At 69.2% G+C, this 53714-nt stretch carries 64 protein-coding genes, 4 tRNA genes, 3 pseudogenes and 1 other annotated feature (2 of these 72 cut by a window edge); of the genes and pseudogenes, 30 read left to right on the plus strand and 41 right to left on the minus strand.

Translation table 11 applies throughout. From position 1 onward, the window contains the following. The 7 genes from fliP to DEI81_RS02305 all read left to right on the plus strand — a co-directional run. Window positions 1-321, plus strand: partial view of a flagellar type III secretion system pore protein FliP gene (gene fliP / locus DEI81_RS02275; protein WP_111008968.1) — the 3' end only. It extends 597 nt beyond the left edge of the window; only the last 321 of its 918 coding nucleotides appear in the window; its start codon lies beyond the left edge, outside the window; it ends in the stop codon at window positions 319-321. Next, on the plus strand, window positions 318-590 hold the full coding sequence (gene fliQ / locus DEI81_RS02280) for a flagellar biosynthesis protein FliQ (RefSeq protein ID WP_111008854.1): 273 nt from the start codon (window positions 318-320) through the stop codon (window positions 588-590). The genes fliP and fliQ overlap by 4 nt, the downstream gene beginning before the upstream one ends. 1 nt (window position 591) lies before the next feature. Then, a complete protein-coding gene (locus DEI81_RS02285; RefSeq protein WP_258368442.1) occupies window positions 592-1350 on the plus strand; it encodes a flagellar biosynthetic protein FliR in 759 nt (252 codons plus the stop codon). 2 nt (window positions 1351-1352) lie between these two features. Continuing rightward, complete coding sequence (locus tag DEI81_RS02290; protein ID WP_111008855.1) at window positions 1353-2534, plus strand: flagellar biosynthesis protein FlhB; 1182 nt, start codon at window positions 1353-1355, stop codon at window positions 2532-2534. A 65-nt stretch (window positions 2535-2599) separates the two neighbouring features. Continuing rightward, a complete protein-coding gene (locus tag DEI81_RS02295; RefSeq protein WP_375334754.1) occupies window positions 2600-4585 on the plus strand; it encodes a flagellar biosynthesis protein FlhA in 1986 nt (661 codons plus the stop codon). Then, window positions 4560-5681, plus strand: a complete 1122-nt coding sequence (locus DEI81_RS02300; RefSeq protein ID WP_111008857.1) for a hypothetical protein — start codon at window positions 4560-4562, stop codon at window positions 5679-5681. The genes DEI81_RS02295 and DEI81_RS02300 overlap by 26 nt, the downstream gene beginning before the upstream one ends. A 74-nt stretch (window positions 5682-5755) precedes the next feature. Further along, window positions 5756-6043, plus strand: a complete 288-nt coding sequence (locus DEI81_RS02305) for a carbon storage regulator (RefSeq protein WP_111008858.1) — start codon at window positions 5756-5758, stop codon at window positions 6041-6043. Between the two features lie 22 nt (window positions 6044-6065). Here DEI81_RS02305 and DEI81_RS02310 read toward each other — a convergent pair whose 3' ends face one another. From DEI81_RS02310 to DEI81_RS02320, 3 genes are all read right to left on the minus strand, one after another. Beyond that, window positions 6066-6632 (minus strand): hypothetical protein, encoded by a 567-nt coding sequence (locus DEI81_RS02310; RefSeq protein ID WP_111008859.1) that lies wholly within the window; start codon window positions 6630-6632, stop codon window positions 6066-6068. Further along, window positions 6629-7249, minus strand: a complete 621-nt coding sequence (locus DEI81_RS02315) for a DNA-binding protein (RefSeq protein ID WP_111008860.1) — start codon at window positions 7247-7249, stop codon at window positions 6629-6631. The genes DEI81_RS02310 and DEI81_RS02315 overlap by 4 nt, the downstream gene beginning before the upstream one ends. 99 nt (window positions 7250-7348) lie before the next feature. After that, window positions 7349-9433 (minus strand): acyl-CoA dehydrogenase, encoded by a 2085-nt coding sequence (locus DEI81_RS02320; RefSeq protein ID WP_111008861.1) that lies wholly within the window; start codon window positions 9431-9433, stop codon window positions 7349-7351. Window positions 9434-9853: 420 nt separating this feature from the next. Between DEI81_RS02320 and DEI81_RS02325 the strand changes: the two genes are divergently transcribed. Further along, a complete protein-coding gene (locus DEI81_RS02325; RefSeq protein ID WP_111008862.1) occupies window positions 9854-10663 on the plus strand; it encodes an LLM class F420-dependent oxidoreductase in 810 nt (269 codons plus the stop codon). 57 nt (window positions 10664-10720) lie between these two features. On the opposite strand, the gene DEI81_RS02330 is transcribed toward DEI81_RS02325, so the two are convergent. Beyond that, window positions 10721-10796: transfer RNA gene (locus tag DEI81_RS02330), tRNA-Val, on the minus strand. A 191-nt stretch (window positions 10797-10987) separates the two neighbouring features. Here DEI81_RS02330 and DEI81_RS02335 point away from each other — a divergent pair. The 3 genes from DEI81_RS02335 (at window position 10988) to DEI81_RS02345 (ending at window position 11330) form a co-directional block, all read left to right on the plus strand. Beyond that, window positions 10988-11059, plus strand: a tRNA-Gly gene (locus tag DEI81_RS02335). An 84-nt stretch (window positions 11060-11143) separates the two neighbouring features. Further along, window positions 11144-11214, plus strand: a tRNA-Cys gene (locus DEI81_RS02340). 41 nt (window positions 11215-11255) lie between these two features. After that, window positions 11256-11330: transfer RNA gene (locus DEI81_RS02345), tRNA-Val, on the plus strand. Window positions 11331-11631: 301 nt separating this feature from the next. Here the strand turns inward: DEI81_RS02345 and DEI81_RS02350 are convergent. The 6 genes and pseudogenes from DEI81_RS02350 to DEI81_RS02375 form a co-directional block, all read right to left on the minus strand. Beyond that, the gene (locus DEI81_RS02350; RefSeq protein ID WP_146243987.1) at window positions 11632-11868 is read right to left on the minus strand and encodes a hypothetical protein; all 237 of its coding nucleotides are present in this window, start codon (window positions 11866-11868) and stop codon (window positions 11632-11634) included. 563 nt (window positions 11869-12431) lie between these two features. Then, window positions 12432-12752, minus strand: a complete 321-nt coding sequence (locus DEI81_RS02355; RefSeq protein ID WP_309146661.1) for a VOC family protein — start codon at window positions 12750-12752, stop codon at window positions 12432-12434. Window positions 12753-12851: 99 nt separating this feature from the next. Beyond that, a pseudogene (locus tag DEI81_RS02360) lies at window positions 12852-13172 on the minus strand (integrase core domain-containing protein); the annotation flags it as partial. A 7-nt stretch (window positions 13173-13179) separates the two neighbouring features. After that, on the minus strand, window positions 13180-14379 hold the full coding sequence (locus DEI81_RS02365; protein ID WP_111008865.1) for an IS30 family transposase: 1200 nt from the start codon (window positions 14377-14379) through the stop codon (window positions 13180-13182). 89 nt (window positions 14380-14468) lie between these two features. Next, window positions 14469-15251, minus strand: coding sequence for an IS3 family transposase (locus tag DEI81_RS02370; RefSeq protein ID WP_309146662.1), 783 nt, complete (start codon window positions 15249-15251; stop codon window positions 14469-14471). Continuing rightward, window positions 15192-15307: a sequence feature (AL1L pseudoknot), on the minus strand. It overlaps the preceding gene by 60 nt. Beyond that, complete coding sequence (locus DEI81_RS02375; RefSeq protein WP_111008867.1) at window positions 15265-15480, minus strand: transposase; 216 nt, start codon at window positions 15478-15480, stop codon at window positions 15265-15267. (Overlaps the previous feature by 43 nt.) Window positions 15481-15763: 283 nt before the next feature. On the opposite strand from DEI81_RS02375, the gene DEI81_RS02380 reads away from it, so the two are divergent. Next, window positions 15764-16273 carry a hypothetical protein gene (locus DEI81_RS02380; RefSeq protein ID WP_146243988.1) on the plus strand — a complete coding sequence of 170 codons (510 nt, stop codon included), beginning with the start codon at window positions 15764-15766 and terminating at the stop codon, window positions 16271-16273. A 47-nt stretch (window positions 16274-16320) separates the two neighbouring features. Here DEI81_RS02380 and DEI81_RS02385 read toward each other — a convergent pair whose 3' ends face one another. Continuing rightward, window positions 16321-16938: a hypothetical protein gene (locus DEI81_RS02385; RefSeq protein ID WP_146243989.1), complete on the minus strand. Its 618-nt coding sequence runs from the start codon at window positions 16936-16938 to the stop codon at window positions 16321-16323. Window positions 16939-17373: 435 nt separating this feature from the next. Next, window positions 17374-17691, minus strand: a complete 318-nt coding sequence (locus DEI81_RS02390; RefSeq protein ID WP_146243990.1) for a hypothetical protein — start codon at window positions 17689-17691, stop codon at window positions 17374-17376. Between the two features lie 95 nt (window positions 17692-17786). On the opposite strand from DEI81_RS02390, the gene DEI81_RS02395 reads away from it, so the two are divergent. Further along, entirely contained in the window at window positions 17787-18002 is a 216-nt protein-coding gene (locus tag DEI81_RS02395) for a hypothetical protein (RefSeq protein WP_146243991.1), read from the plus strand. A 101-nt stretch (window positions 18003-18103) separates the two neighbouring features. On the opposite strand, the gene DEI81_RS02400 is transcribed toward DEI81_RS02395, so the two are convergent. The 4 genes from DEI81_RS02400 to DEI81_RS02410 form a co-directional block, all read right to left on the minus strand. Continuing rightward, window positions 18104-18466, minus strand: coding sequence for a hypothetical protein (locus DEI81_RS02400; RefSeq protein WP_111008872.1), 363 nt, complete (start codon window positions 18464-18466; stop codon window positions 18104-18106). A gap of 95 nt (window positions 18467-18561) precedes the next feature. Further along, entirely contained in the window at window positions 18562-18816 is a 255-nt protein-coding gene (locus DEI81_RS15915) for a hypothetical protein (RefSeq protein WP_146243992.1), read from the minus strand. Between the two features lie 97 nt (window positions 18817-18913). Then, a complete protein-coding gene (locus DEI81_RS02405) occupies window positions 18914-19132 on the minus strand; it encodes a hypothetical protein (RefSeq protein ID WP_111008873.1) in 219 nt (72 codons plus the stop codon). Between the two features lie 51 nt (window positions 19133-19183). Then, window positions 19184-20431 carry an MFS transporter gene (locus tag DEI81_RS02410; protein WP_111008874.1) on the minus strand — a complete coding sequence of 416 codons (1248 nt, stop codon included), beginning with the start codon at window positions 20429-20431 and terminating at the stop codon, window positions 19184-19186. Window positions 20432-20536: 105 nt separating this feature from the next. Between DEI81_RS02410 and DEI81_RS02415 the strand changes: the two genes are divergently transcribed. Both DEI81_RS02415 and DEI81_RS02420 read left to right on the plus strand, forming a co-directional pair. Beyond that, window positions 20537-21580 carry a metallophosphoesterase gene (locus DEI81_RS02415; protein WP_111008875.1) on the plus strand — a complete coding sequence of 348 codons (1044 nt, stop codon included), beginning with the start codon at window positions 20537-20539 and terminating at the stop codon, window positions 21578-21580. Window positions 21581-21659: 79 nt separating this feature from the next. Then, window positions 21660-21968 carry a hypothetical protein gene (locus DEI81_RS02420; RefSeq protein WP_111008876.1) on the plus strand — a complete coding sequence of 103 codons (309 nt, stop codon included), beginning with the start codon at window positions 21660-21662 and terminating at the stop codon, window positions 21966-21968. A 42-nt stretch (window positions 21969-22010) separates the two neighbouring features. Here DEI81_RS02420 and DEI81_RS02425 read toward each other — a convergent pair whose 3' ends face one another. Beyond that, a complete protein-coding gene (locus DEI81_RS02425) occupies window positions 22011-22727 on the minus strand; it encodes an HAD family hydrolase (RefSeq protein ID WP_111008877.1) in 717 nt (238 codons plus the stop codon). 415 nt (window positions 22728-23142) lie between these two features. Between DEI81_RS02425 and DEI81_RS16730 the strand changes: the two are divergent. Further along, a pseudogene (locus DEI81_RS16730) lies at window positions 23143-24054 on the plus strand (IS5 family transposase). A 16-nt stretch (window positions 24055-24070) separates the two neighbouring features. Here the strand turns inward: DEI81_RS16730 and DEI81_RS02435 are convergent. Further along, window positions 24071-24817: a MerR family transcriptional regulator gene (locus DEI81_RS02435; protein WP_181435296.1), complete on the minus strand. Its 747-nt coding sequence runs from the start codon at window positions 24815-24817 to the stop codon at window positions 24071-24073. Between the two features lie 245 nt (window positions 24818-25062). On the opposite strand from DEI81_RS02435, the gene DEI81_RS15920 reads away from it, so the two are divergent. The 3 genes from DEI81_RS15920 to DEI81_RS02440 all read left to right on the plus strand — a co-directional run bounded on the left by DEI81_RS15920 (window position 25063) and on the right by DEI81_RS02440 (window position 26596). Beyond that, window positions 25063-25500, plus strand: coding sequence for a hypothetical protein (locus DEI81_RS15920; protein WP_146243993.1), 438 nt, complete (start codon window positions 25063-25065; stop codon window positions 25498-25500). Between the two features lie 325 nt (window positions 25501-25825). Then, on the plus strand, window positions 25826-25963 hold the full coding sequence (locus DEI81_RS16130) for a hypothetical protein (RefSeq protein WP_181435297.1): 138 nt from the start codon (window positions 25826-25828) through the stop codon (window positions 25961-25963). Window positions 25964-26029: 66 nt separating this feature from the next. Beyond that, a complete protein-coding gene (locus tag DEI81_RS02440) occupies window positions 26030-26596 on the plus strand; it encodes a DUF6998 domain-containing protein (RefSeq protein ID WP_146243994.1) in 567 nt (188 codons plus the stop codon). A 98-nt stretch (window positions 26597-26694) separates the two neighbouring features. Here DEI81_RS02440 and DEI81_RS02445 read toward each other — a convergent pair whose 3' ends face one another. From DEI81_RS02445 to DEI81_RS02480, 8 genes and pseudogenes are all read right to left on the minus strand, one after another. After that, window positions 26695-26913, minus strand: coding sequence for a hypothetical protein (locus tag DEI81_RS02445; RefSeq protein ID WP_111008880.1), 219 nt, complete (start codon window positions 26911-26913; stop codon window positions 26695-26697). 32 nt (window positions 26914-26945) lie between these two features. Continuing rightward, on the minus strand, window positions 26946-27266 hold the full coding sequence (locus DEI81_RS02450) for a hypothetical protein (protein ID WP_111008881.1): 321 nt from the start codon (window positions 27264-27266) through the stop codon (window positions 26946-26948). After that, on the minus strand, window positions 27263-27493 hold the full coding sequence (locus DEI81_RS02455; protein ID WP_111008882.1) for a hypothetical protein: 231 nt from the start codon (window positions 27491-27493) through the stop codon (window positions 27263-27265). Before DEI81_RS02455 ends, DEI81_RS02450 begins: the two co-directional genes overlap by 4 nt. A gap of 191 nt (window positions 27494-27684) precedes the next feature. Then, window positions 27685-27984 carry a 4-fold beta flower protein gene (locus tag DEI81_RS16735; RefSeq protein ID WP_375334751.1) on the minus strand — a complete coding sequence of 100 codons (300 nt, stop codon included), beginning with the start codon at window positions 27982-27984 and terminating at the stop codon, window positions 27685-27687. Window positions 27985-28546: 562 nt separating this feature from the next. Beyond that, window positions 28547-29125: a hypothetical protein gene (locus DEI81_RS02465; protein ID WP_111008884.1), complete on the minus strand. Its 579-nt coding sequence runs from the start codon at window positions 29123-29125 to the stop codon at window positions 28547-28549. A gap of 397 nt (window positions 29126-29522) precedes the next feature. Then, a complete protein-coding gene (locus DEI81_RS16740; RefSeq protein WP_111008885.1) occupies window positions 29523-29750 on the minus strand; it encodes a GrpB family protein in 228 nt (75 codons plus the stop codon). 29 nt (window positions 29751-29779) lie between these two features. Beyond that, window positions 29780-30115 (minus strand): annotated as a pseudogene (locus DEI81_RS16745) (GrpB family protein); the annotation flags it as partial. After that, on the minus strand, window positions 30052-30537 hold the full coding sequence (locus DEI81_RS02480) for a hypothetical protein (protein WP_146243995.1): 486 nt from the start codon (window positions 30535-30537) through the stop codon (window positions 30052-30054). The pseudogene DEI81_RS16745 and the gene DEI81_RS02480, both read right to left, overlap by 64 nt. Before the next feature lie 125 nt (window positions 30538-30662). Between DEI81_RS02480 and DEI81_RS02485 the strand changes: the two genes are divergently transcribed. Then, window positions 30663-31205 (plus strand): GNAT family N-acetyltransferase, encoded by a 543-nt coding sequence (locus tag DEI81_RS02485; protein WP_111008887.1) that lies wholly within the window; start codon window positions 30663-30665, stop codon window positions 31203-31205. A gap of 43 nt (window positions 31206-31248) precedes the next feature. On the opposite strand, the gene DEI81_RS15925 is transcribed toward DEI81_RS02485, so the two are convergent. Beyond that, window positions 31249-31491: a hypothetical protein gene (locus DEI81_RS15925; protein WP_146243996.1), complete on the minus strand. Its 243-nt coding sequence runs from the start codon at window positions 31489-31491 to the stop codon at window positions 31249-31251. 308 nt (window positions 31492-31799) lie between these two features. Here DEI81_RS15925 and DEI81_RS15930 point away from each other — a divergent pair, with 308 nt between their 5' ends. Beyond that, window positions 31800-32333 carry a hypothetical protein gene (locus DEI81_RS15930; protein ID WP_146243997.1) on the plus strand — a complete coding sequence of 178 codons (534 nt, stop codon included), beginning with the start codon at window positions 31800-31802 and terminating at the stop codon, window positions 32331-32333. A gap of 517 nt (window positions 32334-32850) precedes the next feature. Continuing rightward, window positions 32851-32982: a hypothetical protein gene (locus tag DEI81_RS16470; protein WP_258368447.1), complete on the plus strand. Its 132-nt coding sequence runs from the start codon at window positions 32851-32853 to the stop codon at window positions 32980-32982. 49 nt (window positions 32983-33031) lie between these two features. Here the strand turns inward: DEI81_RS16470 and DEI81_RS02490 are convergent, their stop codons facing one another. The 3 genes from DEI81_RS02490 to DEI81_RS02495 all read right to left on the minus strand — a co-directional run bounded on the left by DEI81_RS02490 (window position 33032) and on the right by DEI81_RS02495 (window position 35021). After that, window positions 33032-33613: a GNAT family N-acetyltransferase gene (locus DEI81_RS02490; protein WP_111008888.1), complete on the minus strand. Its 582-nt coding sequence runs from the start codon at window positions 33611-33613 to the stop codon at window positions 33032-33034. 69 nt (window positions 33614-33682) lie between these two features. Next, window positions 33683-33805 carry a hypothetical protein gene (locus DEI81_RS16475; protein ID WP_258368448.1) on the minus strand — a complete coding sequence of 41 codons (123 nt, stop codon included), beginning with the start codon at window positions 33803-33805 and terminating at the stop codon, window positions 33683-33685. Window positions 33806-33992: 187 nt separating this feature from the next. After that, window positions 33993-35021 (minus strand): BadF/BadG/BcrA/BcrD ATPase family protein, encoded by a 1029-nt coding sequence (locus DEI81_RS02495; protein WP_181435298.1) that lies wholly within the window; start codon window positions 35019-35021, stop codon window positions 33993-33995. 270 nt (window positions 35022-35291) lie between these two features. On the opposite strand from DEI81_RS02495, the gene DEI81_RS02500 reads away from it, so the two are divergent. Then, complete coding sequence (locus DEI81_RS02500) at window positions 35292-35687, plus strand: VOC family protein (protein WP_111008890.1); 396 nt, start codon at window positions 35292-35294, stop codon at window positions 35685-35687. Between the two features lie 39 nt (window positions 35688-35726). Here the strand turns inward: DEI81_RS02500 and DEI81_RS02505 are convergent, their stop codons facing one another. Both DEI81_RS02505 and DEI81_RS02510 read right to left on the minus strand, forming a co-directional pair. Next, a complete protein-coding gene (locus tag DEI81_RS02505) occupies window positions 35727-36206 on the minus strand; it encodes a hypothetical protein (protein WP_146242862.1) in 480 nt (159 codons plus the stop codon). A gap of 44 nt (window positions 36207-36250) precedes the next feature. Beyond that, a complete protein-coding gene (locus DEI81_RS02510) occupies window positions 36251-36826 on the minus strand; it encodes a TetR/AcrR family transcriptional regulator (protein ID WP_111008970.1) in 576 nt (191 codons plus the stop codon). Between the two features lie 65 nt (window positions 36827-36891). Here DEI81_RS02510 and DEI81_RS02515 point away from each other — a divergent pair, with 65 nt between their 5' ends. Next, window positions 36892-37863 carry an SDR family NAD(P)-dependent oxidoreductase gene (locus DEI81_RS02515; protein ID WP_111008892.1) on the plus strand — a complete coding sequence of 324 codons (972 nt, stop codon included), beginning with the start codon at window positions 36892-36894 and terminating at the stop codon, window positions 37861-37863. On the opposite strand, the gene DEI81_RS02520 is transcribed toward DEI81_RS02515, so the two are convergent. After that, entirely contained in the window at window positions 37857-38471 is a 615-nt protein-coding gene (locus DEI81_RS02520) for a histidine phosphatase family protein (protein ID WP_181434637.1), read from the minus strand. The genes DEI81_RS02515 and DEI81_RS02520 overlap by 7 nt on opposite strands. A gap of 42 nt (window positions 38472-38513) precedes the next feature. Next, a complete protein-coding gene (locus DEI81_RS02525) occupies window positions 38514-39074 on the minus strand; it encodes an MOSC domain-containing protein (RefSeq protein ID WP_111008894.1) in 561 nt (186 codons plus the stop codon). Between the two features lie 98 nt (window positions 39075-39172). On the opposite strand from DEI81_RS02525, the gene DEI81_RS02530 reads away from it, so the two are divergent. The 3 genes from DEI81_RS02530 (at window position 39173) to DEI81_RS02540 (ending at window position 44762) form a co-directional block, all read left to right on the plus strand. Beyond that, window positions 39173-39838 (plus strand): hypothetical protein, encoded by a 666-nt coding sequence (locus DEI81_RS02530; RefSeq protein WP_111008895.1) that lies wholly within the window; start codon window positions 39173-39175, stop codon window positions 39836-39838. 187 nt (window positions 39839-40025) lie between these two features. After that, complete coding sequence (locus DEI81_RS02535) at window positions 40026-41057, plus strand: alpha/beta hydrolase (protein WP_111008896.1); 1032 nt, start codon at window positions 40026-40028, stop codon at window positions 41055-41057. Between the two features lie 243 nt (window positions 41058-41300). Then, window positions 41301-44762 (plus strand): esterase-like activity of phytase family protein, encoded by a 3462-nt coding sequence (locus tag DEI81_RS02540; RefSeq protein ID WP_181435299.1) that lies wholly within the window; start codon window positions 41301-41303, stop codon window positions 44760-44762. Between the two features lie 602 nt (window positions 44763-45364). On the opposite strand, the gene DEI81_RS02545 is transcribed toward DEI81_RS02540, so the two are convergent. The 4 genes from DEI81_RS02545 to DEI81_RS02560 all read right to left on the minus strand — a co-directional run bounded on the left by DEI81_RS02545 (window position 45365) and on the right by DEI81_RS02560 (window position 49054). Then, entirely contained in the window at window positions 45365-45982 is a 618-nt protein-coding gene (locus tag DEI81_RS02545) for a hypothetical protein (protein WP_111008897.1), read from the minus strand. 38 nt (window positions 45983-46020) lie between these two features. Next, window positions 46021-46935, minus strand: coding sequence for a helix-turn-helix transcriptional regulator (locus DEI81_RS02550; RefSeq protein ID WP_111008971.1), 915 nt, complete (start codon window positions 46933-46935; stop codon window positions 46021-46023). 171 nt (window positions 46936-47106) lie between these two features. Then, a complete protein-coding gene (locus DEI81_RS02555; protein ID WP_111008898.1) occupies window positions 47107-47994 on the minus strand; it encodes an aldo/keto reductase in 888 nt (295 codons plus the stop codon). Window positions 47995-48124: 130 nt separating this feature from the next. Then, complete coding sequence (locus DEI81_RS02560; RefSeq protein WP_111008899.1) at window positions 48125-49054, minus strand: NADP-dependent oxidoreductase; 930 nt, start codon at window positions 49052-49054, stop codon at window positions 48125-48127. A 242-nt stretch (window positions 49055-49296) separates the two neighbouring features. Between DEI81_RS02560 and DEI81_RS02565 the strand changes: the two genes are divergently transcribed. After that, window positions 49297-50823, plus strand: a complete 1527-nt coding sequence (locus DEI81_RS02565) for a glycoside hydrolase family 16 protein (RefSeq protein WP_181435300.1) — start codon at window positions 49297-49299, stop codon at window positions 50821-50823. Between the two features lie 248 nt (window positions 50824-51071). Then, on the plus strand, window positions 51072-51386 hold the full coding sequence (locus tag DEI81_RS02570; protein WP_146243999.1) for a hypothetical protein: 315 nt from the start codon (window positions 51072-51074) through the stop codon (window positions 51384-51386). Window positions 51387-51438: 52 nt separating this feature from the next. Here the strand turns inward: DEI81_RS02570 and DEI81_RS02575 are convergent, their stop codons facing one another. Continuing rightward, entirely contained in the window at window positions 51439-52356 is a 918-nt protein-coding gene (locus tag DEI81_RS02575; protein ID WP_111008902.1) for an NmrA family NAD(P)-binding protein, read from the minus strand. A 264-nt stretch (window positions 52357-52620) separates the two neighbouring features. Here DEI81_RS02575 and DEI81_RS02580 point away from each other — a divergent pair, with 264 nt between their 5' ends. Then, entirely contained in the window at window positions 52621-53034 is a 414-nt protein-coding gene (locus DEI81_RS02580; protein WP_181435147.1) for a BLUF domain-containing protein, read from the plus strand. 28 nt (window positions 53035-53062) lie between these two features. Here the strand turns inward: DEI81_RS02580 and DEI81_RS02585 are convergent, their stop codons facing one another. Next, complete coding sequence (locus DEI81_RS02585) at window positions 53063-53686, minus strand: pyridoxal 5'-phosphate synthase (protein ID WP_220035612.1); 624 nt, start codon at window positions 53684-53686, stop codon at window positions 53063-53065. After that, window positions 53683-53714, minus strand: partial view of a creatininase family protein gene (locus DEI81_RS02590; RefSeq protein ID WP_111008904.1) — the final stretch only. Its footprint extends 754 nt past the window's final position; the window shows 32 of its 786 coding nt (coding positions 755-786); the start codon falls outside the window, past its right edge — the gene reads right to left on this strand; the stop codon is at window positions 53683-53685. The genes DEI81_RS02585 and DEI81_RS02590 overlap by 4 nt, the downstream gene beginning before the upstream one ends.

Raw genomic sequence — 53714 nt, forward strand, 5'->3', positions numbered from 1 at the left:
ACGCGGCAGGAGGACCTGGCGTTGATGACCCGCGCGGCCGGCCGGCCCAACCCGAAGAACGAGGCCGCGGTGGGGATGACGACGTTGGTCCCGGCGTTCATGATCTCGGAGCTCCGCAGCGCGTTCATCATCGGGTTCGTCATCTTCCTCCCGTTCCTCGTCATCGACCTCGTCGTGTCCGCGGCGCTCCAGTCGATGGGCATGATGATGCTGCCGCCGGTGATGATCTCGCTGCCGTTCAAGGTGCTGCTCTTCGTGCTCGTCGACGGCTGGGGACTCATCATCAAGTCGCTCATCGAGAGCTACCAGGTGGTGTCGTGAACCAACAAGCCGTCATCGACCTCGTCCTGCAGGCGCTCATCGTCGCGGGCAAGCTCGCCGCGCCCGTGCTCATCACGTCCCTCGTCGTCGGGTTCGCGATCTCGCTCCTGCAGTCGATCACGCAGATCCAGGAGGTCACGCTCGCGTTCGTCCCGAAGGCCCTCGCCGTCGCCGTCGCGCTCGTCGTGTGCGGCAACTGGATGATCGACGAGATCGTCGGGTTCACGCACTTCCTGTTCGACCAGATCCCGAACCTGCTCGGGAGCTGACGTGGACCTGTCGATCGACTTCGACCAGCTCGAGGGCACCATGCTCGCGGGCGTACGGATGGTGGCGTTCATCGTCATCGCGCCGCCGTTCTCGTACAAGGCGTTCCCCGGCACGGTCAAGGCGATGCTCGCGATGGGCCTGGCGCTCGCGGTCGCGCCACGGGCGGCAGCCCGGTACCACGCGCTCGACACCGGCGCGTTCGTCGTCGCGCTCGTCGTCGAGCTCGCCGTGGGACTGACCCTCGGGTTCCTGGTCTACCTCGTGTTCGCGGCGGTCCAGTCGGCCGGCGCGCTCGTCGACCTGTTCGGCGGGTTCACGCTCGCGCAGGCGTACGACCCGCAGTCCCAGGTGAACGGGGCGCAGTTCACGCGCCTGTTCGAGATGACGTCGCTCGCGCTCCTGTTCGCCTCGGGCGGGTACCAGCTCATCGTGGGCGGCCTGACCCGCTCGTTCGACGCGGTGCCGCTGGCCGGGTCGTTCTCGCTGGCCGACCCGGTGCACGCGATGCTCGCCGGCACGACGCAGATGTTCCTCTCGACACTCCAGATCGCGGGCCCGCTCGTCGTCGTGCTGTTCCTGTCCGACGTCGGCCTCGGCCTGCTCACCCGCGTCGCACCCGCGCTCAACGCGCTGCAGCTCGGGTACCCGATCAAGATCGGTCTGACCGTCATGTTCGCCGGCGCGTTGTTCATGGCGCTGCCGAGCGTCGTGTCCTCGCTCACGGGTGACGCGGTGACCCTGCTGACCGGAGGGCGGTGACCATGTCCGACACCGGAGAACGCACCGAACAGGCGACCGAGAAGCGGATGAAGGAGGTCCACCGCAAGGGCCAGCTCAGCCGTTCGACCGACCTCAGCGCCTGGCTCGGGGTCGCCGCGGCCGCCGTCATGGTGCCGTCCACCATCGCATCGGCCGCCGCAGCGGGCACGGACCAGGTGTTCCGGATCGAGCGGGTGATCGCCCACCCGACGGTGGGCGCCGTCCGCGAGACCATGGCCGCCGACCTCGGCTCGATCGGGTCGACCCTCGCCCCGATGCTCGGCGTCGTCGCGGTCGTCGTGGCGGCCACCGCGATCGCGCAGGGCGGCGTGCACATCAAGCGCATGACCGGCAACTACGAGCAGTTCAACCTGCTCACCGGCATCACCCGGGTGTTCGGCACCCAGGCGCTCTGGGGCGGCGCGAAGGCCCTGCTCAAGAGCGCGGTCGTCGGGCTCGTGCTCTGGGGGGCCGTGCAGGGCCTCGTGCCCGTGCTCATGTCCTCGGGGTCGCTGCCGCTCACCGCGGTGCTGCAGGCCGCCGGGAACGGCGCCGCCACGCTCCTCCGCGCGGCGATCGCGGCCGGCCTGCTCCTGGCGGCGGTCGACGTGTTCGTCGTCATGCGCCGGAACCGCAAGAAGACCCGGATGACGAAGAAGGAGGTCAAGGACGAGCACAAGAGCACGGACGGCGATCCCCACGTCAAGTCGCACCGGCGCTCCCGACAGCTCGCGATGAGCCGGAACCGCATGATCGGTGCGATCGCCACGGCCGACGTCGTCCTGACGAACCCGACGCACTTCGCGGTCGCGATCCGGTACGAGCCGGGCAAGTCGGCACCGAAGGTCGTCGCCAAGGGCGCGGGCGCCGTCGCCGAGGTCATCCGCGACCGTGCCGAGGCGGACCGTGTCCCGATCGTCCGCGACGTCCCGCTCACCCGTGCACTGCACGCCGCGTGCGAGATCGGCGCGGAGATCCCGGTCGACCTCTACACGCCCGTGGCCCGGGTCCTGTCGTTCGTCATGGCGCTCCGCGCCCGCGGCGCCGCCACCGGCGTGCACTCGGCCCCGCGTCCCACGACCGCCGACGAGGTCGCCACCGTCATCGCCGCCGACCAGCTCGCCGGGGACGCCCTGCCCCGCCGCATCGGTCATGCCCGGACCACCGAAGGAGCCCCAGCGTGAACCGCAAGGACCTGCCCAAGCTCGCGGTGCCGATCGGCATCGTCGGCATCATCCTGCTGCTCATCATGCCGGTGCCGTCGTTCGTCCTCGACTTCCTCATCATCTGCAACATCCTGCTGGCGCTCGTCATCCTGCTCACGACGCTGTTCGTGCGGAAGCCGCTCGACTTCTCGGTGTTCCCGTCGCTGCTGCTCGTCGCGACGCTGTTCCGGCTCGGACTCAACGTCGCGTCGACGCGACTGGTGCTCGGCAAGGGGTTCGCGGGCGACGTCATCCAGGCCTTCGGGCACGTCGCGGTCTCGGGGTCGGTGATCATCGGCGCGGTGATCTTCATGATCCTCGTCGTGATCCAGTTCGTCGTCGTCACGAAGGGCGCCGAGCGCGTGGCCGAGGTCGGGGCGCGGTTCACGCTCGACGCGATGCCCGGCAAGCAGATGGCCATCGACGCGGACCTCAACGCGGGACTCATCACCGACACCGTCGCCAAGGAGCGCCGGGCAGCGGTGTCCGCCGAGGCGGACTTCTACGGCGCGATGGACGGCGCCTCGAAGTTCGTCAAGGGGGACGCGATCGCGGGCATCCTCATCATCGTCATCAACCTGGTCGGCGGCATCGCGATCGGCATGGTGCAGAACGGGCTGTCGATCACCGACGCGTTGGGCAAGTACGGCATCCTGACGATCGGTGACGGCCTCGTGACGCAGATCCCGGCGCTGCTCATGGCGGTGTCCACGGGCATGATCGTCACCCGGTCGAACGCGGACGCCGACATGGGCTCCTCGGCCGCCGCGCAGCTGACGCAGTCCCGCAACGCGATCCTCATCGCGGGGATAGCGGCCTGCGGCATGGCGTTCATCCCGGGCATGCCGATCGTCCCGTTCCTGCTCGTCGGGGCGGCGCTCCTCATCGTCGCGTACCGCCTCGGGGTCACGGCGAAGGCCGATGCGGCCGCCGCGGAACGGGCCGAGCGGGCCGCGGCGGTCGCGCCGGCGGGGGACACCCCCGAGGACCTCATCGAGCAGATGCGGGTGCACGCGCTCGAGATCCTGCTCGCGCCCGACCTCGTCGACATGGTGTCCGGGGCCTCGGACGACCTGCTCGGGCGCGTCCGCGCCCTCCGCCGCAAGATCGCGGTCGACATGGGACTCGTCGTCCCGCCGGTGCGCACGCGGGACAGCGTCGACCTGCCGCCGTCGACGTACGCGATCCGCATCGCGGGGGTCGAGGCGGGCCGCGGCACCGCGCCGGCACGGAGCGTGCTCGCCCTCGGCGACCAGCTCGACGGGCTGCCGGGGGAGCCGACGACCGAGCCGGTGTTCGGGCTGGCCGGCAGGTGGGTTCCCGCCGAACTCCGGCACGCCGCCGAGATGACCGGCGCGACGGTGATCGACCGCGTGTCCGTGCTCGTCACGCACCTGCAGGCGATCATCGGGGACAACGCCGCCCGGCTGCTCACGCGTGAGGACGTCAAGGTCCTGACGGAGGGCGTCAAGCAGACCAACCCGGCAGCGGTCGAGGAACTCGTGCCGGGCATGCTGTCGATGGCCGAGCTCCAGCGTGTGCTGCAGGGCCTCCTGGCCGAGCGCGTGCCGATCAACGACCTCGGGCGCATCTGCGAGGCGCTGACGCTCCGGGCGAAGGTCTCGACGGACCCCGAGGGACTCGTCGAGGCGGCCCGTGCGGCGCTCGGCCCCGCCCTGGCCGCGCGCTACCTCGACGGCAGCGTGCTCCGGGTGATCATGATCGACCCCGGGCTCGAGCAGTCCATGCTCGAGGGGCTCCGCCCGTCCGAGCAGGGCACGCAGATCCTGCTCGACGCCCACCGGGTGGAGCAGGTGCTCGGATCGGTCCGCGATGCCGTGGGCGCCGTCGAGCACCAGGGCCTGTCGGCCGTGCTCGTGTGTGCGCCGCAGCTCCGTCCGGCGATCCACCGCCTGGTGTCCGCCCAGTCCAACGGCCTGCCGGTGCTCTCCTACCAGGAGGCGACCGCCGCGGGCTCCACCATCGAGACCGTGGGAGTCGTCCGTGCCGCCGATCCGATCGCAGCGTAGTGCGCCGACGCTCGACGCCCTGCGCGCCGACGTCCGCGCCGAGTTCGGCCCGGCGGCCCGCATCGTCGCGGCCGAGCGGGTGACGACGGGCGGCATCGGCGGCCTGTTCCGGAAGCACCACTACGAGGCGACCGTCGAAGTGCCGGCGCCCGGCGACGAACCGGTGGCGCGCGTCGCCATCGACGCGGGTGGGCCCCGTCGCGCCGGGATCCTCGCGTTGCTCGAGGACGCCGAGGCCCGGGAGGACCGGCTCGCCGCCGCCGACGCCGTCACGACCCGTCGTGGTCGCCGCGCTGCTGAGGAAGCGCGCGGGTCCCTCCGCCCCGTTCCCGGCATCCCGGCCTCGGGCAGGTCGGTGTCGTCCGGTCCCGGCCCGGGCGGTCCGCTCCTGGTGGGAGCAGACGAGGAGGTCGTCGCGACCCGCTCGGACGCCTTCGCTTCGCTCATGGACGACTTCACCTTCAACGGCCTGGCGCCGCGCGTCCCGCTCGGTGAGGCCCTCGGTGGGGCCGGGACGGCGACGCCCGCGGTGGGTCCGGCCGTTCCGCTGCCGTCCGACCGGGAGGACCGGCTCGTCGAGTCGACGCCCCTCACCCCGGTCGCGGCCGGCGTCGACGGGTTCGTGCAGGCTCCCGTCCCCGACGCGACGGACCGGATTCCCGACCCGCCCGCGGTCCGTCGCGCCGACGGTGACCTCGTGCTCGTCGTGGGCCGGTCCGCGGCGGTGACCGAGGTCCTCCCGGTCGTGGCGACCGCACACGCGCTCCGGATCCTGCCTGTCGAGGACCGGCGATCGGCGATCCTCGCCCGAGCCGCGGGGGTCCAGGAGGGCACGGCGGTCGTGTCGTCGTTCGTGTGGAGCGGTGCGGCGGACGACCCGGAGCGTGCCGCACGACTCGTGGGGATCGCGCCCGACCAGGTGTGGGTGGTCGTGGACGCGGGCCGCAAGCACGACGACACGGCGCGCGAGGTCCGCGCGGTGCAGCGGACGATCGGCGTGACCGGGGTCCTCAGCGTCGGGGCCGAGGACACGACGACGCCGGAGACCGTGCACATGCTCGGGTTCCCCGTGGTCGACGTCCGGAGCTGGCGGTGACCGTCGACGCGATCGGCGCCGTGCCGAGTCCGCACCGGGGGCTCCCCGCGCCCGTCCGCCGATAGGCTGTCGGGATGCTGGTGCTCACACGCAAGATCGGCGAGCGGATCCTCGTCGGTGAGGACATCGTCATCACCGTCCTCGACTCCCGCGGCGACGGCGTCCGCATCGGCATCGACGCCCCGCGCGGCGTCAAGATCCAGCGCGAAGAGGTCGTCGCCGCCGTCACCGAGGCGAACGTCGAGGCGAGCCGGTCCTCCAGCGATGCCGAAGCGCGGCTGCGCGCGGCGCTCGGTGCCCTGGGCGGGGGCGGCGGCGCCCCGGGTGGGGACCGTCGCGGCGACGCCGAGGAGCCTCGCTGAGGCTGCCTCCCGGCTGACCGCGTCAGGCGAGCGCGACCAGCGCTGCGAACGCCCCGGCCCACAGCATGCTCGCGAGCGTGCCGATGATGAACCGTTCCCGGGCCTCCGCGCTGTCGAGCTCCGAGAACCGGCCGAGGCCCTTGATCGCGATCACCGCGGCGACGATCTCGAGTCGACCGACGAGGATCGCCGCGACCACCGCGATGCGTTCGAGGTGACCGATCGCCGCGCCACCGCGGAGGACCTCGTGTCGCTGCCCGTCCCCGCGCTGATCGAGGATGAGGATGCCCCCGTTGCGCCCGGGCGTCGCGTCGCGGTGCGTCGCCAGGCGGAGCACGACGGCGGTGGCGGGTCCGCCGCCGACGACGCCGAGCACGCTCATGAGCACGGTCATGGCGCTCGCGAGTGCCGGGTCGGGGGCGGGGACGCCGACGTGGAACGCGAGCGCGAGTCCGCCGGCGGCGAGGGGCACGACCCCGGCGAGGCCGGCCGCCGTGCGGGGTTCCCGGCCCGAGGTGAGTGCGAGCACGCAGCAGACGAGCAGGACCACGGGGCCGACGATCCAGACGAGGACCTGCGCCGCGGTCATGCCGGCGCTCCGTCCGGTTCCGGGCGGTCCGCGTCCTCGAGCAGCCGGACCAGCGCCGCCCGCACGGCGTCGTCCTCACGGAGCCCGGCGGCGGCCGCGCGCTTGCTCGCCGCCTGCGGGCTGATCCCCAGGTGCCGGGCGGCCTCACGCTGGCTCATGCCCTGGTCGAGCAGGTCGGCCAGCTCCCAGCCCTCGGGGGACCGGCGCGCGCGGAGCCGGATTGCCTGCGTGACGAGGGGTTCGACGTCGTCGGCGGTGCGGTGCCGGCCCGGCTCGACGGCGACCGCGACGTGGTCGGGCCGGTCCTTCGCGCGCTCGACGGCTTCGCGCGCACGGTAGAACGCGGTCCCGGATGCCGCACGGGTCGCCGTGGGCAACGGCGTCTGGACGTCGCCGATGCCGCACCCGATGCTCCAGTCACCCGCACGGGCGAGCCGGAAGACGACGTCGAGCGCGGCGCCCGCGTCGGCGGTGGCGATCTGGAGTTCATCGCCCGCGGTCCGGTCCGCGGGGAGGAGCAACCGGGGCCCCACGGCAGCCCTGATCGCGGCGAGCGCGGCCTCGACGAGGTCGGCTCCGTGTCGACTGTCGATCTGGTCTGCGGTGATGACGTACATGCTCGACCTCCGCGTCAACCCTACGAGGTTGATCTGGTGCGGATCAACCCTGGGAGGTTGATTGCTCCCGGATCAACGCGCCAGGGTTGACCGCTCTGCTCATCGTCGCGGGCGGGGCTCCGCGCCGGGAGTCCGTCCGGCGGCCCGCTCGGCGGCGTACCACGCGCGGGCCTCGTCCTGCCGTCGCGCCTCCGCCCCCGAGGCGATCGGCGCACGGACGTGGCCGGGCTCGTACCCGAACGTCGCCACGAGGTCCGTCGCCAGCGGCCGGAGTCGGCCCACGAGCCGGTCCATGGTGGCCGAGACGGCAGCGCCCCGCTGCGCGGACAGACGCCCGTGCATGAGGTGCCAGGCGAGGTGCTCCTCGACGAGCCCGAGTCCGAAGCAGTCGCGGAGCCACGTCAGCACCGTCCGCGAGTCGTCGTCGGGGGCGTCGGCGAGCGCCGCCGTGAAGGCGTCCCACTGCATGAGCTCCGCGTGGGCACGAGCGGCCTCGATGAGCTCGTGCTGCTGCGCGTTGAGGAGGCGCGCCTGGCGGACGCGGTCCTTCCCCGCGCTGCGGAGACGCATGCCGATGCCGGCCACCATCGTGTCGACGCGGTCGGCGAGGAGTCGGCGCTGCGTGACCGGGTCCCGGAGGTCCTGCGACGCGCGGCGGACGGAACCGCGGTCGAGCACGCTCTGCCCGACCGCACGGACCCGCGTCGCGTCGGCGACCCGGCCGGCGACCCGAGCGGCCACGAAGCGGGCTGCCCCGGCCGGGTCCCGTGGTGCCGCGGCGGCGAAGTCACCGAGCAGGCGCTTGCCGACCAGCTGGAGGAGCACGGTGTTGTCGCCCTCGAACGTCACGTACACGTCGAGGTCGGCCCGGAGGCCGGTGAGCCGGTTCTCGGCGAGGAACCCGGCCCCGCCGCACGCTTCACGGGCCTCCTGCAGCGTGTCGAGCGCGGCCCACGTGGACAGCGGTTTGAACGCCGCGGCCTGCGTCTCGAGGTCCTCGCGCCGCTCCGGCGTGTCGGCGCGACCGCTGAACACGTCGTCGAAGGTGCGGAGGAGCCGCTCGTGGGCGAACGACTGCGCGAACACGCGGGCGATGCGGGGGATGAGCCGGCGCTGGTGCTGCCCGTAGTCGAGGAGCACGCCCTCCTCGCCCTCGGCGGTCGGGAACTGCCGACGCTCGGACGCGTACGTGACCGCGATCTGCAGCGCGAGCTTCTGTGCGACGACCGCGGCGCCGTCGAGCGACACACGGCCCTGCACCAGGGTGCCGAGCATGGTGAAGAACCGGCGGCCGGGGGACGCGATGGGCGACGAGTACGTGCCGTCCGGCGCGACCGCGCCGTACCGGTCGAGCAGGTTGGTCCGCGGGACCCGGACGTGGTCGAAGTGCAGGCGGCCGTTGTCCACCCCGTTGAGGCCGCCCTTGACGCCGTCGTCCTCGCCACCGATCCCGGGCAGGAACGCGCCGGTCGCGTCGCGGAGCGGCACGTAGAAGGCGTGCACGCCGTGCCCGACCCCGCCCGTGACGAGCTGCGCGAACACCACCGCGGCGACCCCGTGCACCGCCGCGTTCCCGATGTAGTCCTTCCACGCACCCCGGAACGGCGTGTGGATCTCGAACTCCTCGGTCGCCGGGTCGTACGTCGCGGTCGTGGCGATGCTCTGGACGTCGGAGCCGTGCCCCGTCTCGGTCATCGCGAAGCAGCCGGGCACCGTGAAGTCGAGGATGTCGGGCAGGAACTCCTCGTGGTTGTGCTCCGTGCCGAGGTGCAGCACCGCCGAGCCGAACAGGCCCCACTGCACGCCCGCCTTGATCTGCAGCGACGGGTCCGCCGTGGTGAGCTCCTCGAAGGCCGCGACGTTGCCGCCGTGGTTCTCCTGACCGCCGAACGACCGCGGGAACGGACGCTGGATCGCGCCCTGTTCGACGAGCAGCCGGCACTGTGCGAGGGCCCGCTCGCGGTGGTCGTCGACCGAAGCACCCTCGAGGCGGTGCGTCGCCGGGTCGAGCGCCAGCGCGCGCGAGATCCGGCGGTCCTCCGCCCAGCGTCCGAGCAGCATCTCGGCGACCCCGGGGACGTCAATGCGCGGACGGGACCGCCGGTCGGCCGCGTGGGGTGACGAGCCACCGGACGCGTCCGGTGTGGGTGCGATGGGGACGTCAGGGACGGCGATGTCGACCATGGACGGGAGGCTATGCCCGCCTCCGCGTGCTCGCCAGCAGCCGCGTGGTCGCCCGACAAGGCCGACCCGGGGGAGTCGACGCCCCTGTGGAGGTTTCCTCCAAGCGGCCTCCGGTGCGGGTCCACAGGATGCAGGCCGTCCGGATGGGGGAGCCGTCCCTCCGGACCGGGTAGCGTTGCGGACGCACCGTTCGGATCTGGAGGACCCCCATGCTCACTGTCATCGCAGTCGTCATCATCGGCATCGGCGTGCTCGGCGGCGTCGGCGTGTGCGCGGCGTTCGGCGCCATGCTCAAGGGCGGCACCGAAGGCCGCAGCTGACCCGACGGGACGCCGTGCCACCATCGGCGCGCCGTCCCGTCGCCGTCCGGGCTAGCGTGGCGAGGAGTCCCGTCCAGCACTCCCTCGAAGGAGCAACCGCGTGCCCGCCTCCACCGTCCGCGTCGGCGTCCAGATCGCCCCGCAGCACTCGCCCTACGCCACCATCCGCGACACCCTCGCCGAGCTCGAGGACCTGGGGGTGGACATCGCCTTCAACTGGGACCACTTCTTCCCGCTGTCCGGCGACCCCGACGGCACGCACTTCGAGGGCTGGACGATGCTCGCCGCCTGGGCCGAGCAGACGACGCGGATCGAGTTCGGCCCGCTCGTGACCTGCAACACCTACCGGAACCCGGACCTGCTCGCCGACATGGCCCGCACCGTCGACCACATCAGCGCGAAGGACGGCGCCGGGCGGCTCGTGTTCGGCATCGGGTCCGGGTGGTTCGAGCGCGACTACGCCGAGTACGGGTACGACTTCGGCACGGCCGGGAGCCGGCTCGACGCGCTCGATGCCGCGATGCCCCGGATCGAAGCCCGTTGGGCGGCGCTCAACCCCGCGCCGACCCGGAAGATCCCCGTGCTCATCGGCGGTGGCGGCGAGAAGAAGACGCTGCGCATCGTCGCGGAGCACGCCGACATCTGGCACAGCTTCTCGGACGTCGAGACGCTCGAGCGCAAGCTCGGCGTGCTGCACGAGTGGTGCGAGCGCGTCGGCCGGCCCACCGACGCGATCGAGATCTCGACGGGCGTCGACGTCTCCGGCACGCTGACCGCCGAGCAGGGTTCCGCCCTCGACGCCCAGCACGCCCTCGGGGCACGGCTGTTCACCATCGGGGTGAGCGGGCCGGACATCGACCTGGCGCCGGTCAAGGCGCTGCTCGCCTGGCGGGACGGCGTCAGCGGCTGAGACGAGGCCACCCTGCGGAACGACGAAGGCCCCGGGGACTCCCCGGGGCCTTCGTGGTGGTGGGCGATACCAGACTCGAACTGATGACCTCTTCGGTGTGAACGAAGCGCGCTACCAACTGCGCCAATCGCCCCTGCGCGGCTGCCCGCGCCCATCGATACTACTGGAAGCAGCGCCGTCGTCCTATTCGGCGACGTCCGCGCGCGTCGTCAGCTCGCTGACACGCCCGGCCTGGCTCGTTTTGCGATCCGGGCTGGAGGTCGGATAGAGTAACGGAGTCGCAGCGAGCGGCGGGCCGGAAACGGACCGTCCAGTGGCGGCGATGCGGATGTGGCGCAGTGGTAGCGCATCACCTTGCCAAGGTGAGGGTCGCGAGTTCGAATCTCGTCATCCGCTCGAGTGCAGGATCCCCGGATCCTGAAGGCTCACCAGAGAGGATCCCCACCGATCCGGTGCTCACGGAGACGTGAACCTCAGCACGGTGGGGTGGCCGAGAGGCGAGGCAGCGGCCTGCAAAGCCGTATACGCGGGTTCGAATCCCGTCCCCACCTCGAATTCGTATCGTTCGCAAGGGCGGTAGGAGTTCAACTCTGGGCGATTGGCGCAGCGGTAGCGCGCTTCCCTGACACGGAAGAGGTCACTGGTTCGATCCCAGTATCGCCCACCACGTAGCAGCCCCCGGGTCTCCGGGGGCCCTCTTCGTTTCGCGGTGTGGTCGTGCTTCTCGCTTCATCCCGAGGCACCGTTTGGCACCCCCTGCTGCTGACGTCGCCGGCAAGGTGACGAGAGGGATTCTGCGGTTCACGCAGACGTGCCTCCGCCTCGCCGATCCGCCCCGGCGGATGCCGACGTTCGAATGACGTGCCCGCATCGAGACTGACACCGGACGGGCTCTGTGAGACACGGCGTCCGGCGCATCGTCCGGTCGTGCTCCGTCGTTCGGCGGGGGATCATGCATCGGGCACTGGTCACAACGAGTCGTCGACGACGGGTGCAGCTTGAGCACCGTTGATCACGGTGAGCAGCAACGCGTTCAGCTGAGCACTCTGCGAGGCGTCCAACCCGAAGGCGCTGAGGTCGTTCGTCGCCAGGGCCACAGTCTGTGCCGCATCGAGCGCGGCCTGCCCGGCCGGCGTGATCGCCGCCGGGTTCCTCCGGCCGCGTGCGCGGACACCGACCCTGTGGACGAGGCCGCGTCGCTCCATCCCGTCGAGTACATCGGACATGCTCTGCGGGCGCACGAAGACGGCCGGGTCCGTCGAGGTCCGGTTGACGATCGGCTACCGGACGCTGCATCTACCCAGAGACCGCCAGGCAGGGACACCGTGTGTGACTCCGAAGATGGGCCACTCGACCTAAGGCCGCGGCGGAGTCAACGCCGACGGGACTTCGTAGCGCCGATACCTCCACCAACAACGGCCAGCATGAGCCCTCCTGATCCCAGGGCCGACCCGGCCAGAGTAGGCAAACCCGCGTACCCGACGAGCAACGCTGACCCGATGGCAAGCGCAAATCCGAGTACCGCCAAGGAGTACCAAAAGCGGGGTCTCCCGTCTGGCGTTGGGCGCTTCTCGGCCATGCGGCGGGGGTATCGAACGGGCGCTGTGCGGACGAGCGTCGCGGGAGCAACCTTTCCAGGCTCACGGTCTCCACGAACGCAGCTACCCTCGTCGTCCCAGTTGCGGATCGGCTAACGAGACGGGCTGAGCGGCGCGACGAAGATGCAGAAGGGGTGTCCCGAGGGGTCGCGGAAGACGATCAGCGGTTCTCACACATCGTCTGATCGGTCCGCCAGTACCGCGGCGCCCGATCGCAGTGCACGGGCCCGCTGCCGATCGAGCGCCGCAGTCGAGTCGACGGTCAGGTCGAGGTGGAGCATCTGCGGAGGCGTGCCGGTCGGCCACTGTGGTTCCGGCATGTCGGGCGCGAGTTGGAAGGCCAGGCAACGGGTGCCGTCGTCGGCGGTCAGTACCAACCACTCGGGTTCCCCAGTCTCGCCGGCACCAGGTGCATCGCCTTCGCGGTACTTGAGGCCCAAGAGCAACCGGTAGAACTCGGCCAACTCTCGCGGTGCGGGGGTGTCGATCACGGTCTGCAAGAGACGTGGGGCGTCAGCGGAAGAAGTCACGCCCCTGTCTACCGCCCGGACAACCATTGGCGATCGACACGCAGTTGTTCCGCCCCGGGTTTAGTCGAGGCTCGGTAGTGCCGCTTCGACGGTAGCCGGAGCGGGGTTGTGCCGGTAGGGGCTCTGCTCGAATTCGACGGGTGGGACCATCCCGAGTTCGCCGTGGAGGCGTCGGTGGTTGAACCAGTCAATGTATTCGACGGTCGCGATCTCGAGGTCCTCGATGCCGCGCCAAGGCCCGCGGTTGCGGATCAGTTCGGCTTTGAAGATCGAGTTCACGGCGTCCGCGAGGGCATTGTCGTAGCTGTCGCCTTTCGACCCGACGGACGCGACCGCGCCGGCTTCGGCGAGCCGGTCCGTGTAGCGGATGGCTCGATACTGGACGAGTTCAACCGGTCGATGCAACACCGGGTTGTTGAAGCGAGCGTAGTTGCTCTTCGAATACCTCGGCTGGTGTCTTCCAGTCGAGGCTCTTCCGCGGCCGGTTGTTCAACGCGGAAGCAACTGCTTCGAGGTCTCCCGCCGACCACCGTGAGAGGTCCGTGCCCTTCGGGAAGTACTGACGCAGCAATCCGTTTGTGTTCTCGTTCGTCGGCCGTTGCCAGGGCGAGTGGGGGTCGGCGAAGAACACCTTCGTGCCCGTCTCGAGCGCGAACTGAGCGTGAGCGGACAGCTCCTTGCCACGGTCCCAGGTGAGGGTCTTGCGGAGCTGCTCGGGAAGCTTGGTCATCGACGCGATCAGCCCGGCGTTCATCGCGACGGCGCTATAGCCGGCCAACGCGGGACCGTTCTTGACGGGTGGAATCTCGCCATAGCCTGCAAGCCGCGGTAGATGCACCAGCAGGGTCGAACGGCTCTTGCGCTCGACGATCGTGCCGATCGCCGACCGGCCAGTTCCGATGATCAAATCGCCTTCCCAATGCCCGGGAACTGCACGGTCCGCGGCCTCCGCGGGGCGCTTGGAGAACACGACATCCGCGGTGACATGCCCTTGCGGGCGGTTCTGCGTTCGAGCTCGTGGCTGTCGGAGCGCGCGACCGGTTCGCAGACAGGCGACGAGCTCGCGTTCGAGTGCACCACGGCCCTGGATGAACAGCGACTGATAGATCGCCTCTGGGCTGATCCGCATGGACTCATCATCGGGGAAATCGACCTTCAGCCTGTGCGAAATCTGCTCCGGGCTCCACGCGGTCGCCCACCGCCTGTCCTGCCGATGCGGCTTGTTCAACCCTTTCCATGATGGCGGCTCCGGCCCGATGACGATGCTGCCGTCGGGCCCACGGACGTTGCCGGCAAGGCGCTCCTGGACGTACTCACGCAGCCGCGGGTTCCCCACAAGCCTCGCGGTCTTGGGACGCTTCGCCGCCTGTTGCGCTTTCCACTGCGCCACCAACGCCCGGTACTCCTGCTTCCCGCTGCGCGTTGCCGCGTTCCGGCGCAGCTCCCGGGAGATCGTTCCCGCGTCGCGGCCGATCCTGCGTGCGATCTCGCGAACGCCGATGTGCTGGGCGCGCAACAGTGCGATCTCCTCGCGCTCCTCGAACGACAGATAGCGACCAGACGGCTCGGTCAGCGAGATCGGTGCCATGCCGCCAGCGTGGCGAAACCAGCGACTCCCAACTGGCACCGACACACCCGATTGCAGCGCCGCCTCGGCTGAGTTGACGCCCGTCGCGATCAGACGCCAAAACTGCCGCTGCACTGCGCGCGAAGGTTCGGGACGACCGGGCGAGCGCATCGGCGGCCGCAACGCACGATCCGACCGCCACTGACGTCGAACACCCTCGGGAGCCTCGCTCGTCTTCGCAATCCAATCCTTCTTCGCCACGTCGCAACACCTCCACGATCAGGGTGTTGCGACGACCAGTTGAATCCGCCCTGAACTCCCCTGTCGCTGTGATGGACCAACCGCGACAGGTCCCGGCCCTCGCGGTGCCGCGTCCAGATGCCCATCTCGAGGGCGTCGAGGACGAGGTCGGTGCGCATGTTCCGCGACAGCTGCCAACCGACGATCCGGCGGGAGGACACGTCCGTGACGAACGCGGCGTAAACCCACCCGGAGAACGTGCGGATGTAGGTGATGTCCGCGACCCAGAGTTGATCCGGGCCGGTCGCGGTGAACGCCCGCTGCACCAGGTCCGCCGGCCCATCCCCGATCGGGCCGGGAATCGTCGTCTTCGGTCCCTTCCGCTTGCTCACGCCGTGCAGGCCGGCGGATCGCATGAGCCGTTCGATGGTGCAGCGGGCGATCTGGTGGCCCTCCCGGCGCAGCTGGGCGTGCACTTTGCGGGCGCCGTAGACGCCGTAGTTGCTTCGGTGCACCCGCTCCACCTCGATCATGCGAGCAGCGTCACTAATCGACCGCGCCGATGGTGGTCTGGACTTTGCCGCGTAGTAGCTCGATGGGCGACCTGCGAGGTGCGGCAGATCGGCTCGACCCCGAACTCGTGCTTGTGGGATTCGATGAACTTCGTCACCTGCTGGATGGGCGGTCGAGCTCCGCCGCGAAGAAAGCCGACGCCGACTTCAGAATCGCATTTGCACGGCGCAGCTCCCGGACCTCACGCTTCAACTCCGCGATCCGCTGCGCGTCGTCGGTCGTGACGCCGGGGCGGTCGCCGGCATCGAACTCGGCCTGCTGCACCCAGTTCCGCAACGTCTCCGGATTGATCCCCAGCTGCTCACCAATCCGACATAACGCGCCGGCTCTGGTGCTCGGGTCGCGGCGGGCTTATCAGCACCCAAAACACCTTAGCCAAGTGACAGGCTTACCACGTGCTGGCCCGCGCCAAGACAGTGGGCAGCAGCGGACTCGAGCAGATCCGCGGCCCCTCCGCCGGTGACATTGCCGGGCGGTCAGTCGAGACTCACTGACCCGCTGAACTCTAGGAGGTATAGCTGGTCGATCGTGATTCCGTGTCCCGGCTGAGGCACCTACCGCGAAGCGTGCCATCGGAGTTATCCTGAATCGTATGCGGGTTGCAGACGGAATCGCACCTTCCATCGACGCATCGGTGTCGATGTATCCGGAGGGCTTTCTTCGCCTTTTGGCCGTTCGGGCATCGATGAGCTCTGATCCTGCCCCGGGACTCCCCGATAGCGCCGCACCATTCCAGGTAGCGGGCGCGGCGGACGCCCCCGTTGCGACGTGGCGGGCGCACTGGTCCTCGCTCATCACACGCATCGGGATGCTGTCGCATGATCATCGGGACGTCCCCATCTGGCCGGTATCGCTGCCGGTGGTCGACGGGGAAGCTCTCAACCGCTGGCGGTCAAGCCTTCGTCGCACGCCGGCCGGCACACCGCTGGAGGAACGCCCGTCGCGGCTGTACTGGCATGCGCGCACCGCCAACCCCGACCTCCCGCGCACCGTCGTCGTCCTGCCCTTCGAGGAGTCATGGTCGAGGCGCGCAACCGAGCAGGTCGGGCTTGTCTCGGTTGCGACGTTCTTCACCGACGCCGCGGAGGCCTTCCTCCTGTGACCGGTGGTGTTCCCTGGAACGATGAGGGAACACCACCGGCTGATACCTCACCCGAAGTCGAACGACGGGCCGCCTGAGTAGCAGGTCGACCCATCGACGAGGACCGTCTCCGCTTCCGCTGACACGCCGGGCACGAAGATCGTGCCCGGGCCGATCGCCGTCAGCTTCTGGTTCGATACACCCCACTCGGCGTCGTGCGCGGTACCGGACCACGAGTGGTGGCTGCCGGTGAGGAAGCCGTCGGCCTCGACGTACCAGTGCCACTTCTTCACGGCATCGCGAACCAGCCAGCCGGTGTCGTAGGTGATGGTGTTGTTCGCCCCCTTGCTGCCGTCCAGGTAGGACAGACCGCAGTTGCCGTTCACCTCGTCATCGGTGTGGACGCCGCTTGGTGCCGTCGCGGCTGCCGCCGCCGCCTCCTGCTTCGCCGCCGGGGTGACGGGCACCGACTTCTGCACCCCGCCCGGCCCCGTGACGATCTGGTACCCGTCCTCTTCGGCCACAGCCACGTCGTAGCCGCCGAAGGTCATCGGGATGCTGATGTGCACCGTCGCGGGCGACGACGGCGCGACGGTCGCCGCATTCGCCGCCGCCGGCACCCCCAGGGCGGTGATCGCCGCGAAGGCCACCCCGACCACCGCCACCGTTGTCCCTCGTTTTTTCATGTGAACCCCTAACTCTTCGCACGACGAGCGTCCGTCTTTGCGCGAGCTTTTCCGTTGAAAACGGACCCCCAGATGCCGCGGTGCGGCTTCTGGGCTGAGTCAAGACCTGGACGGATCGAAAGGACAAGTCAGCATTCCGCCGGAATAGAAACGTACCCCGGGGAGTGGGTATCAGCCGTGAGCGAGCAGGATGCCTGCTCAACGGTCAGAGTTGAGCGCGCAGAGAGCATCCCTCCCCACCGGGCCCTGGCGAAGAGCGGTTTCGGGGGGATCGATCTGACACTTATTGGTCTACGACCGCCGCCGCTTCACGTCTCAATAGCCGATGGGCTGACGGACGGATAAGTCCTACAGCGGATCGGCCCACGAGGGCATGAGGATCTTTGCTGTTCAATTTGCCGCCGCTCGCTTGCCCGATCCGTACGAGAGCCGGGATCACTGCAGCAGCGACTGAACCGCGTTCGATAGATCGAACTGCTTGCCACTTGCGAAGAACGCGCCGGCCTTCTTGTACTGGTAGTCCGTCGCACCAGGCATGCCCGCGCCGAGCAGTCGGACGTGACCGACTGGACGGTCATCGTCGGCGCTCGTCACGGACCAATCTGAGGGAGAGCCGACAGGCGGCCCGTCGCAGGTGACGATGTACCGGTGCCCCGTATCAGTCTCAACCTCAAACTGCTTCACGTGGTTGAGGTTGGCGTCGCGGTCCTGAACCCGACCCTGGACCGTCACGGTTCTGATGTTCGCTTGCACCTCTTGAGCTTGCTCGGGCTTCGAGCCTGCCGTCCGGTTGCCGATCGGCTATCGGACGACCGTCGGGTGTTCGGCATCGCCAGTAGGGTTCGGCCGTGGAACCAGATAGCCGTATGTCCGAGACGACCTTCGTCGCCTACCTGATCGGCCCTTCGATCACGATTGCTGGCGTCGTCGTCGTCTTCTTAATCGGAGGGGTAGAGGGAGCGGCAACGGGAGCAGCACTGATCCTGGGCGGTCTGCTGGTCGTGTGTACCGGGATGCTCGTGGGCGCGATCAGCCGTCTGCGCCGCGGGCGCGACCAGGACTAGGTGGCCCCCGACGCAGCTGGTTGCCCGGCGGCAATGGTTCGGTACCCGATGGTCTACCGGACCCGCGCATTCGTGCGGCTGTCTGGACCGGAGGCCGGCGCTTACGGTTGTGCGTTTCGGGAGGACGGGACCGTGCCGTCGAACCATCGAAGCTTGTACCGGGCGGTCCACTGGTCGAACCGTGACAGTTGGAGGAGGTAGTCGTCCGAGGGAAGCACGTTCCGGGTCTCACCGGTGCCACGGGTGAGCACTGCGCTCGCCTGTTTCCGCGCCTGCGACATGGACCTCTGCTGCCGGATGGTCAGCACGGTCTCGCAGGCGAGCACCAGGATCATGCTTCCGAACAGGAGCACGTTCGGAAGCGTCCGTTCCCCGGTCGAGCGGAAGCCTTGCGAGCCGAACACGATGAGCAGGCCCGCGACGTAGACGATGAGGACACCGCGCGCGGAACGTTGCGCCCGCACGGCCGTGCGTCGTGTCCGCGTCGCTTCCGGCCCGATCCGACGCGACCACTCGGAATCCCTATCACCTGCCCGATCGCTGCGCTTACTCGGTTGGTTCACCGTGCCTGCCGTCGGCGGGCCGCGCGATCGTTCCGCCGACGCTCCCGGTTCAGGTAATACAGCGTGGAGTACTTCGCGGCGCGACGAACGGATCCGTAACCGGTGAGCATCGCCCCGCCGCTCACCGGAATCGCTGCACCGGTGACGGTGTCGACGACCCGTAGCTGCCAGAACGGCCCGAAAAGTCGCCGCGGCTGCACCTCAAAACGAACGTCAACGTCCGGAAACTCCCCTCCGCCACCCCTGGTCACTCAGCGATTCTTGCAGCCTGGGCACCGTCTCCTGCTGCGGAATCACAAAGGAGAACTCGATGGCGTCCCGTAGCCGATCGGCAGCCGCGACGAGCGGTCAGTCCTGCTTGCGCTCGTCCTCGTCAGCCCACCGACGAAGCAGCTGGCGGTTTTCGCGTACTCGCGCAGTCACCGCGACAGCCGCAGTAGCAAAGCCCGCAACGATCATGATCCATCCGAGCACCATCTGGCCCGACGTCGAATAAGTCGAATAAGTGGACCCGAGCACTCCGACGACGATGCCAACGAGGGCGATGACAGGAAGACCGACCTTCACGACGTGAACGGTACCGGGAGCTAGCTGCTCCTGTGCCCGGTAGCGGATCAGCTAGCGAACGGTCGTGGTTCGCAGGGGTGAGCACGCAGCGACAACTACGGCGGCGGCGAACACGAGAGTCACCGCGAGCAGGGCGAAGCGATCTCCGGCGACGGTCATGAGGGCACCGCCACCCACTGCTCCTACTGCGGCGAGCGTTCGGTTCGCGCTGCGCATCGTGCCGTTCATGCGGCCGAGGAGGGCGTCGGGTGTGACGGTCTGGCGGAGGCTCATCTCGTTCGCGTTCTCGCACCCCGCCGCAGCGCCATGCACGGCGAACGCGACGAACAAGACCACGACGGCCACCAGCGGCGCTGCAGCGCCACTGCCAACGGTTGCGAACGTGATGGCCGCCCACGCGATCGGGTACGCGGCTCGAGCGGCGATGATCGTCTGGCCGGCACCGAAGCGGGTGCCGAGGCGCGGCGCAGCGGTAGCGCCGAGGAGCATCGCGACTCCGCTGACGGCGATGATGGCCCCGTACACGGCGGCTGGTAGTGCGAGGGTGCGAAGCGCGAGGGTCGCGAATACCGTCAGACCCGCGGCGTTGGCGAGGAACCACAGGTGTGTGGACAGCGCCAGAGGCGCAAGCGTTGCATGACCGTACGTCCAACGCAGACCGTCAACGATGTCGTGCCGCAGCCGCGTTCCCGGCAGGCGTGCCGGCTTCTGCTCGACAACGCGGACCCGGGCGATGAGGAGAGCGTCGACGAAGTAGCTCACCGAGTCGAGGGCGATCGCGACCGGCGCGGTGACGATGCTGACCACGACACCGCCGAGAGCCGGGCCCACCGTCTGCGCTGCCGCGTCACTCTGATCCACCCGCGCATTCGCCGCCAAGAGGAGCGGGCGAGGGACGATCCGAGGCAGGAGAGACTGCGTGGCGGCGAAGCCCACGACCGACAAGGCACCGAACACGAACAACGCCGCCGCCGTCACCCAGAGGTTCAGTAGTCCAGTCAGCCAGAGGACTGGAACCGTACCGAGGCACACGCCACGACCAACACTCGCCCAGATCAGGAGTGGCTTCCGCCGGAAGCGATCGACGTACGCGCCGACGATCAGACCGAACAATGCATACGGGAGGAATTGGGCAGCGTTCACCAGGCCCACCTCGAACGGAGTGGCGTGCAGCACCGTCACCACGAGAACCGGTACGGCGACCGCGCTCACCGCTGATCCGAACGACGAGACTGTCGCGGCCGACCAGTACGAGCGGAACCCGGGCACTCGACGCAGCGTGGTCACGTCGTCGCCCATGCGCCAACGCTTGCAGATCGCAAACCCACGAGCAAGGAGCTTGGCACCACACGTCCCTGTGCGGGTGGCTGATTGCTCGCCGGGCGTTCGTGGCACTGTGAGGTCATGGGTTCCAGCGTCGCCGTCCTCTCCGATGTGCACGGCATGCTGCCTGCGCTCGAGCGGGTCCTCAGCGAGCCAGCCGTGCAGCGCGCGGAGCTGATCGTCGTGACGGGAGACCACACCTGGGGCCCTCAGCCGGCGCAGGTCCTCAACCGCCTCATGCAACTCGGCGACCGGGCGGTCCTGATCAGGGGGAACGCGGACCGGGAGCTGCTGTCCATGTCTCGTGGGATCGACGTCGGCCTCGGCGATGACCCCGTGTCAGTGTGGGGCGCGGCGCAGCTCGCCTCCGAGCACCGTGCCCTCCTGGAGTCGATGGCTGAGAACGTCACGGTCGACATCGACGGGTTCGGGCCGGTGTTCTTCTCACATGCGACGCCACGCAGCGACGAGGAAGTGGTCCTGGCGCGTCGCGGTGTTCGGAGGTGCGAAGACCGCGCCGTGCCAGCTCGTACCCTCGCGGCTCTCGACGACGCGACGTTCGACGTCACCGCCGCTCGAGCGAGCGACGGCCAACTGCTCCTGCACGGGTGGGTCGACGAACACGACACGAGCCTCGGGACGGTGCGACTGCCGGTCCTGCTGACTGTTTCCAAGACAACCGACGTCGTCATGGACAGCACCGGCGGGACCGGCGAGCTCGTGCCCGAAAGCATCGACGTCATCGCAACAGCGGCGACGCTTCGAGGCGTCATCCCATGTGTGGTCGTCGTGACCACGTCGACGCGGAGCGAAGTGCCGCTCGACGTCGGAACCAGCCCGATCGCGCTCCGCCGATGGGGCCGATGGTGGCCATGGGACGGTGCGCCGGCGCTTCTGAACTACCGCGCCGTGTCGAGGCGGCTCGGGGGCACGGCCTGCCCCGCGTGCACGCATCGGTGGGACGAACACCCGGGCGGAGAGGACGTGACGCGGACGACCTGCGGTGAATGCGAGTACGAGCTCGGCACGGTGAGCTGCCGCCGGATGGATCGATCTGCACGGCGACGGTGCCGCGTTGGCTTCTCGAGCTCGGCCGAGCGGACCCCGGGCGCGGGCACCCCTTAGCGGGGGGCGGTCAGCATCCCGCTAGCTGATCTTGCCATCGAGACGCGCGTCGACGCTGGCGTGGCCGTAATCTCACTCCATGGCCGAGGCCCTGTTCCCCCTGGTGAGTGTGGCGATCCTCGTGCTCACCGTCGGAGGAATCGTTTGGCGAGGGCGAGACAAGCGATGGGTTCGTGACGCTCAGCTCGCGCTCAACGCTCAACCCCTGTTGAGCCTGATCCCGGCCGCGTTCCTCGCACTAGGTGCTGTTGCACTCGCCATCCTCGGCTTTGGATCGCTTGCAGCAGGCTTCGCGCCCGGGTGGGGCTTCTTCCCCTTGGCTCTCGAGGCGCTAGTCATCATTGGTTTCACCGTGTGGATCGCCCGTTGTCCGTTCCCCGCGGACTGACGCGTCGCATCTCCAGCTATGCCGACGTCGGCTACCGATCGGCTATTGAGATGGAGCCGACCCGCCTGGTAGGGGCGCTCCAGTGCTTTGGATGATCTGCCACGCTGCATCGGTCAAGGTGCAGCCGGGTCCTACTTGGATCGCTCGCAGGCCAACCGCTTCGGCGCCGGCGATGTCGGCGATCCGGTTGTCACCGACCATCCATACGTCCTCCCCGGCGCCCGCAATCTCCATCGCGCGCGCAAAAATGCGCGGATTCGGCTTCTCGGCTCCCACCGCTGCGCTCGTGACGGTGGCATCGATCCAGGGGCCGAGTCCGAGGTCAGCGACGAGGTTCGGGAGTTCGGGCGCGTGGTTGCTGAGGATGACGTTCCGATACCCGACGGCAGCCGTGCGCGCGAGCGCCGGTATCGCGTCTTCGGCCAGATTCCAGGCCGAAGGCCGGTAGTACTCAATAGGGATCTCGGCGATCGCGCGTTCCGCATCTTCTCGTCCCACGCCCGCCACCGTGTACGCACGGAGGAACACAGAATGCTGTGCAGCCCACCATGCGGCAGCGGACTGCGTTACGCGCACGATGTCGGGTGAGTGCCAGGGGAAGCCGACAGAGAGCTCGGCGGGGAAGTCCGCTGCGGCGAGTCCGAGCCCGGGAGCGATCGGCTGCAGCGCCTTTTCCAGAGTGGAGGACCAAAGACCTTCACGAGACACCAACGTGCCGTCGAAGTCCCACAACACGACGCGATTGGTTCTATTGCGCACGTCGCCAGACTAGGGCCGGCAACGCAGTTGTGCCCTCCCAGTAGCAGACCTTTCATCGGCCGGGAATGAAGGCGTGCTGACGATCGGTCTGCCAGAGTGTTTGCGATCCGCGTTGTATGGGCCTTTCTGCGGTTGCTCTTGCGGCTTGCGCAGCTCTGTGCACGGCCGTGGCCAGCGTCACCGGCCTGATCCTTCGCCGACTGCGCCGTGGTCCACGAGACGTCAGATCATCGTCTACAAGGGGCGGAGACGCGTCCTGACGTATTACGCCGTCAACATCACCACCTGCGCGCGGCACGAGGGGAACTCCGTCCGCTTCCCGCCCGAGACCGGGGCGCCAGACGCTGGTGTGACAGCGTATGCCTTCGCTGCAGCTCGAACGCGCTAGGGCGTGTTGCTAAATGCTCGGATCGCAGTGATCGGTAACGCTCGAGGTGTGTCGCGTGACGTGATCTCCGATGAAACCTGGGCTGTGATCGGACCATTTCTCCCGCGAGCGAAGCCGAGAGGGCGTCCGCCGGTGGATCGTCGCATCGTGGTGGAAGCGGTGGTGTGGCGGTTCCGGACGGGTGCGCCGTGGCGGGATCTGCCTGAGCGGTTCGGGAACTGGAACACGGTCTTCCGCAACTTCGACCGGTGGGCCAAGGCCGGCGTCTGGGCGCGGCTGCTCGAACACGTGCAGGGCGCGGGAGAGCGCCGCGGCGACATCGACTGGGCTGCGTCGATCGATTCGACCATCGCGCGCGTGCATCAGCACGGCGCGACCCTGCCCCGCGTCAAGAAAGGGCACATCGAACTACAACAAGACCGCCGCTGAGCCAGCTGATCACGCGATCGGACGATCTCGTGGCTGACTGATGACGAAGACGCATCTCGTTTGCGACGGTAAGGGTAGGCCGCTCGGCTTCGTCGTCACGGCGGCCAGGTGGCGGACACGATCATGCTGCCGGAGACGATGGAGCAGATCCGTGTCCCCACCGCGGGGCGCCCCCGTTCTCGGCCGGACCGGCTGCGCGCGGACAAGGGCCACCCGTCGAGAGCGAACAGAGCGTGGCGGCGGGCACGTGACGTGAAGACGACGATCCCAGAGCGTCATGACCAGATCGCTCATCGTCGGAAACGTCCCGGACGGCCCATCGTTTTCGACGCGGCCGACTACAAGAGCCGCAACGTCGTCGAGCGGTCCTTCAACAGGCTCAAGCAGTGGCGCGGCATCGCGATGCGCTCTGACATGACCGCACGGAACTACCACGCCGCACTCTGCCTTGCAGCGACACTGCTCTGGACTGGTAATCCGAGACCGGCGGCGGGCTCCCTCGATGGTTGAGAGCCCGCCACTGCGCTCACGACAGGTGTGCTGCCGCGAACGCTGCATACGCCTCGGGGAGGAACTCGGGCAGCTTTGCAGAGACGCGTTCCAGCACGGCACGGGACTCCGGCTGGGTGGCAAGCTGCTTGCCGACTTGCTCGAACGCTGCTCGGTCAGGCGTCCACATCGAGCTCATCGCTGCGTGCATCTCCTGCACGACGGCGCTTGTCCGGGGGTCAGACGGCGAAGTGCCGTCATCCGCCAAAGCGCCGAGCCGTCGGAGCCTGTCCTCGTGATCTGCCTGAGCCTGCTTCTTGGCGGTGTCCGACATCCCGGAGATGGCGTCGCGGGACTGCTCCGCCTCCGCCGTCCAGCGCCTTTGCGCTTCGGAGTCGATCGCCGTCGTGTCGAAGCCGGTGAAAAGGTCTCCGGCGTCGTTTGCGGTCATGGTTGTTCCTTCCTTTGTGAGGAAGCGGAGAGCACGATCGACTGAGGCAAGGACGTCAGCGACCCGAGCCTGCTCACTCAGTAGCGCCGTGCGCTGCTGTTCGAGCGCGGCTCGCGGATCGACCTCGTCGGCGAGGATCCGGCCGATCTGCTCGAGCGGTACCTGCAGTTGCCGATACACCAACACGCGCTGTAGCCGAAGCACCTCGTCGGGACCGTAATAGCGCATCCCCGCGGGAGTCGTACCTGCCGGGTGCACCAGCCCGATCCCGTCGTAGAACCTCAGCGTCCGGGCAGTGAGTCCGGTCGCCTTCGCAAGCTCCGAGATCGTCAACCGCATCGTCCTACTCCGCTCCGACGGGCGGACCATCCGCGCCGTCACGACGACCCTAAGAACTGCCGCAACGGCAACCTCAACACCCCAGTTTCCCGCAATAGCTCATTCAGCAACACGGCCTAGTCGCCATCCCGATAGCCGGTCGGGCTACCGGTCGCTGGATGTCGTCTCTCCGATCTACAAGCTCAGGCCTGCGGAAAAGGGGGAGCGTGCGCTTGATCGTGTGCAACTAGGGTGTGCGTGTGGGGATGAGAACCCGGAGTCGCGTTCTGCTGATCGTGTCGGTCGTACTGGTTGTGCTGGCGCTAGTCGGGGGAGCCGTCGTCGGAGTGAAGGCCTGGTACGCGCACGACCAGCGTGAAAAGACTGCGGCTGCGTTTGCTGCGATGCCTGTCGTGGATCGACGTATCGATATCCAAAGCGTCATTCCGGGCGCGAAACGCAGGGAGAGTGGCGTTGCGGTTCGGCTCGAGGGGCCAGGACCAGTCGTCTCTTACTCGTTCAAGGTATCGGCGACGCCGGACTGGAAGGCTTGTATCGACCAGGCGATGGAGCGAGCGGGATACGGCCGGGTCGGAGATCCCTGGACGATCCAGGTACGCGATCTCGTGGTCACCGTGACGACGTCCGACCCGAGCGCGGGGAACGGCGGCACCGCGTTCCTGTTGATGTCAGTCTGAACCTCGTTCGGGGCGCCGCGACCTCGAACAAGGCCTCGGGGGTGGTCCGTCCGATCACGAGTGCTACCAGACCGAGAAGTGCGGGCCGATGGCCTTCGACGATTCATCGGCGAGTACGAATGAACCTGTCCGAGAGCCGGTCGTTCATCGGATGCACCACCACCGCTGCCGCTGGTCGACCCTCGTCTCGGAAGTGGATCGTGAACCGGACCTCGACGGACCCGGCTCCCGAAGTCCTCGTGCGCAGCTCGACCCAAGGAGCTCCGAGGGAACGTCCGTTGCGCGCCGAGTCAGCTGAGTCAGGCCAGGCGGTTACGGTTCGAGCATGAGCGAGCAGCTGTCCGTTCCCGAACTCGCGGCGCAGATCGGTGCTGACCCGAAGCGGATTCGTGGCTGGACGCGACGGCAAGGCTGGCGACACCCGAGCGAGACCGGGCAGCCGTGGAGCCTCACCGGCGAGTAGATCGCGATTCTGACTGTCCGATTCTCGAAGACCACTGCCCTCTCCGCCACGGAGCCGTTCGTCTGGGTGGAACCGGCCTCCGCACCGTTGCCGGAACCAGAAGACATTGATGAGGTTGACGGCGAGTTTGCGACGCCACTCGCGCGCCTGAATGTCGGCGATCTGCTCGACACCTACACGAACGTCCTCGCCGAACTTCGCACCCGACACCTGATCCGCACGAACAACGCACCCATCGGAGACCCCGCCGAGTTCTGCGCCGCAATCGTCTACGACGGGCTGCTCGCGCCAAACTCGGAGAAGTCGTACGACCTGACCGCTGCCGATGGTCGCAAAGTGCAGGTGAAAGTGCGGCTGGTCCGGCCCGGCATGGCAAGCGGCGCCGTATTTTCGCCGCTCCGATCGTTCGACTTCGACATTTGTGCCTTCCTCGTCATCGATAACGAAGCCGGTGAAGTCGTCGCGGCGCGGGAATGGACTCCAGTCGAGGTGCGCGAGCACGGGTCCTTCAAGAAGTACACTAATGGCACGGTCGTCACGGTGTCCCAGGTGCGCTCGTCCAAGGCCCGCGGACTCGACCGGACGGCGGACTTTGACGTGGCTTGGCGGGAGCTGCTCAGCCAAACCCGATGAACGGGGAGGAGCCCGACCCGTTCCCTTGACGATCCCCTACTGGGTGACCGAAGCGAAGACGCGCCGGTGACCAGGGCCGCGCAGGACAAGCTTCCCGGTCACGGACCGTCGTCGGAGTGGATCTCCTCGTCCGGCCGTTCGACACGAGCCGAGCCGTGGAGGGCGAACCCGATTGCGGCAACGATTGCAATTAGCGCCCCCATCCCCGCGATGACGAGTCCGCCGGTTCCGAGTCCGATGTACCGGACGAGAAAGCCGATGAGCGCGACAACGAGCCCGCCGGCGACGGCGCCGATTCCGCCCGCGAGGCCGAGCACTCGAGGGGGAAGGTGTGCCGACTCGCTCGAAGTCAACCAGCGCCAGGCACCGTCCGGTCGTCGATCGGCTGACGAGACGGGTCGTGTAGGCCGGTCACCGCGTTGTGGGAGCCGGCAGCGGTCAGCTGCCGGTGCCCGCTTCCGCTCTTCCGTTGGTGGAGCGTGACGATGAGTTGAGCGATGTTGCCCAGGAGCCAGACCGCAATCAAGATGAAGTTCAGGATGATCGGGTTGACGATCGCTTGGACGAGCAAGAAGACGCCGGCTGCGATCCACATGACCCAGATCCACCTCCGCAACCGGCGGCTTTCCTCCGGCGACCGGGGCGGCTCTTCCGGCTGTTCGTCCGTCACTGCTGTTCCTGCCCTTCGGTGGAGGCGGCATCGTCGGGGGCGGACGCGTCCCTGCGCTCCGACGTCATCGGCTCCGGTCGGTGTCCGTTCTGCCCGAGTTCGTTCTTCCGTTCGCGGCGCGTGATAAGGAGTCGAGTGACTCCGCCGAGGAGCCAGAACGCGGCCCGGAGGCGCGGTGTGCCGAGGATCCACTGCAGGGTGGTGTTCTGCCGCTGCTGTTCGATCACGGCTGCACGCTACCGCTGTGAGGCATCCTCGTGGACGCCTGAGATTGGTCAGCCCGAGAGTCGCCTCAGCGGCGACTGGCGCTCGGCACTGTCGTGTCCGATCGCCGATGGGTCAACGAGACGTCCTCGTCGCCGACCGACGAGTGCCTGGCGTCGTGAGTTTCTCGTACGGGCTAAACGGGCTAAACGGGCTAAACGGGCTGAACGGGCCGAACTTGACGGACCGGCTTCACAGGCCCACCGGTCGCCCCCTCCATGAACGCCACGATGTGCCCGCTGTTGTCGCGGAACATCCGATTGTTGAAGTACCCCACGTGACCACCACGCAGGTTGTACACGGCGTCATCACTGAGCCGCCCGATGACCGCCCCGCGCGGAGACCGAATCGAGTCGGTCTCCAGCCAAGCAACGACCGCTCCATTGGGGCCATAGATCGCGTTCAAGGTTTTCCTCTCCTCGTAGTCGATCCGACCTCGAACAGTAACTAGCACCTGCGACGCCGAAGGAAGGGGTGCTGCTCAATCCCTTTCACCGCCAATCCTCTCGTTACGTCAGGTTGCCTCGATAGTCGATCGTTCTGCGGGACAGCGGCACCGAAGGATGCGGTGCATCATGGGCCGATGGACGCGAGGGTCGAGATGGGTGTTCACGCGAGTTGGGTGAACGGGTGGTTTCTCCGCGTCGCGAGTCGGGCGTTCTTGCGTGTGGACGGCGCGGAGATATTGCTCTCTTGGACGCATCCGACGGGAGTTGCCGTGGAACCGGGGCAGCACGAGATCGCGGTGGGGGTTCGGTACCGCGGCTTCTCACGTCTGCTCGGCGCTCGGACGTGCCTCGTGTCCGTCGAGCCCGGCCAGACGCTTCAACTGAGGGCCCACAATGGGCCGCTCAACTCTGACTCCTTCAACATCTTCCAGTCGCAGTAGCCGATCGTCTACCGAGACTGGCGTCCCTCATGAAGGCCGCAGTTGCACTTGGCGCGTACGCGCGTTCTATCGCGCATGCTCCCGATCAACAAGCTGACGGCCGGTCTTAGGGCGCCGCCGCACTCGTTCAACGCGTGACGTGCCGGCCAGGCTTGCTGCGGCGTTCTGCTGCGCGCGCCCGTGACTTGGCGCGTTCTCGGCGCCATGCCTCCCCACGGGCGTAGTCGCGGGCGGTCTCGGCGGTCCGGTTCTGCGCGGGCAGGTAGGCGTTGAGGAGTTCGGCTTGCGCGAGTGCGCGGCTGCGACGGACTGCGGTCGCGGGGAACGAGCGCCGGAACGGTCCGTTGACGTGGAGCATGTGCACGACTCGGGACTCCCAGCCGCGGGTGAGCACGATGTCGCTCCATTGCTTCGTCGAGAATTGAGTATCGGCAACGAGCGGAATCCGGTAGGTGCGAAGCCAACTCCGGACCACCACTTCGTCCGGGCGCAGATACACGCCGATGAGGAGGGTGCGCAACGTCAACAGGACCATCCCTGGAATGAATCCCCACGCCACGACCGGGTCCAAGCTGCGGTCGAGCTCGCTTTGTTCGCTGGGAGACGTACTGAGGAGCCCGCCGAGGGCGCACACAGCGAAGATCAGCTGGACGCAGATGGTGACGATCCGGATGCCGCCGCTCGATTGCCGCAACCGATACTGCAAGACATCCCCCTCCGAAGCGCTCTCAGCGCCGCTGAGTCGCGGGCGGCCGTGCGCCGCCGCCGGACGATTCTAGGAAGCCGAAGGACGGCGGCACGGCCGGGGCGACAAGCGGCACTAGGTCGGCGTAGCGAGAACCGGCCAACCGTTGCGTGCCCGAACGCCGAACAGGTCGTATTCGAGAGAAGCACCTATCCGACCGTCCTCACAAACCGTGAGCGGCCGTCCGTAGGCTTCCCCCGGACTGGACGATCAACCACTTCTCCCAGAGCAACTCAACTGGTGAAGGACAGGGTTTCGTTCCTGCGCTCCTTCGGCGAGTCGCAAGCTCGCCGGCGATGAGGCCCACATTGATCGCCAGCTCGACCAAGCGGAGGCGCTGCGTCCGTTGGACGATCAGCTACCGGGCGAGGAGCTGGCGAATGACCTGGTACTTCTGAGCGATGTACTCACCCCAGCTGCTCGCTGATGCCTCGGCCGTCCGTTTCGCAGCAAGGTACGTCGACCGCGCGGTGGAGTCTGTTCGGAGAAGGTCGCGGAAGGCCAACCACTCGCACCATTCGTTCCCGCGGTTCTCGACGACGTGCACGACTGCTGCGCGGTCGGTCCGCCGGGGCAACTGAGCCACCCGTGGAGGTTCCGGAACCCCTCTTCGTCAAAGCCGGCTGCTTTCAGGGCAGCGACAGCATGGCACACTTGTTCGGCCGGGACCCCAACGAGGACGTCGACAACGTCTTTCGAGGGCAGCCCGGCGACACTGGTGGATCCGATGTGCTCAATGAAAGCGTTCGGAACGAGCAGCTCGAGACGCTCCCGCAGCACGTCGAAGCGCTCCACCCAAGCACCATGCTGACTCGGCACCAACTCGATTCGTTGTCCCCTCACCCTTCGATCTTCGGCCCTGCAGCCGCTGTTCGCTAGCGGATGGGCTACCGGTCGATGGCGGGGGCTTCGTCTCCTGGTTGCGGTGTCGACCGGAACTTGACGCCCCATGCAGCTACGGCGGTCCTGTAATCGTCCAAGGGTCGACGATGCTCGACAGCTCGTCGATCACTGTCCCAGGCGACGACCCCAGTGGCGTGAAGGTGCCGCCACAGGTCGACCACCGAGCCGAGAGTCATCGGTGTCGTAGGCGGCACTGGGTCGGTACGAAGGTACTCGGCGGCCGAGTCGACCGTGAAGTCGTCGCTTCCATGGAGGATGACGGGGAAACGGACAGCGACGAGGTCCTCGAGGTCAACGTCCGGGTGTTGCTCCGCGTAGTTCTCGTACTCCCAGATGGGAACGTTCGGACGGTCCGGCGTTGCTGGCCCGGCGAGCGTGCCACCCGCGAGGGCCGCGGCACCAGGATGTTCCGCCTCGAGCGACTGGAGGATCGCGAGACGTTCCTCCTCGGGCATGCCTTCGATGTTCATCCCCTGATCATCCACCTCCAATCGGCCGTTAGGGAGATTGCTCCGCTGCGACGAAAGCGTCCGACAGCCGATCGGCGGTAGAGACGTTCCGAGGGCGGTGGAAGCAGGTGCGGCATACTGCCCACATGGACCGCCAGGCCGCGCGTCAGAAACAAAGGGACCTCCGCTCGGAGCGTTTGAGACTGCGCCCCTGGACGGTCGCCGATGCAGCCTTCCACCGCCGACTGTGGGAGGAGCGCGACGAGCGTGTTCCTGCACGGCGGCGCATCACAGCCGATGGTCATCCCACTGTCGCGGAGATGCAGGCCTGGCTTCGCGCCTATCGGGCGACGCCAGCACCAGGACTGCTCGTCGTGGAGCAGCCCCGGACCGCCGTTCCGGTCGGATACTGCGGTCTCGTCGAGAACAGCGTCGGTCATCCCGCCGAGCCCGAACTGGCGTTCGAGTTCCTGCGGGAGTACTGGGGCCAGGGGTTCGCGACCGAAGCATCACAAGTGATTGTTCGTCGGGCAGCGGCGATCGGCTATGACCACCTAGCCTCCACGGTTCGCGAGTGGAACACGGCATCACTCAACGTGCTCGACAAACTCGGGTTTGTTCCTACCGGGGAACGAGAGCGCGACCCCGTGCACGGCAATCTGCTCCTGCTCCGCTTACCGCTTCAGTGACGGAACCTATCGTCGGGTGATCGATCGGCTACCGGACGTGTAGTCAGAGGCCTCGTCTGGCCTGCCATCGGTTGATCACGAACAGGACGATTCCGAGCACGGCGAGACCGATGCCGATGACCATCGTTCCGGGGCCACCGCCGTGGGCAAGGTCGATGCCTCCCCGAACCGCCTGAATGACGCCAACGCCGACCACTATCCACGGGAGGACCTCGCGGAACGGGTTAGGGCGAAGAGTCCGGAATCGTCGCGGTGTCTCGTCCGCTTCCTCATCCCCATCGCTCATGAGGGTCAGCCTCTCAGATCACGGGTCCCGACGACCGGTAGCCGACCGACTACTGACACGGGTCAGCCTGACTACCAAGCTCGCCCGATGCTCTGCATTGGAGCGCGCAGCGCCGTCGTGCTGACCTCGTGCACGACATGCGCAGGGCGTGCTGTGGCCGTCATGCAATGAAGGAGGTCAAAGCCATCGTCGGTAATGCATGAGTTTGGCGTCTTCGCTCATAGTCCGCATCAACATCCTCGAAGAGGGACGGAAGGATCGCTCCTTCGACTGATGACTCGAGGGCGCGCTCGGAAGAGACTCCGGTCGTGCCCTCCGATCTGTACCAACCACCCGACCTCAGGCGCGGGCTCTGGGCCGGGGCCCTTATTGTCGGCCTGCTGCTCCTGCTCGTCGGAGGAGTCTTCGGCGGCGTGCTCTGGGTGACGACGGCGATCAGCTCTGGTTCTCACGTGGCCGCCGCACCCAGAAGTTTCGCCTACGGCATCTGCGACGCGCACGCGCCGTGGTCATGCCCTGCAGTGCCCAGCCGGACCATCGCATCGGAGTTTGGTCGAGCTATCCCGTTGGGTGCGTCCGTGTTCATCGCGGAAGCTGAACCGACGGCTGGAATCACTGGCACCCCGCAGATTCAGGTCGTGATGGAGCTACCAAAGGGCGATACAGCTTCTGGTTGGCTGTCGCTGATCGGAACCGCTGATCCCGTCGCCGACCCTAACCAGATCCCAGAACTTGGGCATCTCGGCGTGACCGGCATGTCGGGTGGAGCGTCCGGGTTCACCTCTGTCTACGCGGGCGAGCTAAACGGCCGGGTGTACGTGTGGGCCTACCGAAGGTTGTAGAAGGGTGTCGCCGCTGTCTCGGCAATCCGAGCGCGAGGGACGACTTCGGCCGTTGCAGGGGGTGGGACGGCGGGCGGAGAAGCTGCGACCGGAACGGTTCGAGTTTCGCACGGCTTGGTGACGACCTCGCGGAGCTTGCTCGCCGCGAGCAACCGAAGGGGGCCGGTTGCGATCGGCTGACGAGCAGCCCCTGGCTGCCAACTCTGCCGGCGCGCTGTCTCTGACGGTCGGCATGCTCCGGGAAGCTCCTGTCTGACGTGGCGGAACGTCCGCGTCGTGCTGCCGGAGCCTCCGCTGCAATGACGCAGATGACGAGCGGGACGAGACCGCCGACGGGATTTCCCCAGGACCATCCCACGAGAGGTCCTATGCTGGTTTGTGCCGTCGCGATGCCGGGCATTCGGGTTGCCCTGGAACGCAGCGGCTCCGTGCGTGCCTGCAGCATTCGGGTTGCTGCAGGCACGCACCTCCGGCCGCCCTCGACGATGCCCTCCGCGGCTGGGTCGCACGGTACGACGTGGACGAGCTCCCCACCGACGGCACCGGCGACACCGATTGGCTTGCGGAGGTGCGCGGCCTGCTCCAAGCACTGCGGGGCCAGAACGCGGACCGGTACCACGTCGTCGTCGACGAGCCCCGGTGGGGGTGACCGGTCCGCTCATGGTCGACGGGTGCCTGTTGGTGATGGCTCGTCTGAGCTACTGCTGACCGTCGTCCCAACGGACCGGCTGCCGGCGGTCGTCCGTCCGGAGCACCGCCGCCAGGAGCTGGTCACGGCGCGTCCCTCGATGTGTCAGGGCTGATCGGAGCCGTCCTTCGAGGCGGAACCCACATCGTTGCGCGACCAGAGCGGAAGCCTCGTTCTCAGGGAGGGCATGCCACTGCACACGGCTGAGCCCGAGACCGTCGGGAGGACCGGCGAACGCCCAGTCGAGGATCGCGCTGACCGCTTCGGTCATGAAGCCGTGGCCGCGACCGGCGGGCGCGAGCAGGTACCCGACTTCTCCGGCTCCGTCTGCGACACCGAAGATGCTCACCGCGCCCAGGACGTCGGTGGGGTCGGCTCGCGGGCGGACCGCGAACTCGAACCGGGTCCCGTCCCGCCATCCCGCTTCGACCTGCCGGACGAACGACTCAGCTTCGTCGCGTCCGTAGGGCACCGGTATCGGGGTGAACGCGATGACGTCCGGGTCCTGGCAGTACGCCACGATCTGATCCGCGTCCTCGGTCGTCTGCGGGCTGAGGACGAGCCGCGGCGTTCGGAGCGTCACCGGTTCCATCGCCCCACGCTACCGAGCGAGACGGCGCAGGGAGGGGCTTCGTGCCCAGCCGCGGCCGGTCCGGGTCTCTCACCGCCCCGCGCCCGTCGCCGCGACGCACTGGCGGCCGCGGAGGAGGTCCTGCAGGTCGGGGCAGTCCCAGGTCGTCCATCCGCTCTGGCCGTACGCGTCGAACGCAGAGGTGGAGGCCACGGAGACGCCCGACGGCGTCGTGCGGACGAAGGCCGGTACCGGATCACCCTCGGTGGTGAGACCGACCCAGCTGAACGTCGCCGAGCCTCCAGCGGCACCGCGACCACGGCGAGTGCTGCGGCCACCGCCACCACGGGCCTCCCCACCGGCATGGCACGAGCATGGCGGATCAGGCGGCCCGGCGACGTCACGATCGAGCGACGGTGCCGTCGGGTCGAACGTCCTGCTGGCTCTCGCGGAGACGGTCGATGACGGACCGGTTGGTGGCCGCCCCGACGGTCCAGTACGCGATCAGCGCTGCACCGCGGAGCGCGTCGAGCGCGGCCGGCACCAGTGTCACCGATGCGTACATGTCCTCGTCGAGCGCGTCCGCGAGGCGGGCGGTGAACGCCGGTGTCGTCGCCAGACCACCCGTCGTCGACACCGTCACGCGGTCGCCGCCGATGAGGGGAGCGAGCAGTCCGACGCCGCGGGCGGTCTTGCGGGCGAGGTCGCGGAGCGCCCGATCCGCCAGCGGCGATCGATCGGCGGCCTCGGTCACGAGGGGCGCGAGTGCGCCGAACCGGTGCCGGACCTCCATCCGGTCCACGTGCGCGAGGCCGAGGATGACGTGGCGGAGTCGCGGCACGTCGTCCGCGCCCCAGGAGCGGAGGACCGCCGCGACGAACTCGTCGTCGTCCGGACCGGCGGCGCCGAGCAGGATGAGCTGCACCGCCTCGTAGGCCAGGTGCCGAGCCGCGCCGGCGTAGTGCTCGAACTGCCCGCTCTCGACCTCGGTCCCGTCCGCGTCGATCGCGAGGATCATCGAGCCGGTGCCGGTGACCACCATGATCCCCGGGGCACCGAGCAGGGCGCCGCGGTGCGCGACGACCGCGTCGTTCAGGATGAGCCGTTCGCACTGCAGCCCCGGCACGCGGAAGAAGTCGTCGGCCCAGCCGTTGTCCCCGTCGCCCTGGTTCGAACCGGCACGGCTCACCATCGCCAGCCCGGCGACGAGCGCGACAGCGTCAGCAGCGTCGCGGCCGGCGTCCTGCAACGCGCGGACCGTCGTGTCCGCGACGTTCGCGGCGGCGTCCGCTTGGTGGTACGGACTCCCGCCTCGACCCGTCGCGGAGCCGAGCAACCGGCCGTCGAGGGCGAAACACCCGACGCGGGAGAACGTGCCCCCGGCGTCGGCGGCGATCACGAAACGGGGGTCCCCTCCGGCGTCGGACATGGGCCGAGCGTAGCCAACCCGCGCTCGACGCCGCGCTGTCGCCGCTCCGTGCATCACTCGGTGGCACTACCGCACCGTCGGCACGTGGACCACGGGCCGGTGGCGGTTGTCGATCTCCGCGCTCGGCCGCCACCATGGCACCACGCTCGGTGACCCGCGTCGTCGAACCGTCCGGTCGACTCGGATGCGCTGGGGATCCGATGCGCCCGTTGACGAGCGGATCCGGACCGAGCAGGCTGGCTCGCGACTGCGACGACCCCGGAGGCATCGATGACGAGCAGCATGTGGGTGAGCATCACGTCAGCTGATCTGGCGCGGTCGGCTGCGTTCTACGAAGCGTTGGGGTTCCCCGTCAACCCGGACTTCTCCGATGAGCACGGAACGTGCTTCGAGCTCGCCGACAACCTGCACCTGATGGTCGTCGCACGAGACTTCTTCGCGACGATGACCACGAAGGAGATCGCCGACCCGCGGACCCATGCGCAGGTCGGCCTCAACCTGACACGCGACTCCCGCGACGAGGTCGATGCGATCGTGGAGAAGGGGATCGCCGCCGGTGGGCACGAGCCCCAACCCGCGCAGGACCTCGGGTTCATGTACTCCCGCGACCTCGAGGACCCGGACGGGAACAACCTCGGGTTCCTCTGCATGGCCCCGGCCGACTGAGGGTCGCTGGTCTCGCGGTCGGGGGCTCGCAGGCCGGGATCACCCTTGGCCGGCGGGCGCGTCCGCGACGAGCGGTGTGCCGTTGGCCGCACAATCACGCTGTGCCCGTCGCATCCCCGCGCTGAACGCGGGCGCATCCGGGTCGAACTGCGCCGACGCGACGACCGGCGGGGAACTGGCGATCGCGTCCTGGATGCTGGTGAGGTCGGCGACCAGGCCGCGGTTCGGGGTCCGCAGCATCCCCGATACCACGGTCGGTGTCAGGTTGACGATCGCGGCGTAGCCGGCGTCCTGGATGGTGCCCGCACTGCGCTCGATGCCGGCGGCCGACAGGTCCGTCTCGAGCTCCGTCAGCCCGGCGCAGGTCACCGCGATGCCCGGGTCGGGGGTGGGTGTCGACGCGGCTCTCGTGGTGTGTGCGGCGGTGCTCCGCGCGGCGTGATGCGGCGCGGCGGTCGAACATCCCGTCAACGCGATCACTGCGCATGTGGCAGTGACAGCGACCAGCAGTGTGCGCATGGTGCCCCCTCGTGCGGCACGTTTCCCCTCGCTGCCGCGTCGACTCATTCTGCCGTATCCGCTGTCGCCGCTGTCGGCAGAACGAGCCGGATCGCCACCTCGAGCCGCGCCCGGTACTCGTCGCGGGTGTCGACCTGGTGTTTCAGCCCCACCGACACGCTGCTGAGCGTTCGTGCGACATCCGCTGCCGCCTCCCAGTGGTCGCTGATCGCCGCGGTCACCATCGCCTCGAACCGCGCGGGAGCCTCACGGGCCGTGTCATCGAGGAGTTCCGGGTTGTCGGCGATCACGGCGGACACGTCGCGCACCATCGGTCCGACGTACCGTCCGGCCCACCGGTCGAACGCGTCGAGCAGGCGGTCGGCGATGGGCCGCGTGTCGTCCGCGAGGAGCTGTTCGATCGCTGCCAGATCCTGGGTCAGGACGTGTGCCGCGGCCTCCCGGAACAACGCCTCCTTCGACTCGAACAAGAAGTACAACCCCGGGCGGGAGATCCGTGCTGCTCGCGCGATGACGTCCATCGATGTCCGCCGGTATCCCGCTTGTGCGAACGTGTCGAGCGCTGATTCGAGCACGGTTCGACGGCGTCCCACATCCGCGCCGGTGGAGGTGTCGACCATGCCGCCGATGATACCGCGTCCCATTCCGACTAGACAGAACCTGTCCAGTCGGTACAGTTGCCCGCATGCCCCTTCCGCTCATCCGAACGCGGTTCGACGCCGAGTCCACCGCCGCTGACGTCCTGGTCGACGTCGATCTGACCGGTCTGCGCGCGATCGTCACGGGCGCGTCATCAGGACTCGGCGTGGAGACGGCCCGCGCCCTCACCGCCGCCGGCGCTGCGGTCACGCTCGCCGTCAGGAACACGTCTGCCGGCACGGCGGTGGCCGACGTCGTCGGCCGTTCGACGGGCCGTCGACCGGACGTGCGTCACCTCGATCTCGCGGATCGCGCCTCCGTGGCCGCCTTCGTGGCGCATTGGGAGGCTCCGCTGCACCTGCTCGTCAACAACGCCGGTGTCGTGAGCGCGGGACTCGAGCGGACAGCGGAAGGGCGTGAGCTGCAGTTCGCCACGAACCACCTCGGCCACCACGCGCTCGCGAATGGTCTTCGACGGTCACTCGCCAGAGGCGCCGCGGAGCGCGACGGCGCCCGGATCGTCGCGCTCAGTTCCACCGCGCACATGCGGGCGAACGTCGACCTCGACGACCTCGACTTCACCCGATCCGAGTACGACCCCCAGATCGCCTACGCACGAGCCAAGACCGCGAACTCCCTGTTCGCCGTGGCGGCGACGCGCCGTTGGGCGGACGACGGCATCGTCGCGAACGCCGTCAACCCGGGCGGGATCGCCACCGGGCTCCAGCGGAACTTCTCGGCGGCGCAGAAGGCGTCGTTGGAAGCCGCCGAAGCCGCTGGCGTGTTCGCTTACAAGACGGTCGAGCAGGGCGCCGCGACCACCACGGTCGCCGCGGTCGCGCCCGAGTTCGCCCACACCGGCGGGCACTACCTCGACGACTGTCAGGAGGCCTACACGGTTCCGAACGACGCGAGTCTCGCGGATCACCCCCACGGGGTGAAGGCGTGGGCGCTCGATCCCGACGCGGCGGATCGGCTTTGGAGGGCGTCGGAGGAGCTCACACGCCCGTCTCACTGACGCGGATCCGCCGGGAGCGATCTCGGCAGGTGCTCCGTCGTGCCGATCCCGCCGACGTGGTAGCCGCGAGCCACGACGTCGAGACGTGTGATCGACCCGTGCTGGAGACCCGCAAGGGCGTCGGGGCGGAGCGATCGCATCTCCTCGTCGGAGAGGATGTCGCGCAGGAGGTCGCGGATGATGCCGCCGTGCGTGACCACGACGAGGTCACCTGCGTCCGGCAGCGATTCGTCGATCAGGTCACGGAGCCGTGCCGCGGCTGCGCGCGAGGAATCGCCGACGGCCGGAACGAGGTCACGGTCGCGCTCAGTGCGGTCCCACGCGTCGCGGAACGCCTCCCACGATGCGTCGTCGACGACTGGGGGGTCGTACTCCATGCGCTCACGCGCCCGGCCGTCCACTCGGACAGGGACCGCGGGGCGCTCAGTCAGAAACGGCATCGCCGATTCGCGCGTGCGTCGTGCCGGGCTGATGACGATCCTCCCGATCGGCTCGGTCCGGAGGCGCCGCATCACCGCTCCGGCCTGCTGCGTCCCGCGCATCGTGAGCTCTCCGTCGCGTCGCCGCACCTGCTCGCCGTGGCGGACGAGCCACACGTGCTGCAGCACCGTCGGATCCTCGGACATCGGGAGGTCAGCCGGTCCCGGCGGTCAGACCGGACCGAGCGGCTGCAGCTCGCCGGTGGGCAGCTCGACCCGGATCGTGTCACCAGCACGGACGACCCCGCCCGCCACGACGACACTCATGACGCCGCCCTTGCGTTCGACGGAGCCGTCGTCAGCCCGCCCGAGCACCGCCCGGAGGAGACCGGGCTCGAACTCGTTGATCTGCTGGCACGGATTCCGGAGGCCCGTGATGCGGACACGAGCGTCCGACCCCAAGAGCAGGAGCGCATCTGCGGGGAGACCGAGGAGGTCGATCCCGCGGGTCGTGATGTTCTCGCCCATCTGACCCGGCTCGACGTGGTGTCCCGCTTCCGCCACCTCGTCGAACAGCTCGGCGTGGATCAGGTGCACCTGGCGCAGGTTCGGCTGCGACGGGTCTCGTGCCACGCGAGACCGGTGCTTCACGGTGACGCCGGCATGCGCATCACCCTCGACGCCCAACCCCTCGACGAGCACCACCTCCTCCACCACCGGTTTGCTGAACCGATGGGCGCTGTCCCTGCTCACCGCGACGACGCGAGGGCTGATGTCGTTATCCGCGCTCATGACTCGATGATGGCGCAGGATGTCCCGCGACGGGCAGACTGCACGACATGCACATCGGGGGAAGGGTGCCGTCGGACCAGCCGGATCCGAAGTTGAGGATGCGTGCCCAAGCGGACGCCCTCGGGATCACCGTCGCCGGATTCGTTCCGCAACGACATCTCGAGGACCTGGGCGTCGCCGGTATCTCGTCGCATGGCCAGGGGAGTGGTGCGGACGCCGTCACCATCAGCGCGGCCGTGGCACGGATGTACACGGTGTGGAAGAACCCGGACGACCGTTCGGACCCGGTGAACCTCGCGTACCTGACCTTGGAGATGGAGGACGCGCTCGCTCGGCCGGTGCCCCGGGACCTGCCGCCGTGGCTGCTCGAGCGCCGGGAGCGGATGCGTCATCCCTCGCTGTGGGAGGCCGTGCAGACACACTGGTTCGCTCCGGGATCCGCCGCGCCCGGCGCCGACGAACGCGATCCACCGGAGTTGCTCCGCGCCCACGTCGACCACATCCTCCACAACCGGTTCCGCGACGAGTACGGACTCGGCGACCCCACGATGGAGCCCGGCTGGACGGAACTGGTCTCGATCCGCGCGGTGCAGCCGCAGGCGGTCGTCGTGGACGGAACGGCGAGGGACGGGTTCACGATCGACACCGACGCGTTCGTCCTCGGGCTGGCGGTGTCACTCGACGACGGCCGGGTGATCACCTCGGTCGTGGAGCGCGACCTCCTGCCCTGGGTGACGACGGAGTTCGTCAGCGACGCCGGCTGACGGAGTCGGGATCGGAGCAGCCGAACGACCACCGAGTCCACCCGACCGCGACGCACACGGTCGGCGACGCAAGCGCCGGATGCGCTACGGTCGCCGTAGAGGGAAAAAATCCCGTCTTGCTCCGGCAAACGGGAGCGCGCACGCGGTCTCATGGGAGTCGCCACTTCTCGTTCGAAGGAGTGCACTCATGTCCGTGGATCCGACTTCCGCCACCCGGTCCGCTGGGTCGCCGGCGCGATTCGCTCGCCCCCCGTTCGATCCGGAGCTCGCGACCTTCCTCGCCGCTCTGGAGGCACGCGGCCCGTTCACGCTCACGGCCGAGATGCTCCCGTACATGCGGCAGCTCGACGTCACCGAGAACGCGCTCCACGAACGCCTCCGGTCCCACGGCTACGAGCGTCGGAGCGTCACCGTCCCAGGGCACCTCGGCGACCCGATCACGCTCGCGGTCATCCAACGGATCGGCCGCACCGGAACGACGACCGCGGTCTACACCATCCACGGTGGTGGCATGACGTTCGGCCACCACCTCGGGAACCTCGACTCGTACGACGACTGGCTCCTCGATCACGACGTCGTCCTCATCAGCGTCGACTACCGACTCGCGCCCGAACACCCGGACCCGTACCCGATCGAGGACTGCTACGCCGGTCTGCTCTGGGTGGCCGCGCACGCCGACGAGCTGGGCGTCGACCCCGACCGCATCGTCATCGCGGGTCAGAGTGCCGGAGCGGGGCTCGCCGCGGGAACGGCCCTGCTCGCTCGCGATCGACAGGGACCCACGCTCCTCGCGCAGATCCTGGTCTCCCCGATGCTGGACGACCGCGACAGCACCGTCTCGACGATGCAGATCGACGGTGTCGGCGTCGCGGACCGCCAGATGACCCGCTTCGGTTGGAACGCCTACCTCGGACCACGCCGAGCCACCGCCGACGTCTCGATCTACGCAGCGCCCGCGCGCGCGACCGACCTCTCCGGGCTCCCGTCGACCTACCTCGACTGCGGCAGCGCCGAGGTGTTCCGGGACGAGACCGTCGCCTACGCGAGTGGCCTCTGGGCCGCAGGCGTCGACGCGGAACTCCACGTCTGGCCCGGCGCGTTCCACGGCTTCACGAGCATGATGCCGGGGGCCGCTGTCTCCAGGCGTGCGACGTCCGCTCTGGCCGATTGGACCAGTCGGCTGCTCGGCGCACCCGATCCGGTGGCACCTCAGGGCTGATCCGAGTGCGACCGCGGGACTGACGTCCGTGTCACCCGCACGCCCTCGGGTCTGGCACCTCCGCCCCCGGAGCCGGCGGGCCAGCGGCCGGTGCCGAGGCGTACGACCTGACACCACGCCGGGTCCGGACGCGCCACGGATGTTGCCGCCGATCTCAGCGAATCCGTTCGGCCTCCTCCGCGTCACCCGGATGTCACCCGAACAGGGTTGAATGCTGCTCGTCGGGGTTCAGGGGAGAGCAGCATGCGTCGTTCAATCGCAACATCGGTCGTGGCGGCCGTGGGGATCGCCGGAGGTCTGCTGACCGCGATGCCCGCGACGGCGGCGCCGTCGGCGGATCTGGTGGTCAACGAGGTGTACGGCGGTGGGGGCAACGCCGGCAGCACCTTCACGAACGACTTCGTGGAGTTGGCGAACCGGGGATCGTCGACCATCGACCTCAGCGGTCACTCGGTCCAGTACCACGCCGGGTCCGCGACGGGCACGTGGCAGGTGACCCCGCTGAACGGGACGATCGCTCCTGGTCGTCGCTACCTCGTCGCCGAGGCGAAGGGCGCTGGCGGGACGACCGCACTGCCGACGCCGGACGCCACGGGCACCATCGCGATGAGCGCCACCGACGGCACGGTCGCCGTCGTCGCGAGCCGGACCGCGCTCACCTGTGCCGACAGCGCCTCGTGCGTGAGTGCGTCGGTCGACCTCGTCGGATTCGGCTCCGCGGCGATCGCCGAGGGGAGCCCGGCCGTCGGCGCCTCGAACACGGCCTCGGTGCAGCGGCAGGGGCCGTCCGACGACGACCACAACGCGACGGACTTCGCCGCCGCTGCACCCACCCCGGGTACGGCGAACCCAGAATCGACGCCGACCCCGCCGACCGGCCCTGCGCCCGAGCCGGGCACGGTCCGCGTCCACGACATCCAGGGGACGTCGTTCGTCTCGCCGCTCAACGGCGAGCAGGTCACGAACGTCCCCGGCATCGTGACCGGGATCCGGACGTCGGGCAGCAGCAAGGGCTACTGGATCCAGGACCCCGACGCCGACAGCGACCCCGCGACGAGCGAGGGCGTCTTCGTCTACAGCTCCTCGAGGGCGGCGGTCGCCGTGGGTGACAGTGTCCTCGTCAGCGGCACGGTCAGGGACTACTACCCCCTCGCCTCCGGCGACACCACGGCGACCACCTCGAACCTGTCGGTCACGGAGCTCACGAACGCCACGGCGACCGTCGTCTCGACGGGGGACGCGCTGCCGGCGCCGATCGTCCTCGGCCCGACGAGCGTGCCCGACACGTCCGCTCCGGACCTCGCGGGCGGGAACATCGAGTCCACGCCCATCACGCCGACACGCTCGGCGCTCGACTTCTTCGAGTCGCTCGAGGGCATGCGTGTCGAGGTCGACGACGCCCGCGTGGTCGGGCCGAGCGACGAGTACGGCGAGCAGTACGTGACGACGAAGCCGTCCCAGCTCCCGACGACGCGCGGCGGCACGCTCCTGACCGCCGAGAACGCGACGCCGTCCGGACGTCTCGAGGTCGTCGCGGCGAACGGCAGCAATCCCCGGGTGGACGTCGGTGACGTGTTCCGTGGTGCCACCGTGGGCGAGGTCGACTACTCGCAGTACGGCGGGTACGACCTCACGGCCACGACACTCGGGTCCGTCGCGCGGGGAGGCATCACCCCGACGGTCGCGACGACCCCGAAGCCCGACCAGCTGTCGGTCGCCACCTACAACGTCGAGAACCTGGCGCCGTCGGATCCGGCGACCAAGTTCGCCGCGCTCGCGAAGGGGGTCGTCGCGAACCTGCGCTCGCCCGACATCCTGACCGTCGAAGAGGTGCAGGACGACGACGGCGCGACCGATGACGGTGTCGTCGCGGCGGATCAGACCATCGCCAAGCTCACCGCTGCGATCACCATGGCTGGAGGCCCGTCCTACGCGTCCCGTGAGATCGATCCGGTGAACGACGCCGACGGCGGTCAGCCCGGCGGCAACATCCGCGTCGTGTTCCTCTTCAACCCGAAGCGCGTGAGGTTCGACGACCGCGGTCCTGCGTCGGTGAACCGGTCCACCACCGCGACCGCGGTCACCTCCTCCCACGGCGTGCCGGACATCACCCTGTCGCCGGGGCGCATCGCTCCGACGGACGCCGCCTGGCAGGGCAGCCGGAAGCCGCTCGTGGGCGAGTTCACGTTCCGCGGCCGGCGCGTCTTCGTCATCGGCAACCACTTCGACGCGAAGCTCGGCGACCAGAACCAGGACGGTCGATTCCAGTACCCGGCGCAGTCGTCCGCCGTGCAGCGTCAGCAGCAGGCGCAGCTCGTGCACGACTTCACGGCGCAGATCCTCAAGGTCGACGCGAGGGCCGCGGTCGTCGTGGCGGGTGACTTGAACGACCACCAGTTCAGCCCTGCGCTCGCCACGCTCACCGGCAAGCCGTTGCACGGCCAGGCCGCGACGAAGCCGGTCCTCACCGACCTGATCACCACCCTGCCGGCGAACCAGCAGTACACGTACGTGTACGACGGGATCAGCGAGGTCCTCGACCACATCCTCGTCACGTCGGGGGTCGGCACGCCGGACTACCAGGTGGTGCACCTCAACGCGGAGTTCGCCGACCAGACCAGTGACCACGATCCGCAGGTCGTCCGCTTATTCGGGCATCATGGAGGCCCGTCCCAGGCTGTCCCGCCGGCGGCGGTGGCGCTCGGCTACAGCGACGCGCTGGACAAGCTCGTGCACAACGGGGCCGAGGTGGGCGGCCTCTCGTCGCTGGCCTACGACGGCCGGTCGCGGTCGTGGATCTCCGCCGTGGACAACCACGCGGACGACCCGTCGCGGATCTGGTTCTTCCGGAACCTCGACGACCCGACGGTCACCCGTGATCCGTTGGTCCTGAGGAACGAACAGGGCGTTCCCTACACCGGTCTCACGGCAGACGACGAAGGCCTGGCGGTCCTCCCGAACGGCGACTACCTGGTGAGCTCCGAGACGGAACCGTCGATCCGGGTCTTCGGCCGCGACGGCGTGCAGAAGGCGCAGCTGCCGGTCCCCGGACGGTTCGCGGTGACCGGCACGGCGCTGTCCGGAGCGGGGCTCGAGGGTGCGAGCGTCCCGGGTGAGGCCACCTCGAACGCAACGCTCGAGGGCCTGTCGATCTCGCCGTCCGGGCACACGATCGTCGCGTCGATGGAGGGCGCGCTCTCCGGCGATGTCTCCGCCGCCGGTGACGCCACCGCCCACCGTCTGCTCGTGTACACCCGGGGGCGCTCCGGCGCGTGGGCGCTGACGAAGCAGGTCGGGTACCGCACGGACACGGGCAACCGCATCCCCGAGGTCGCGCTCGTGTCGGACGACCGGATGCTCGTCGAGGAAGCCGCGTTCTCGGCGACCGCGGGCAACTCCGCGGACCTGTACTCGGTCTCCGGTCTGTCGCGGGCCTCCGACGTGAGCGGGGTCGGGAACCTCTCGGCCGCACCGGCGTCGTGGATCCTGCGGAAGACACTGGTCGCCGATCTCGTGAAGGGTCCGACGCTCGGCGCGACGGCGCTCGAGACCCAGACGAACCCGCTCCTCGACAACTACGAAGGCATGGCGATCACGGGCCGCGCTGCCGGTGGGCGCGTGGGCGTCGCGCTCATCTCCGACGACAACTTCGGCGCGCTGCAGCGGACGCGGATCCTGGACCTGGCCGTGCGGCTGCCGCGGTAGCCATGGCGACGCTTTCATGCTCCTCGTGGTGACCGCCGGCACCGTCGCTGCGCGAACGCGACGGTGAAGCGCGTCTCTGAGCGCTGAGGGTCAGGACGACACTCGGTGGTAGCGGTACCAATCCACCTGGTCCGGGTCGCCGACCACGAGATCGAGTTGGCGATGTGCGGCCGACCCGCGAACGATCGCGGTGCAGCGGTCTGCATCGCGGTTCTCCGCAGCACACGGTCTTCCACCCCCACCCATCGCCGTCCTCGATGTGCCAGCGGCCGGTGCTCGTGGAGGGCGTGGCCGGGTCATCAGGCTGTGCCGTGATCCCGCGCAGGGGGACACCCACCAGACGGACCGTGCCGCCGCGGTCGAACCGGATGGTGCCAGCGCCGTCCGAGGCCCAGGTCCCGACGAGGTCGGCGCGGGCGAGGGGCGCGGTCGGGAGGTCGGCCGCGTCCTGGCCGCACCCGGCCACGGCGAGGACCGTTGCCAGGGCGATCACGGCCCCGACTGCTGTCCGCACTCGTCCCATCCCCAGCCCCCTCGTGCTGATGACACACTACGGGCGATTCGGCAACGGCTTGCGCTCTCGTGCATGCGGCCAGCAGGGATCAGGACCGGGGGAGAGCGTGCCCCTCTGGCGCGACGGCGAGGGCCAGATCGTGGACCGCGTTCGCGAATCGCCGGGCTCGCGCTGCCTGGACGAGCGACGTGAGCCACATGGCGACGAGGAGTGCTGGGAGCGTGCAGGCGATCAGGACGTCCAGGGTCCGGAACCCGCCGGCGTCGCGGGTGCCCTGGTGGAGCAACTCGAGCACGATCCCGACATGCAGGAACGAGGACGTCATCACCGACACGCGCGCGGAGGTAGCGCGGTCGTTTGCGAACACGACAGCCGTGTCGAGCACAGCGGTAGGGAGGTACTCCGGGGTCGCACGTCGGATGGCGCGCAGGACGGTCGCACGGTCGTCGCGGTCCTCGGGCGTGACCGTGTCCCACTGGTGGCGGGGGAGCCCGTGGTGCGTGATTCCGGACGGCAGGGCGCCCGCGAACGCCCCGAAACCGAGGGCGAGGAGGACGTCCTCACCGACCGGACCCGGCGTGAACAGCGCCATGAGGGCGAACGCACCGCCTCCGGCGACGATGAACGCCGCGATCGCCCAGGCGGCGAGGGCGCCGAACCGCACCGATCGATCGGCTCGGATGATGCGCAGCGACGTCGAGAGCATGACGGGAGTATGCGCTCGTCCGACGCTGACCGTGAGATTCATTCGAACCGGCGGACCATGTCAGCAGACGGATCCTGGTCGATCACGAGCGCGGCGCTCCGCTCCTCGGCGTCCGCGGTGGCTGCCCAGGCCGCGAGTAGCTCCAGCGCCTGTTCCGAGGCGGAGTCCGGCAGCGTGCCGTAGACCACGAACGTCAGACCCGTGTCGGCGTTGAGGTCCAACGCCTCGTAGGTCAGCTCGAGGTCCCCGACCACCGGGTGGTGGATGCGCTTGAGGCCGCTCCGGTGCGCGCGGACGTCGTGCGTGGCCCATCGCACGCGGAAGTCGTCGCTCCGGGTCGAGAGCTCGCCGATGAGGTCGGTCAGCCCCTTGTCGTACGGGCTCCGGCCCGCCTCGGTACGGAGGACCGCCACGAGATCGGACGCGAGCTGGTCCCAGTCGGGGTAGAACGTGCGGGCACGGGGGTCGAGGAACGCGAACCGCGCGGTGTTGGGCGTGCCGATCGGGTCGATGAACAGCGGCGAGTAGAGGGCACGTCCGAGCCGGTTGCCGGCGAGGAAGTCCGACCGGCCGTTGCGGACGAACGCCGGGGCGCTCATCGCCTCGAGCATCCGCAGCACGTTGGGCCGGACGCGGTTGGTGAGGCGACGACGCCGGGCGGTGGGCGCGGCGTTCTGGGTGTGCGCGAGGTCGAACAGATGCGCGTGCTCGACCTCGTCGAGCTGCAGTGCGCGCGAGAGCGACTCGAGGACGGTGTCGGAGACCCCGCCGAGGTTCCCGCGTTCCAGGCGGACGTAGTAGTCGACGCTGACACCGGCGAGCAACGCGACCTCCTCGCGTCGGAGTCCGGTCACGCGTCGGTTGCCGCTGAACACGGGAAGGCCGGCCTGCTCCGGGGTGATGCGGCCCCGTCGGGAGGTCAGGAACTCCTTGACCTGTGTCGTCGCGTCCATGTCATCGACGGTACGACCACCGTCGGCGATCGGGGAGGTGCTGTCGGTACCCCGCGCCACCGGCAGGAGCTCACCAGCCGACCGGCGAGCGGCCGGTGCGCGGCCGATGCGCGGTCGGACGGGAGGCCCGCTACCGCCGGCACCGCGCCTCCCGTCCGACCGGTCGGCGCGTCAGGCCTCCGGGATGACCCGCGCGTCGAAGCGCGAGGAGTCACCGTCGGGGTCGGGGCCGCCCCGCCGTCCGGTGTCGAGCGCGTCGAGCCGCGCGAGCTCGTCGTCGGACAGCGCGAAGTCGAACACCGCGAAGTTCTCGGCGATACGGCCGGGGTCGGTGGACTTCGGGATCGCGTTCCGGCCCTGCTGCACGTGCCAGCGCAGCATCACCTGCGCCGGGGTCCGCCCGTGCGCCTCGGCGATCGCCCCGATGGTCGGGTCCGCGAGCACGCTGACGCGCTCGTCGCCGCCCCAGCCCGGGTAGAAGGTGATGCCGCCGATCGGAGACCACGCCTGGTCGAGGATGCCGTGCTCGGCGTCGACGCGCTGGACCTCCGGCTGCGTGAAGTACGGGTGCAGCTCGATCTGGTTGAGCGCCGGCACCACCTCGGTCTGCGCGAGGAGGGACTCGAGGTGGTGCGGCATGAAGTTGCTCACGCCGATCGCGCGGACCTTGCCCTCGGCGTACAGCGACTCCAGGGCCTTGTACGCCTGCACGGTCTTCTCGAACCGGTCGGGTGCGGGCTGGTGGAGGATGAAGACGTCGATGGTGTCGATGCCGAGCTTGCCGGTGGCCTTCTCGAACGCATGCAGGGCCTCGTCGTACCCGTAGTCGGACGGGAACACCTTCGTCTCGATGACGATCTCGTCCCGGTCGAGGCCGGAGGCGCGGACCGCCTGGCCGACCTCACGCTCGTTGCCGTACGCGGCTGCGGTGTCGATGTGGCGGTAGCCGACGTCGAGTGCGGTGCGGACCGCGTCGACGGTGTCCTCGGGGGAACTCTGGAAGACGCCGAAGCCGATCGGCGGCAGCTGGACGCCGTTGTTGAGTGTGATCATGTCCATGACGACGACGCTAGGTCCCGCGGCCGGACCGTGACGGGGGCTGCCGTTCCCTCCCTCCGCCACGCCGCGCCCACGCGGTGCAGCGGAGGGACACCCCGGCAGAACCGGGGACGACGGTCCATGTCACCGGTCAGGGGAGGACGATGACCTTCCCGGCGATCCGACCGGCCTCGGCTTCCGCGTGGAGCGCGGGCAGGTCGCCCAGCGGGATCCGACGGGTGACCTCGACGGTGAGCGCGCCGTCGTCGACCAGGGACACCAGTTCGGCGAGGCGTTCGCGGTTCGGCAGCACGAACACCGTCGATGCCCGCACGCCGCGGGACTCGTCGTCGGGCGTGGCCATGAACGCCGTCGTGCTGACGACCACGCCTCCGTCGCGGACGGCGGCGACGTCCGCGGCGAACTGCTCCGGGTCGATCGGTGCGAGGTTGAGCAACACGTCGAACTGACCGTCGACGGAGGCGAGCAGATCGGCGTCCGTGTGGTCGATGACCTGGTCGGAGCCGGCCGCGCGGACGGCGTCGATGCTGCGGGGGCTGGCGGTCGCGCTGACGAACACGCCGGCGCGCTTGGCGAGCTGGATCGCGTACTTCCCCACGACCCCACCGGCGCCGACGATGAGGACGCGCTGACCGGCGTGGAGACCGCCGTCGTCGAAGAGCGCCTGCCATGCGGTCAACGCGACGGACGGCAGCGCGGCTGCGTCGGGGAGCGGGATGCTCGTCGGGGCGGGGACCAGGGCCTCGGCGGGTGCGATGACGTACTCCGCCGCGCCACCGTCGCGCTCCATCGGCAGGAAGCCGATCACGGCGTCGCCGACGGCGAGCCCGTCGACGTCCTCGCCGATCGCGTCGACCGTGCCGGACACGTCGTAGCCGGGCACGTGGGGCAGCGCGATCGGGATGGGGAGGAACCCGCCGCGCATCCCGGCGTCGGCCGCGTTGTAGGCGGACGCCGCGACGCGGACCCGCACCTGCCCGGCGCCCGGGGTGGGCTGCTCGATCTCGACCTCCTCGAGGACCTCGGGACCGCCGACCTCGTGGAACTGGACTGCCTTCATGATGGACTCCTTCGTTCACTGCTTCGAACTCGAAGCGATACCAGAACCGTACACCTGCTTCGAACACTGATCCGGTCCCTGATCGCCGAATGCGTCCGGAAGCCCCCGAACTGGGCACTACGCGCGCGCCGCCGAACCTGTTGTCATGGGCAACAGCTCCTCACGTGTGTACCCGACGCACGTTTCCCTGCTCCCGTGTGACCCGACGCACGACCGCGCCGAACCACGTCGTCAGGAACGTCATGCCCCGCTCGGGATCCCGTCACCCCGTCCGCCTCCGGACCACGACGCGTGCCTTCGCCGCGACCGTGGCCGTGGCCCTCGCCGCCCTCGCCGTGGGCGCGAGCGTCGAGCCGGCGAACGCGGCCACGCAGAACCCCGTGGGCGCGTTCGACACGGCATCGGGCGGTGCGGGCGCGGTCACCGTCGCCGGGTGGACCGACGACCCGAGCAGCGCGGCGTCGAGCAACAGCGTCACCGTCACCGTCGGTGGCACGAACGCCGGAACGCTCCGGGCCACCGGGGTCCGAGCGGACGTCGACCGGGCCAGGCATGTCAGCGGGAACCACGGCTTCTCCGGGACCCTGACCACCGCGAAGACGGGTGCGCAGTCGGTCTGCGTCACGGCGGTGAACACGGGCGCGGGGACCGACACGAACCTCGGCTGCAAGACCGTCACGATCACCGCCGCGAACCCGGTCGGCGCGTTCGACACGGCGTCGGGTGGTACGGGCACGGTCGGTGTCGCGGGGTGGACCTACGACCCGAGCAGCGCGGCCGCGAGCAACAGCGTCACCGTGACGGTCGGTGGTGTGGCCGTCGGCACCCTGCAGGCCACCGGGGCCCGTGCCGACGTCGACCGGGCCAAGCACGTCAGCGGGGACCACGGCTACTCCGGCAGCCTGACGACGTCGAAGTCCGGAGCGCAGTCGGTGTGCGTCACCGCGGTGAACACCGGCGCGGGTTCGAACACCGCGCTCGGGTGCAAGACGGTCACGATCACCGCCACGGGCACGGCACCGGCACCGGTGAGCGGCGCGAACGTCACCACCAGCCCGTCCGGGGTGGCGATGCCGAAGGGCGACGTGACGTCGAACGGTCGCGTGTGGAAGCAGGCGTACGCGCAGGACTTCACCACCCCCGCCGCGGTCGGCACGGTGCTGTCGAGGTACCACGACCTGTCCGCGTACGACGGCTCGAGGGACACGTCGGGGCTCGGGCAGTACGCGCCGAACAAGGTCCTGTCCGTGTCCGGCGGCGAGCTGGACTTCGATCTGCACAGCGAGAACGGACAGCCGCTCGTTTCCACCGTCGTCCCGGACAACTACCTGCCGTTGACCACGGGCCGCGTCTCGGTCCGCTACAAGACGACGAAGACCCCCGGCTACAAGTTCGTCGGCATCCTCTGGCCCGAGGACGACAACTGGAACGAAGGCGAGATCGACTGGCCCGAGGCGGACCTGGGCGGCACCCCGCGCCCTGCGTCCGCCATCCCGGGTACCTACGCGAACGGGCGGATGAGCTTCGCGCCAGCCGTCACCAAGTACGCCGGGTCCGACACGACGGGTTGGCACACCGCGACCACCGAGTGGGACCACGGCGTCGTCCGGTTCTCCTGGGACGGCACCCTCGTCGACTCCGTGACGAACGCCGTCCCGACCACCGCCTTCCGGCTCACCCTGCAGGCGGAGACCTGGATCGGTGAGGGCGCCGTCCCGGCCACGGCGACCGGACACGTGGACGTCGACTGGGTCAGCATCTGGAAGTGACGACGCTCCTGGCGGTCCTCCGAGCACGAGCCAAAGCGGTGGATTCGTCACTTTTCGTCCTCCCGCTCTAGGATCGTGACGGGCATCCGGTGGTTCCGTGTGCCCGTGGGGGAGGGCCCATGTCGATCCGTAGTGTCCCGGGGTCGATCGCGTCCGGGGGTCGGTCGCGTTCGTCCCGTCCGCGACATCCGACCCGTCCGAACGGGCAGGGACTGCCGCAGCCGGTGCAGCCGACGCTGTTCCACCGAGTGGCCGAGTGGACGCGCACGCCGGTCCCCGGTGACGCGGCGTGCGAACGGAGGGTCTGGATCGCGTTCGACGAACGGCTCGTCTCGTACTCCGAGTGCGAGGGCGAGACCTCGCACACCGCGGTCTGGTGCGTGGACGAGTTCCTCCAGCACTTCGCAGACCGCCTCGACGAGGACGACGCGTCGCGCTGGTTGCTCCCGCACCTCGAGCGGCTCGCCTCGACCGGGGGCGGCAAGGCCGCGACGCTGCGCGCGTACGCCGCGCGGCACGACGGTGCACCACCGCCGACGATCGTGTGCGATGTCGTCCTCTGACCGCGCCCGCGCACGCGGTCCGCGGCTCAGCAGGGGCGCCCGGGAGGCCCGCTCAGGCCACGCGCGCCTCGTCCGCCGCCAGGTGGTCGGCGAGCACGTCGCGCACCGTGGTCCACGGGTACGGCCCGTAGCGGTCGTTGTCGACATGGCGGAGCTGCGCCTGCCCGCTGAACATGCTCACGAAGTACTGCATCCCCTGCCACGCCGGGAACGTGTCCTGGTCGCTGCGGGACAGTCGGCGGACCACCTTGCTCATGACGGACAGGGACCCGGTGGTGCCGGCCCACTGCAGCCCGAAGGGCGTGCCGGTCAGTTCGGTGAGCGTGCGGGCGACGTCCCGGGCGGAGACGCGGTCGCCAGCGACCTCGACGACACGCGGTGCGTCCTCGTCGAGGGCCACGAGCGCGGTCACACGGGCGACGTCGTCCTTGGTGGTGAAGTCGAGCACCTGGTCGGGTGACGACCAGTACATGACGCGGTGGCGCCCGAACGCGATCATCGGCGCCTGCCCGGTGAGCATGTCCGTGAACGCGCCGTTGAGGACGGAGGTCGCCCGGATCGGCGCGGCGTCCACGTCCGCCGCGAACTCACGGCGGAGCTCGAAGTTGCGGTTGCTGCCCACCGCGATGCGGCGGTAGTCCGAGGAGTAGTCCGACGGGACGAACCGGGGCACGCCCGCGGCGACCGCGGCCGCGAGCAGCGCGCGCTGCGCGTCGACGATGACAGGGCGCACGCCGCTCACGGCGGAGACGACCGACTCGACACCCGTGACCGCGCGGGTCAGGGCCTCCCGGTGGGAGTACGCAGCGGCGACGACCTCGACGCGGTCGTCGGACCCGTACCGCTCGTCGGCGGCGGTGCTGCCCGGACGGGTGAGGACGCGGACCCGCACGTCCCGCTCCAGGAGCGCTCGGACGATGCGGTGACCGAGGTCACCGGTGGCTCCGGCGACGAGGACGGTTCGGGTCATGGCGGTGCTGCTCCTGGTGGTGGCGCGGACGTGCCGGACGCCGACGGCGATCGACGGGACGGTGACGGCCGGAATGGTGCCCGACGGGCCGCGCCGTCGGGCACACCCCGGAGGCTACCGCGCGGGGACCGCCGGCGCCCTGGGCCCCGAAGGCGGGGCTTGTGCGGCGGACCGCGGTGCGGATTCACTGGCGGAGCACCGTCGTGGCGGCCGTGGTTCGCGGGCCGACCGGCGGATCGAGGCCCGCCCGGAATGAGGATCCCCATGCTGTCCCTGGTCTACATGAGCACGAGTGTCCGACCGCTCTCGGACGACGAGTTGTCCGCGATCCTCACCGACGCGCGCACCCGCAACACGGCGCTCGAGATCACCGGGGTCCTGGCACACCGCGACGGCCGGTTCATCCAGGTCCTCGAGGGCCCGGACGACGCCGTGCGCGAGCGGTTCGAGGTGATCCGGCGGGACCCCCGACACACGGACGTGCGGCTGCTCTGCGAGGACCCGCTCGACGAACGGGCGTTCCCCGGGTGGTCGATGGCGTTCCAGCCGGCGGACGCGGACATGACCGCGGTCGCGGGGTTCTCCGACCTGACCGTGGCCGGTCGGGACGAGCACCGGAACGCGTCGCGGGGTCGTGCCCTGGTCGAGTGGTTCCGGAAGCGTCCGTCGTTCACCTGATGCCGGTGACCGGGGGCAGGGCCCTGGATCAGCCCGCGGCGCGTGCGACCGTCCATCCGGCGTCCGTCCGGTCGTAGCGGAGCCGGTTGCTCGGTGCATCCGCGGCGCCGCGCCAGAACACCATCCGCACCGGGGTGATCGCGTAGCCGGCCCACGTGGTCGGTGGATCCAGGTCGGGGCAGTCGGCGTCGAAGGCAGCCCAGCGCGTCCGGCGGTGGTCGGCCTCGACCGCGGCGAGGTCGTCGTCGTTGAGCCAGGCGAGCACCTGCAGGTAGCGACTCCGCGCGATGTAGGCGTCCCGGGCCTCCCGGTCGGTGACGCGCTCGACGTCGCCGGTGACGACGAGCTGCCGGGCCACCTCGGGCCAGACGAGCGTCACGGTGGCACGGGGCACCGCGGCGATCTCGGCGGCCTTCCGGCTGCGGCTGTCCGTGTGGAAGTGCACGCGACGGCCGTCGAACAGGGACATGAGGACCGTGCGCGCGGCGGGGTAGCCGTCGAGCCCGATCGTCGACAACGTCATGGTCGGGGTCACACCGGATCCGGGCGCCGGCAGCCAGCGCGCGGCGAGCGCGAGCGGGTCCATGGGGACGTCGTCGTCCGCGTCGGCGCCGTGGGCGAGCCCGCCGACGACGACGCTCCCGTCCGTCACCGCGGGACCGCGGGGTCGAACCGGGCGA

It is taken from the genome of Curtobacterium sp. MCBD17_013 (genome assembly GCF_003234565.1).
Lineage (GTDB): Bacteria > Actinomycetota > Actinomycetes > Actinomycetales > Microbacteriaceae > Curtobacterium.

What these genes read in the sequence shown, in the direction of transcription:
- DEI81_RS02290 (WP_111008855.1), top strand. Translation starts at nt 1,353, where the DNA reads ATGTCCGACACCGGAGAACGCACCGAACAGGCGACCGAGAAGCGGATG.
- DEI81_RS02295 (WP_375334754.1), top strand. Translation starts at nt 2,600, where the DNA reads ATGCCGGTGCCGTCGTTCGTCCTCGACTTCCTCATCATCTGCAACATC.
- DEI81_RS02305 (WP_111008858.1), top strand. Translation starts at nt 5,756, where the DNA reads ATGCTGGTGCTCACACGCAAGATCGGCGAGCGGATCCTCGTCGGTGAG.
- DEI81_RS02310 (WP_111008859.1), bottom strand. Translation starts at nt 6,632, where the DNA reads ATGACCGCGGCGCAGGTCCTCGTCTGGATCGTCGGCCCCGTGGTCCTG.
- DEI81_RS02315 (WP_111008860.1), bottom strand. Translation starts at nt 7,249, where the DNA reads ATGTACGTCATCACCGCAGACCAGATCGACAGTCGACACGGAGCCGAC.
- DEI81_RS02320 (WP_111008861.1), bottom strand. Translation starts at nt 9,433, where the DNA reads ATGGTCGACATCGCCGTCCCTGACGTCCCCATCGCACCCACACCGGAC.
- DEI81_RS02350 (WP_146243987.1), bottom strand. Translation starts at nt 11,868, where the DNA reads ATGGAGCGACGCGGCCTCGTCCACAGGGTCGGTGTCCGCGCACGCGGC.
- DEI81_RS02365 (WP_111008865.1), bottom strand. Translation starts at nt 14,379, where the DNA reads ATGGCACCGATCTCGCTGACCGAGCCGTCTGGTCGCTATCTGTCGTTC.
- DEI81_RS02380 (WP_146243988.1), top strand. Translation starts at nt 15,764, where the DNA reads ATGCGGGTTGCAGACGGAATCGCACCTTCCATCGACGCATCGGTGTCG.
- DEI81_RS02385 (WP_146243989.1), bottom strand. Translation starts at nt 16,938, where the DNA reads ATGAAAAAACGAGGGACAACGGTGGCGGTGGTCGGGGTGGCCTTCGCG.
- DEI81_RS02410 (WP_111008874.1), bottom strand. Translation starts at nt 20,431, where the DNA reads ATGGGCGACGACGTGACCACGCTGCGTCGAGTGCCCGGGTTCCGCTCG.
- DEI81_RS02415 (WP_111008875.1), top strand. Translation starts at nt 20,537, where the DNA reads ATGGGTTCCAGCGTCGCCGTCCTCTCCGATGTGCACGGCATGCTGCCT.
- DEI81_RS02420 (WP_111008876.1), top strand. Translation starts at nt 21,660, where the DNA reads ATGGCCGAGGCCCTGTTCCCCCTGGTGAGTGTGGCGATCCTCGTGCTC.
- DEI81_RS16130 (WP_181435297.1), top strand. Translation starts at nt 25,826, where the DNA reads ATGAGCGAGCAGCTGTCCGTTCCCGAACTCGCGGCGCAGATCGGTGCT.
- DEI81_RS02480 (WP_146243995.1), bottom strand. Translation starts at nt 30,537, where the DNA reads ATGAACATCGAAGGCATGCCCGAGGAGGAACGTCTCGCGATCCTCCAG.
- DEI81_RS02485 (WP_111008887.1), top strand. Translation starts at nt 30,663, where the DNA reads ATGGACCGCCAGGCCGCGCGTCAGAAACAAAGGGACCTCCGCTCGGAG.
- DEI81_RS15925 (WP_146243996.1), bottom strand. Translation starts at nt 31,491, where the DNA reads ATGAGCGATGGGGATGAGGAAGCGGACGAGACACCGCGACGATTCCGG.
- DEI81_RS02490 (WP_111008888.1), bottom strand. Translation starts at nt 33,613, where the DNA reads ATGGAACCGGTGACGCTCCGAACGCCGCGGCTCGTCCTCAGCCCGCAG.
- DEI81_RS02495 (WP_181435298.1), bottom strand. Translation starts at nt 35,021, where the DNA reads ATGTCCGACGCCGGAGGGGACCCCCGTTTCGTGATCGCCGCCGACGCC.
- DEI81_RS02500 (WP_111008890.1), top strand. Translation starts at nt 35,292, where the DNA reads ATGACGAGCAGCATGTGGGTGAGCATCACGTCAGCTGATCTGGCGCGG.
- DEI81_RS02505 (WP_146242862.1), bottom strand. Translation starts at nt 36,206, where the DNA reads ATGCGCACACTGCTGGTCGCTGTCACTGCCACATGCGCAGTGATCGCG.
- DEI81_RS02510 (WP_111008970.1), bottom strand. Translation starts at nt 36,826, where the DNA reads ATGGTCGACACCTCCACCGGCGCGGATGTGGGACGCCGTCGAACCGTG.
- DEI81_RS02515 (WP_111008892.1), top strand. Translation starts at nt 36,892, where the DNA reads ATGCCCCTTCCGCTCATCCGAACGCGGTTCGACGCCGAGTCCACCGCC.
- DEI81_RS02525 (WP_111008894.1), bottom strand. Translation starts at nt 39,074, where the DNA reads ATGAGCGCGGATAACGACATCAGCCCTCGCGTCGTCGCGGTGAGCAGG.
- DEI81_RS02530 (WP_111008895.1), top strand. Translation starts at nt 39,173, where the DNA reads ATGCGTGCCCAAGCGGACGCCCTCGGGATCACCGTCGCCGGATTCGTT.
- DEI81_RS02535 (WP_111008896.1), top strand. Translation starts at nt 40,026, where the DNA reads ATGTCCGTGGATCCGACTTCCGCCACCCGGTCCGCTGGGTCGCCGGCG.
- DEI81_RS02540 (WP_181435299.1), top strand. Translation starts at nt 41,301, where the DNA reads ATGCGTCGTTCAATCGCAACATCGGTCGTGGCGGCCGTGGGGATCGCC.
- DEI81_RS02545 (WP_111008897.1), bottom strand. Translation starts at nt 45,982, where the DNA reads ATGCTCTCGACGTCGCTGCGCATCATCCGAGCCGATCGATCGGTGCGG.
- DEI81_RS02550 (WP_111008971.1), bottom strand. Translation starts at nt 46,935, where the DNA reads ATGGACGCGACGACACAGGTCAAGGAGTTCCTGACCTCCCGACGGGGC.
- DEI81_RS02555 (WP_111008898.1), bottom strand. Translation starts at nt 47,994, where the DNA reads ATGGACATGATCACACTCAACAACGGCGTCCAGCTGCCGCCGATCGGC.
- DEI81_RS02560 (WP_111008899.1), bottom strand. Translation starts at nt 49,054, where the DNA reads ATGAAGGCAGTCCAGTTCCACGAGGTCGGCGGTCCCGAGGTCCTCGAG.
- DEI81_RS02565 (WP_181435300.1), top strand. Translation starts at nt 49,297, where the DNA reads ATGCCCCGCTCGGGATCCCGTCACCCCGTCCGCCTCCGGACCACGACG.
- DEI81_RS02575 (WP_111008902.1), bottom strand. Translation starts at nt 52,356, where the DNA reads ATGACCCGAACCGTCCTCGTCGCCGGAGCCACCGGTGACCTCGGTCAC.
- DEI81_RS02580 (WP_181435147.1), top strand. Translation starts at nt 52,621, where the DNA reads ATGCTGTCCCTGGTCTACATGAGCACGAGTGTCCGACCGCTCTCGGAC.